Genomic DNA, 57671 nt, shown 5'->3' on the forward strand with positions numbered 1-57671 from the left:
GCTTCAATCTCTGCACCTAAGGTGTCTTTATCCAGATTCTTGACAAAGTTATCCGCTCCCGTTGTGACAACGACCTGCTTTAACACTGCGTTTTTCTTGGCAAGTTTACCTTTCACTAAAGGCAATGTTTCAGTAATCAATTTACGTGCAATACCTTATCGAGACAAGGTGTCGAGCTACAAGGTTTCGCCAAAGTAAAACTGAGTTTCTAGATCAATACACCTTTGCTCGATTTTTGCCAAAGGATCGGTGATACGCTGCATAAGATGTTCAGCGGCGATCTTACCAATTTCTTCTCTGGGGGTTATCACGGTGGCAAGTGTTGGTTTGATCACCGATGAGATATTGTGACCATGAAAACCCACGATGGATACATCTTTTGGCACGCCCACATTCTGCCGTTGACACTCATAGAGCGCACCAATCGCGATGTCATCATTGGTACAAATGATGCCGTCCACCTCTGGGTGCTCTGCCAACATGTTTTTCATCAGCGTTGCGCCAAGCGTATATGACGACGATTCCATGGTGGTTATCACCAGAGGCTTTAAGTCTTGAGCCACCATAACCTGTTCGTAACCTTTAATTTTTTGCTTGGTACGCTCATCCATCCGCGCCGCGAGATAGGCAATGCGTTTTCGGCCTCTGTTGATTAGCTCTTTGGTGGCGTTCTGACTGGCTTTGATATTGTCAAAGCCAACCGCTTGCTGAAGCGGCTGCGAAATTGAGTCCATGATCTCAACAATCGGAATACCAGACGCGTTAAGAATCTTTTTCGAGCGCTCAGTGTGATAGCTTTCCGAAAGAATGATGCCATCAACATTGTAACCGAGTAGCGTTTCAATGCGTTTTTCTTCAACATGTTTCCCGTAACCATAGTGAGCAATCATGGCCTGATAACCATTGGGCTCAATCACTCCCTCAATGCCGCGCAGAACTTCATCAAATACTTGGTTAGTCAAGGAAGGAAGAAGCACACCAATCGAATAGCTTTTCGCTTTGGAGAGTATGTCGGGAGCGCGATTCGGTACGTAGCCTAACTCTTTGACTACCTCGTCAATTTGTACTCCTACTGCTTCAGAGACCTTGCTTGGGTCTCTAAGAAAGCGGCTGACCGTCATTTTGGTGACCCCAACACGATCAGCAATATCTTGTAGGGTCGGTCTCTGTTTTTTCTGCATCATAGGACTTCAAAATAGAATTAGGACTAGACTACTATCATTTGTTGCAGCCATCATAACCTAAGTCCATCGCTTCCATCATCTCTGTTGGCCTTGATACACCTGGAATCAAGGCGATAGGCTGACTAGCGGCATGCTTGAGTAAGCGCGCAGGCGCTCTCGGAGAGATGACAAACTTAGTGCCCGCTTTATCCGCTCTGGATAGTCGCGGTAAGCTTAATGCGCACTCACCATATCGTTGTATGAGGTCACGATAGCGAGATTGCTTTTGGTAAAATCGAGAATGGACCGTTTTTCTCGCTCTGTGGCGGCCGCAACCGTGTGAGCAAGGTTCCCACACGCAAGCGTAGCACGCATTTTTCCTTTGCTGGCTGAGCGCTCTATATTGTACAAGTAATTGTACAAGTACGTTTTGCGACAGGTTTTACTTCGCGGAACAATATTGTGTGCCACTTCGGCAATTACAGTGTTAATCGTCATGATAGTTTACCGATGGGCTGCTCGCGCTGCCCATTTTCTGTCAAATCCTAGACAGGATGTCTTGAGTAATTTCTGCTGGAGTCTGTCTAATATCAATATGTAACGCTTCGCTTTCTGAAGGTTCGACTAAGGTTTCAAATTGGCTCTCTAACATAGCAACACCTTTGAAATAGTGTCCTTGCCGTGCTTTATGCCTTGACCAAATAGTCTCAAAATCCCCTTTCAGATAGAAAAAGCGCAGTTCTTCACACTCATCTCGCAAAATATCTCGATATTCGGGTTTAAGCGCTGAACATGCCACAACCAGCTCGTCCTCTGTCTTTAGCAGCCTGTTAAGCCTCAGCAACCAAGACTCTCGATCCTCATCCGTTAATGGGATGCCACTTTGCATTTTCTGGACACTGCCTGGTGAGTGATAATCATCGCCATCAAAAAACGGAATGTTTAGCGCTTTAGCAAGTGACTCGCCGATTGATGACTTCCCACATCCGGAAACGCCCATAACGATGTACTTCTTTTTCATACTTATTATCTCTATCAACGCCGTCGGACAAGCTTATTTCCACCACAGAGCAAGCTCTGGGAAAATAATCACCAAGGCCAGAACCGAAATCTGTAAACCAATAAACGGAAGTAGCGAACTAAAGATCTCACCAAGACTAATATCCTTTGGAGCAACCGACTTCAGATAGAAGGCAGCAGGGCCAAAAGGTGGTGATAGGAAAGCGACCTGCATGTTCAAGCAGAACACTACGCCGAACCAGATGGGGTCCATGCCTAGGCTAGTAATGATGGGGACGAAGATGGGCATAGTCAGTAGTGCGACACCGACCCAGTCAAGAAACATTCCTAACACAAATAGAATGACCATCATGATCAGTAGTGTTGTCATGGCATTGCCGCCACTGAGTGCCAGAATGATCTGCTCAACAAAGTTGATACCACCCATGAGATTGTAAACACCCACCAGCGCTGAAGCGCCGATACCAATCCACATGATCATGCCGCAGGTGCGCATGGTCGCGATGGCAGACTCTTTGACCATAGTCCAATTCAGTTCACCCCGAATAGCCGCACTTACTGCGATTCCCACAACGCCAAGTGCTGATGCTTCAGTCACCGAGGCCACCCCAGTATAAATACTACCGAGGACAGTAGCGACCGATAGCAGAGGAAAGAACAGAGCTTTGAAATAACTTGGGTGCTCTTTGACATCTTCTTCTAACTCTTGGGCGGACGGCAACGGCGCTAAACTCGGATTTAACTTACAACGAATCAGTACATAAGCGATGTAAAACAGAGCAAGGATGAACGCGGGCAAAAACGAAGCTTTGAATAGGTCACCAATTGAAACCGATGCGGAAAGGCCATAAATGATGAGCACAATGCTCGGCGGTAACATAGTCCCAAGCGCGCCCCCCGCACAAGTGGTACCAATCGCCAATTTGCGGTCATAACCCAGACGGAGCATTTGCGGTAGCGCTAGAATACCCAGTAGTACCGTTTCTCCACCAATCACTCCCGACATCGAAGCAAGGATGACCGCGACAATCAGAGTTTGAACCGCAACACCACCACGGACTTTACGACCAACGCTTTTCATCGCGTCAAACAGATCTCTTGCAATACCCGAACGGTCAAGCAATGCCGCCATCAAAACAAACATGGGGACGGCGAGAAATACATAGCCATTCACAAAACTATAGATTCGACTAGTGACCAATGGCAGTGCATCAACACCGAACCAGCCAAGGGTGAAAACAAGGGCTACCAAACCTGTCACAAAAGCGAGTTGCATACCCGTTAGCAGCAGGCCAATCATCAAAGCGAGCATTAATAAGCTTCCGGAAGCGATACCAATAGACGAAAGCTCACCAAAGATCACGTATGAGGCCAACCAGATCAACGCAGCAAAAACAACGGCACCACCAGAGAAAAATGCCAAACGTAGACGATTATCTGATTCGGCTTTGGCAGGAGATAAATTAAGCATTGATCTCTTCCTTTAGTTCTTTTATTTCATTAATCAGATGTAGTAAAAACTGAATGAACATTACACAAACTGTCAACAGAATCAGTCCCTTAAGAAGTGCCGGGAATGCAGGGTTCCAGGCAGTTCCTGAAGTCTCTAACCTCAGCTCGCCCCAAGGCGCGAACCATGAGCTGTTGACCATTTGCCAAGCCGCATAAACAAGTAAGCCGCTAAACAGCAAACCTGCTAAGTGGTGAAAAATATTGAGGTAATGCTTTGTTCTCTGTGAAACCGAATCATAAATAAGTGCGACTCGTACATGCTTATCGGTCGCTAGTGCGTATGCGCCGCCAATCACAAATAGCGAACCACCGATAAACGAAGCCGTTTCGTGAACCCAAATGGTTGGTGCATCAAAAACGTAACGGCTCACGACTTCATAAAATGAGATGATGACGGTGAAGGCAAACAGTAAACTGAGTATTTCGCTCACCTTAGCAATGGCTTTGTCTAGGATGTTTATGGGCATTTCAGCCACTTTTGTGTCTGAGTTTTTCATCGTGCTGTATCCATAATAAAGGGAGATGAAACCACCTCCCTATGTGTTGTGGCTTATAGAAGACCCGCACCTTTTAGGTATGTGGTAATTGAGTCATAGACTTTTTGAGCGTTTGGCGAACGCTGAGCATATTTTTCCCATTCCCCCATCGCGATTTGACGGAACTTCTTACGCTCTTCCTGAGACCAGTCATGAATCGTAATACTTGGATTGGCTTGCGCCTCTTTAACTGCCGCTTGGTCAGCAATGCGCAGCTGTGTGGTGATGTCTTGAGCGAAATCACGTACCGAGACCGTCATAATCTCTTGCAAATCGGCTGGCAGTTTGTCCCATTTCTTCTGGCTCATTGAGATATCAATGGTAGGTAAAGAGTGGAAACCTGGCTGAACTGGGTGTAGCGCAATATCATTCATCCCAGCACTGTGGTTAGTCGAGAAAACGGTATAGTCAGCAGCATCGATCACGCCCTTGCTCAAACCGGTAAAGACTTCAGAACCCGGTAAGTTAACCGGTGTTGCGCCTGCGGCAGCAAAAACTTGCTGAACCAGACCTTCCGGTGCACGAAGTTTTAACCCTTTGAGGTCATCAACACCATTAATTGGCACTTTGGAAACGAACGATTCAACACCTGTTGTTGAGCCGCCGATATATTTCACACCGTAAGGCGCATAAAGCTCAGTCATCATTTCATAGCCGCCGCCGTAGTTGATGTACTCAAGTAGTTGGCGAGTATCTGACCAAGCACCTACCATGTTACCGATAAGACCAAACGCAGGATCTTTACCTGAGAAATAGCCCGTAGCGGTAATGTGACCGTCGAGAACGCCCATTTTGATAGAGTCTAGCGTTTCGGTGTGTTTTACCACTGCACCTACCGGGAGTAGGTCGATTTCAATTCGACCCGCAGACATTTTTCTACAGTCTCTGCCCACTCTTTTTGTACTTGGAAGTTCTTATCTCCAGATGGGTCACTCGACTGAAACTTGAAGTTGAAATCAGCAGCAAGTACAGAAGTGGAAAGTAGAGTGGTAGCGACAGCGATAGATAGGGTTTTGAGGGTAATGTTCATGAGTAGATCCTTTTCTCTCTTTTATTTTAGTAATATGTTACCGGGAACCATAATAATGTTATCGGTAACATTGGGTAACATCTAAGAGACTGATCACAATTGATTGAATAGTGCTGAAGCTAAACAGCACACTATCAAGTTTAAGGAAGGCTGGGGTCGTGCTGATCATGTTCGGAGGTTTAACAACTCACTCAAACGGTTGCTGTCGATAGAGAGATGTGTCTAGAAGGTTCTGTCGTAATGTCGATTGGAGATTGGGGATTGGGAAAGCGAAGATTTTCAAAACCCGCCGAAAGTTCACTTCCAACGCCCTATCACCAGCTATGAATTAGCTGAATTCTGCGCTCTGCTCGGCTATTCAGGCACAAAAATGGCTTCAATAATGCTAAAAACCGATGGTGCTATAAAGAGCGTCCTAAAGGAAACGATTGGGTTTACCCAAGCTCAAGGGATAGATGATGGAGAACGTGAACACATAGAACGATGTGCATCACTCATCCAAACAGAGTGTGAATACTTGCTAGCGCAAGCCGACAGTGTGCCAATGACTTTGCTAAATTAGATAAACACGGATTAAGCCAGCTATTGCGAATTGCTGAGACACAAGCTTGTCAGAATAAAGAAGAGCCTGCTTCATACTTAGAAACTGTTTATTCTGATAGCTTGAGAGCGTCTTTTAATTTCGCAACTTCTGATTATGGAGAGTATGGTTTGCCCTCTTGCATAGCTGTATGTTCAACACCAGTGTAACACTTAAAAATTTAATACTAAGTGGGTAAGAGAGATAGCAATGGTTAGTAGAAAACTTGGATGCATTGTGTATATAATAGAAGAAACTATTTCAACTTATTAATTGTTATTAATATATCGTTCAGCATTTGCAAATAACTTATCGCACAATTTTTTCTGTGCCATATACTCTGATGAACCTTCGTTCATACATTCAAGAATTTCTTTAGCTTCTTGATATTCTTTTACCATAACAGCAAATCGTTCTTCGAAGTTATTTTTCTTCGTTTTCTTGCTTGATTTTCTTACTGGTTTTCTCATATCACTTCTTACCTTATAGATCCCAATTTTTTCTTATCGTTCTAACAAAATATTTTCAATTTTATGAATACTATTAGAACCGTCATCTGTACTAGATATCTTACTTTTGTCCGTATTGAATTTATACTTCGTTGATGGTTTTTTCAAAACTCAGTCTCCTTCTCTAACCTGGATATAAAAAACCCTAAACTCTTCCCGCATGAATCTTTAATTTTTCCAGGATTTTCAAATTCAAAATAATGAAAAATTGAGTTCAAAGAGTCTGGCATTTAATCTAGGAAGAATATGACGCTTTAGTACATCACTATTTAACTTATGTATGGTAGCAGACCAAAAACCATCACCATCATGAAAACAACATCTTATAACGAACAAATAAATTTTTGTCCTTTGGTTATTCCCTGTTCACACAGGAAACAATACCAAATATGTCTTTCGATTAGTTTTTCGAATCATCGGACTCATTATTAAATATAAAGAAAAAAGATCTCTCCTATCGAAGAGATCTTTTTATAATCTTTATACTAAAGTAACGTTGCCAGCTTGTGGTCCTTTGTTACCTTGTTCAACATTAAAAGAAACCTTTTGGCCTTCCGCTAATGTTTTGAAACCTTCGCTAGCAATTGATCTGAAATGAACGAATAGGTCAGCGCCACCGTTGTCAGGTGTGATGAATCCAAAGCCTTTAGTTTCGTTAAACCATTTTACTGAGCCAGTTGTTTTATTTGACATAATATCTCTCGATACATTGAATGAATTAAAAAGAAAGCTACTAAATAAGGAATGAAGAAAAAGGTATCGCAGGATAGATATGACGAACTTAATCGAATAAAAACTGAGAAGATCTTGAACTAAATATATTACCAATAGCTCACCGTTTGAGCTGACGACACTATACACTATGTACACATAATAGATATGTATTTCTTCATTTAATTTTATTGTCTATTAAATCAATTACTTAAACCCCAACACCTGGTAAATGTATGGTTACGTAAATTGAAAATCAACAGTATTATTAGAATAATTATTGTAAAACCGATATTCGATACAAGGATGATGCCTGTTTCTAACGTCAAATGGGCCAGTTCTGCATTACGACGATACCATCATATTATGATGACTCTCTCAATCCAAAAACGTTCCATTGCCTCAAAAACATCTGCGTTATGTAGATCCGACATATAGCTATGATTAATAACATAAATTTTCTCTGCTTGCTCTTGAGCTTGAAGTCTTAATTGACTACTCAAGAGAATCGTTCCGTCACTACTTTCACCGAGACTCGAATTCCCTTTTTTATAAGCAAAAATCAATAATTGTGGCGGATGTTGATTTTGAAAGGACTGACACCATCACTTAGTTTGTTAAATCTCGTCATTCTGAACCGCGAGGTACGAGCATGATTCAGAATCTACTAAACAATTTCCGTGTGGTTCAGGTCAGTCATTAGTTTAGAAGCGTACTTTCTGAGATTCCTAGTCTCGTGTGGACTCGCTGGAATGACAGCTTTCACTTGCACCGAGAGTAATACCCCTACTCTATCACTGAAAATAGAACAAAACATAAACACCAAGTTCAAAAAAGACGAGCTAATTGGTTCGCCTTGTATGATCAGGACTTGATGACTCGCTTTTGTGCAAAAAAGAGTCAGCCTAACGGTCTGACTCTTTTGAATGAGAACACACGGTATCGTGGAAGAACTTATAGGGCGGTGGCAGGTTACATTCGCTTTAAAGGTTTAACCACACTGTCTAAACCTTCAATTTTCAGTGCAAGGCAAAGCTTCAACAAATCACCTAGCTCCCCTTCTGGGAAATCCTTCTTATCAAACTAAAAGAAAACAACTTTCTTTGGGAATATCCTTCATTCTATTGCTTTAGCTCACCTATTGCCCTTGGCGGCGTTACTAACCCCATTATTTTAATTACAACAGCAAAGCAACCGTTGACTTGTCTATAGGTTCATAGTTTAAAGTCCACATCTAAATGATTGAGTCCGCCCTTGTCCACACACCTCCAATGGCAGAAACCACGAGCGAGTGATACTTAAAGCGATTCAATCTCAGCAATACTTAGGGTGATTCGGATAACCCGTGAACACTTCCAAGCAAAAGGTCAATCTATGAACGTCAAGCATGAAAGAAACTTCCTAAAGTTATTTTTTCTTTCCATCCTACTGCTAGTACTGTCAGCATTCAGTGGTTTCAGCACAGCGGAACCGCTCGCTAGCTCCCGATACGGCGTTGCGAATACAGACGATGGGGAAATAATTGCCTATAGCGTAACTGGGAGTGGCGATACCGCCATGATCTTTGTTCACGGTTGGAGTCTGGATAGCCGCTTATGGCAAAACCAAATTGATTTCTTTTCGCCCCAATACAAGGTAATCACGCTGGATTTGGCTGGACACGGCAATTCATCGTTCAATCGAAAAGAGTACACCATGCCTGCTTTTGCCAGTGACATTAAAGCGGTAATGAAGAAAGAAGACATCGACAACGCAATTTTGATTGGTCACTCTATGGGCGGCGGCGTAATAGCAGAGGCAGCGAAGCTAATGCCGAAAGAGGTCATTGGCATTATCGGTGTCGATACCTCGCAAAATGTGGCCGCGCCTTTATCGCAGGCCGATCTCAACATGATGACCAAACCATTTGAAGAAGACTTTCACGCTGGTATGACAGAGTTCGTAAAGAATGCGTTCCCAGCAGACGTTGATCCTGATGTGCTGGAATGGGCAACGCAAGATATGGCCTCTGCGCCCAAAGATATCGCACTTAATCAGTTCCGCCATTACTTGGGGCAGTACATCACAGGGGAGTCATATCGCGTATTTGAAAGTATCAATGTGCCTGTGGTGTTAGTAAATGCACGCTTATGGCCGACCGATTCTGAAACCAACAAAAAACACATCAAAAACTACAACGTCTATTTCATTGAGGATTCAGGACACTTCCCAATGCTAGAACAGCCAGAGAAGTTTAATCAGCTTCTCTTAAAAGCAGCGCAATCTATTCAATGATTTACAATATCAAGGCTCTTTTTGTATTAACAAAGAGAGCGTAAACCTTGCGCTTTTTAGATCGCTCGTTAGCTACTCAATTGGAATTTTTTCCAAATGTTGTAATCGTTAACGAGCGGTTTCGGATAATTTTGTAATGACGAGGTTGGAGCAACATGGCGGTCGATTCTGAATAATAACGGCGTTGATTCATTTCATCTGTTTTATGGTATGCACTTTTATTTCTCATTGAACTTCCAAGTTTATATGACTATGTGAAAGTCTAACCTATAACAGCTTCAAGATGGAATCGGTTGGGAATGCCTGATATTTATAGGTATATCAAGTGATCTTCCCCCAAACCCATAGACAGATTACTGGCATTACGAAAACTAAGTCAAATGATGGTTTAGTAGAGTGAGAGGCTAATCAGGCGTAACTTTGAATGGGGCAGAATCGAGTTACCTGTCCCAGGCCAAGCTCAACTAAGGGGTAAACCACAAAGTATGCAGCCTCCCGCTCATCTCTGAAACTCTTCCCCCTCCCTACATGCCTCACATTACTCCTCTATTTGTGGATGAGAGTATTGCTGGTATTTCGGAAGTTGGTCTCTTAAGCTGTCAAATGTTGATCGGGCACTCTGTTTAGATAGCTTATTTATCAGCCAATTTGGCAGTAACCCCCCAGGGTCAGCAAAAGCCTTATACTCTATTAGGGTGGTGCCATTGGTGCGTTTTTTTAGTGTCCAGGTTGCATCAACAGAATGGATGCGAATGTAGCCTTTTTGGTCAGCAAGAGTCGAGCTAGGAGCGTCTTTGATCTTTATCGTGAATGCCTGTTCATCAACCCAATACTTAGAGTAGGTGACCATATCTCGATCTCTTGCAGGCCATGTCGCCAAGAATTGCGTATAGACGATGTTTTCAGTAGCGGAAATTTGATTTAGAACTCGGCTATGGCTTGCTTTATCAATCCAGTGAGGTACATTTTCACTATCTTCTAATAGAGTTAAAAATGCGCCGTAACTGGTTGGAGTAAACATTCTTGCGCGTATCTCAACCAGACCACCTTTATGCTCACGAGAATAAATGCTTATTCCATCACTGTCGCTATCAAGCTGCCAGTAGTTGTTAGTAGCTGCGTTTAATGAACCTGATATTAATACGTTAACCAAGAGCGTACTAACTCGTAAAGCAGCCATGGCTCACCCAACCGATAATTTAACCTTAGTTTTAAGCATAGTAGCATAATGTCGAATCTAGACCTATTTCAGAAAGACTTAACAGCCTGCAAATAAATATGAAATGGTGCTAACTGAAAGTCATTTTTTGCACGTTTCTGGAAGAAAATGCCGCATAGCCCCTTCAGTACCAGCATGAGGAAAAGTATTGCAATCCCAGTGACGTGAACTGCCACTGAGTGATCGCACTAAGAAGAAAAGGGGCAAAAAAGAGTCAGCCTAACGGTCTGACTCTTGTGAATGAGAACACATGGTATCGTGGAAACACTTATAGGGCGGTGGCAGGTTACACTCGCTTACTCCTTAAGCTGATGACCCGTCTTCTTCGCTAGTTCTTGCATCGCCTCGGCAAACGTTGTTGTCCTGCCTTTCGCTTTAACTTGCACTACCTTATACCCCATCTTTTCCAACGCTTGGCGTTCTGCCAAAACAGCGTTGTCACCTTGCTGACTACCTGAGCAGGCTGATGAATGTACCACCCCTCTAGTTGACCATCTTCGACCAATTGGTGGTGTTTCAGTGCATCGATATCAAAATTCATAATAAGTCTTTTAATTTAAAATGGGGAGTTTCTGTGGCAGGTTACATTCGCTTTAAAGGTTTAACCACACTGTCTAAACCTTCAATTTTCAGTGCAAGGCAAAGCTTCAACAAATCACCTAGCTCCCCTTCTGGGAAACCCTTCTTATCGAACCAAAAAACAAGAACTTTCTTCAGGATTTTCTTGCGTATTTCTCGATTCGTTCAACATTGTATGTAAGCTTTGAACATCCAAGCTATGAACTCTAGTTTTGCTAAATATCAGTTTGGAGCAACATCGTAGATTGGTAGAGAGGTGTTCTGCGATCAAAAAAAACTTCTCGATAATCGGCTTGAGATTGAGCAACAAAGATCCAGGGTGAGATCACGAACATTTTCTAAGCATTTCGGCGACCTGAAAGACCCGCGCCAGTCCGCCAAAATCAGTTACCCATTATTCGATGTTCTGTTCTTGGCGGTATGCGCCATCATCGCTGGTGCCGAGGGGTGGGAGGATATCGAGGACTTCGGTGAAATTCACCTCGGTAGGTTCCTGCAAAAAGGTCTATTTAAGGACGGCATGCCAGTTCACGATACCATCGCACGTATTGTTTCACGCCTTGACCCAGCCGAGTTTCAGGCATGCTTTACAAACTGGATGCAAGTGATAACTGAGGGCGAGATTATCGCTATCGACGGCAAAGTCCTGCGTGGCTCCTACGACCGCGAAAGCCACCAGTCGACTCTATTAAGTAAAAGACTTCTCAATAATAGTCAAAAATAACTTATATAATTGGTCCAAGGAAGTTTCACCTATTGAAAAACTGTTAACGTTAAAATCAATCAACCTGAATATCAATGTATAAATCGCAAAAACTGACGCTGTTTCAAATATAGTTACAACAAGAGGATTTTTATATCTTAACAAACGAAATTTTATGAAAAAGCGCGTTATTTTTGTAAATACTGGACTTAAAAAAACAATAACAATTAAACCCACCCCACATCGTGCTACATAGTTCCACTTACTATCCAAATACCAATAAGATAAAATAACAAAAAACTTTAAAATTATTGCCATAAATATCAATATCAATATCAATATTCCTACGGTCTTGAAAAAATTACTCACTCCATTAAAAATATCAACTAAACCAATATTTTTTTTGATTCTTCTTTTTTCTACCCATACAATAAATTTCCATAACTTCAATTGGGATGTTATATTCTTTGAAGTCCATTTGATTATAGTTATAAATAATAGAAACTGACCAATGATTGTAGCACCCGGTGATTTTGACCACCATAATCCTAATAAAGATGGTCTTGACTCAAACAATGCTGTTAGATATTTATTTTTACTTTGAAGTAATATGACCTTTTGATTATTGTTAAAATTTTCTGTGGAATGAACAACAACAGTTTCTCCACTTTTTAATAATCTTACCTCATAATCACTTCCCAAGGGTATTGGCCCAGAACTCACGCTATAATGAATTATTGTTTTTTGGTCAATTACAACTGCCTCATATTCGTCTCCGTTTATTAAAACAAAATAGCTTATAACCTGGGCTAATAAATACCCTAACAAGCCTAATGTTAGGGATAAAGCAAAAAAAAATATTGACATTAAAATTGTCAACACAACAAAAATAACTATATAAGTCATAATATTTTCAAGTCTTTTGTTTTTCATAAAAACATCTTATACGTTATAAATTCAGCAAGCGTAAAATTTACCTTTTATGTATCTTTGGAAGTAAATTACGTTGTGTGAAAGAGCAAATAATAAGATTAGTATAGTTGGGAAAAGCGGCATAATTCACTACTATACCCAAGTGACTTCAAGATGCAGGATTCAGAGCGTTGTCACTGATTCAAGTGCAAGGAAAACAACGAAGCGTAATAACAAGCTATTTCCAAATTGTTTGACGATGAAATTGCTTCATTGACATGCTCCCAAAGTACGAGATGACTTGGGTATATCAAGGGCTTTGTTGCGTAATACAATTAAACTTAATCAGTAACTTACGATCTGATCGGCTACACCCATAACTTCATGTAGCCTCATGCCAAGACCAATACGGGATCACACTTTGTTAACTAATGTGATCTAATAGCGCCAAACGCTCACTACGCACTGCCATCAAATAGATTTCCGCTTCTTCCTCAAAGGTATCCACGTAGAGAGGGATATTCAGGTTGTAGTCATTCTCACGGATCTCATCAAGAGTTGCCACATACGCGTATTTATCCCCGTTGTCGTCACTGCGATAGGTCATCACGATCTTGTCGATGTTCTCTTGTGTCAGTAAGTTCTGTTTTTTGCCTGACTTAAACTCACGTAAGGCATCAATGAACATAACATCGTTGGTGTCTTTCTTTTTCTTGAAGATCAAGATTGACGCTAGAATGCCAGTACCGAAGAACTGTTTCTGGAACGAACCAGAGTAAGTATTCTTCTGGTAAATCAATCAGCACACGTCCTGAGTACTTGCCAAACGGCATTTGTATACGAGCGAGTTTTAATAAGTTTTCTTTTTCTAACATTAACTACGGTGTCTGTCGGGATAAATCTTGGCTAAGAATAACACCCAAGCGATCGACCCACCAGTTTGTTGCATCTTTGGCATCGTCTAAAGAATCAATCAAGGTCGAGAAGTCTTTGTTTCCCGCTTGACGGTCTATTGCGGCAAAAAAATAAGTATCGTTTTGGGCGTCGCTAACCAGTAACTCAACCGTTGCTGAACCTACATTGGTGTGCACACCTGTGGTGGTTTTCGAGATGGTAGAAGTCCCTAAGCCGACAGGCTGAATGCTCGAAGTGACGGCGAATACGGGTTTGGCGTTTCCACATTGTTGATTGCAATACTTAAACGCAATGTTTTCTCTCCCGGTTAGTCGATAACCACACTATCGTATTCATCCAGTTTGTTTTTCAATCGAGTCGCATCACGCAACCCAACTCGCGCCCAAATTAGGTCCACACCACCTTCTGATCCACGCGAAATTCCTTATAAGAAGTGAATTTTCTGCCACTCACAATAGGACCATTAGCACAATCGACTAACACCCCCCCCCAACAAACTGACAGACACACATTTCATTAATAACTTCAACATACCGACTCCTCAAACCTTGAATATACAGTTTGATATTCCATATGACATTAACCAGAATTCATTCACTAAAGTAATGTTTTCGAATCAAGTATTCCGCTTTATACAACGCCATTTCGTGCTAAGGTACGCCGATCAATGGAAAAATAACGAGAAAATAATGAAGTCACCTTGTCGCGCAGCCTGTAAAAATAATGGCGGAATCTGTTCCGGTTGCCACAGAACCATGGGAGAAGTGATTCAGTGGAAAGATAAAACCGATGCACAATGCAATGCGATCATCGAACAAATTAACGGCGTTGACTCCACACACACTTGCCCTAAGTGTGGTACGAATGCGCACTGTGATATTGCTGCGGGGAAAGAGACATGCTGGTGCTTTGATATTGAGACCAGAGATTTACCAAAGCCACAAGAAGGTCAATTGTGCTTATGTCGTAAGTGCTTAGAGAAAAAGCCAGTCGTGTAATACGACTGGCTTCTACGGCACGGAATTACTTTGCTTCAAGCGCAGATGAATCAAACTTTACACCATCCCACCCTGTCACCATAAAGTTACGTATGTTTTGGTGATCACTACCTTCTGGGTGCTGTAAAACATCTTCGCGATAAAAACGACCAAAACACGCCAGCGTTGCGTCCTTATCTAACTTGTTAAGCAAACCAAACGAAAAGATCTTACATGAGCCATTATTCTCTCCTGCGTTGTTTTGCATCTCACCATTGGTAAAAGCCGTTGGAGTAAACTCATAATTCGCCTCAATCGCAGCCACTGTAATTTCAAATTCAATCTTTTCTGGGGATAGTGCCAACACATCCAAAAATTCTTTCAATTCCATTATTCCTAAGTCCTGCAGCCATCATGTCCGTGACATATTTGTTTTATAAAAAGCCCATACAAGAGTCATAAATCATACATATATTCAGAGCCTTATTAAACGACTCGTTAAACAATACGTCGTTATCTGCCTTCATCAGGAATGAACAGATTCCCAAATGACGCACGTTGATCGATTTAAGCCAAGGAGTCAACAGCGCCCAAATTAACACTGGGCGCTTCGTTTGTATTATTACCCTATTCAGCTAGCGCATCACATTTCGACGCGCAGATAAAATCATTCTTATGTAAGCCTTTAATCGAGTGACTCCACCAAGTAATGGTCACTTTGCCCCACTCCAATAAAATCGAAGGGTGATGACATTCATCTTCCGCCAATTCTGCAATTTTGTTGCTAAATGCCCACGCTTGCTTGAAGTTCTTAAATTTGTAGACCTTTTCTAATTGTGGAATATCCTCTCTTTCCATGATCTGCCAATCGGACAATTGCAGCAGTAGAGACTGTTGTTCATCTTTACTGAGTGCAATAGCATCGTGACTACAAGCTTCGCATTTTTGTTCATTCAACATGAGCAGATTCCTTTGGTTCAAAAAGTGGTGGAAGCAATCCAGCTTCAATAGCAAGATCGGCTTGTTTTAATAAATTAAGCTGACTAATTTGGAAAAGCTGTGACAGATCGTCAATCACATAATATTTCGGCTGCATGATGTCGATGCGATAAGGCGTTCTTAAAACCGTTTGCAGGTCAAACTCATCACGAATCGCAGCATCACTGCCCAATGAATAGATGGTTTCTCCCGGAGATGAAAGGATACCGCCACCGTAAATCTTAGTTTGATTCCCTTCTTTTACTAAACCAAATTCAACAGTAAACCAGTACAGGCGCGCAAGGTACGCTCGCTGCTTGGGTGTCGCAGCTTGCCCTAGTTGGCCATAATGTTCAGTGAAAACGGCAAAATCCGGGTTGGTAAGCATGGCACAATGACCAAAAATTTCGTGAAAGAAATCTGGCTCTTGTAAATAATCAAATTCCTCACGAGTTCGCAGGAAAGTAGCAACCGGAAAATGTTTATTACTAAGTAAATTGAAAAAGCGATCAAAGTTAATCAATGCCGGAACAGGCTCTACTTGCCAGCCAGTCGTTTCCATCAATACCTGGTTAATTTCAGAAAGTTGAGGGACACGATCCTTAGGCAAATCAAGTAGCTTCAACCCATGTAAGTAAGCAGCACACGCACGCCCCTCGATCACACTCATCTGACGAGAAACCAAATCACGCCAGATAGCATCTTCTTCGCGGCTCCATTCCACTCGGCCATCCTGGTTCGTTGGTTTCGAATGATACTGAGTCATCGCACACCCCACTTAAATGTTCTTTCACCTTAAGCCTATCCATACTCGGTTTAGCTTCCAATTCCGCAAGCGCTTTCCTTCGCCAATCCGCCCGTAACATTATCTTTACATTTATATGTAAGGTAATGATTTAACTGATAAGTAATATTCTCCACTCGGTTTGACTTTATAGGATATTCACTCCAGACTGAAACTGTTAAAACGTTGTTACAGAGGGTGCTATGCACGAGAGCAATAGAGTCTGGAAGCCGACGCAAGATCGAATCGAACAAGCCAATATCACGCAATTCATCGAGCATATAAATCGACAAGGATTCGAGCTTAAAGACTATCCTGATTTGCACCAATGGTCTTTAGAACATCACGAACATTTCTGGCAAGAGGTGTGGCAATTTTGCGACTTAATCGGCACGCAAGGTGAAACAGTAAAAATGCAAGGAGAAAGCCGTTGGCAAATGCCAATTCCGAACCGAGATACGGTGTGGTTCCCCCAAGCAAAAATTAACTACGCAGAAAACCTGCTGAGCTTGGCAGTTCAACAAGCTGATGATCTGGCGATTTGGTTCGAAAATGAACGCGGTCACAACCAAACCTACACATGGCAACAGGTGTGTGAGGAAGTTTCAAGCATCCAGCAATGGTTGAAAGAGTGCGGTATTGAGCGAGGGGATGTGGTGGCTGGTTATCTGCCGCATATGCCACAAACCATTATTGCCATGCTTGCCACCACCAGCTTAGGGGCAGCATGGACATCAACTTCTCCAGATTTTGGCATAGAAAGTGTCATCGAACGCTTTGGTCAGGTAAGGCCTAAAGTACTATTTACTTGTGATGGTTATACGTTCAGTGGCAAAACTTTTGATATGTCAGAAAAGAACCAATACATTGCTGATCACCTTCCCGGAATAAAGCAGGTGTGCCAAATTGGGTATCTAAAACCGCACGTGTTTGAATGTGATGTTTGCACTCAGGATTGGCAAAGTCTGTTAAATCAATACACACCAGAGCCACTCACTTTTGACCGCATCCCCTTCAACGATCCACTATTTATTCTGTACTCCTCTGGTACGACAGGAAAACCAAAATGCATTGTCCATTCTGTTGGAGGGACAATGCTTAACCACCTAAAAGAGCATCAACTTCACTGTGATATTCAACCCAATGACCGTGTATTTTATTACACGACCTGCGGCTGGATGATGTGGAATTGGCATGTTTCCACTCTCGCTAGCGGTGCATGTTTAGTTATCTACGATGGGAATCCAGTTTATCCGAGCAATAATGTCCTTTGGGACTTGGCAGAACGTGCCGATGTGTCGCTCTTTGGTACTTCCGCTAAATATCTAGAAGCCATTGAGAAAGCGAAACTGTCTCCTATTCAACAATTCTCGCTTCCGGCCCTCAAAACGCTTTGCTCCACAGGATCTGTACTTTACCCAGAGCAATTTGATTACGTCTACAAGCACATTAGAAAAGACCTCCACTTAGCATCGATTTCCGGTGGTACTGATATATGTGGCTGTTTTGTATTAGGTAACCCTATTTCTCCTGTCTATCGAGGTGAATGCCAAAGTGCCGGACTCGGCGTTGACGTGAGAGTATGTGACGACCAAGGGAAAAACGTCACCAATCAACGTGGTGAATTGGTTTGCGCCAATTCACTGCCTAACTTCCCCGCCGGGTTCTGGAACGACACCGGAGAGCGCTACCACCATGCTTACTGGGATAAGTTCGATAATATTTGGCATCATGGGGACGACGTGAAAAAAAGCAGTAACGGTGGGTATATCTTTTATGGTCGTAGTGATACTACTCTCAATCCCGGCGGTGTCAGAATTGGCACGGCTGAGATCTATCAACAGGTGAATGCGATTGAAGGCATTCTTGATTCTATTGCCGTTGGAAAAGAGGTAAACAGAAACGAGCAGATATGGTTATTTGTTCAACTGACTCAAGATATGACGCTAACGGATGAGCTTATTGCACACATAAAAGCGACTCTTAAAGCCTCGTGCTCTCCAAGACACGTACCAAGCCAAATCTTTGCCATCAGTGACATTCCGAAAACTCACTCTGGTAAGTTAGTTGAACTCGCCGTCAAACAAGTCGTCAACGGGCACTCGATCGAGAACATAGGAGCAATCGCTAATCCAGGAGTGTTGGACGAGATAAAAACAGTCGTCTCTAGCTAAGACAATAACAAAAAAGCGAGCTATTAAGCTCGCTTCTCTCATGTACTTTAACGGAAATTAACGGCGGCCTACGCCCATTAATACCGACATCGTTTCGCCTTCAGAAGTGATTTCAAACACCTTTTTAGATTCTACGTCATTAAAACCTGCGGTAAGCAGTGCACTTTCTGATTTCGCTAGCGTGAAGCCTTCTTTGGATGACTGTGCCACCCAATCAAAGTGAACGAAATAGCCATCTTTATTTAACAATGAGCGCGAGATCTCGAGAGACGTTTCAACGTCATCTACAAATGTCAACACAGATGATGCAACAACAAGATCAAATTGCCCACGAAATGCTGGATGTTGAGCGACCAAGCCACGACTCAATGCATCAACCACTGGCTCTACATTAAGCAGCACTTTTTTATCAAGCTCTTCGATCATCGCTTCCGATGCGTCTAGCGCCACGATATCTTTCACGAACGGAGACAATAACTGGCTTAGTTGTCCCGTCCCACATCCAAAGTCCAATACTTTAATGCCATCAAGCTGAGTAAGTTGTTGTAACTGTGCAAACACCGACTGAGCAAATTGTTCTGTTGCTGGGTTTGATTCCCACCGCTTTGCTAAGCCATCCCAATCTTGTGCCATCTTGGCCTCCATGTTCACTTCTTGTAACCCCCATAGATTACCCGAAAAACGTTAAAACACCATAGACTTATCTGGCAGTTCAGTGTTTTTTTCGATAATCTTTCTAGGCATAGGGCATCCATTCCAGAATGTTTTTCGTTGTCGCCATTTCTTTTAAGGTTCCTTTTAATCATGAACTTAACTCAAGTTGAAGCCTTTTGTACCATTGCCGAGTGCGGATCCGTCTCTGAGGCAGCGCGTCAATTAGACTGCAATCGAACCAAACTTAGTATGTCCATCAAAGCGTTAGAGAAAGACCTTGATGTCGAGTTATTTAATCGAACCGGCAACCAGTTAATGCTGTCAGAAGCTGGTAAAGCCATCTATAAAGACTGTGAAAGCTTACTTGTGACGGCACAGCGCATCAGGAAAACGTGCGATCTCGTTTCAGATGGCTTTAACGCCGAAATTTGGGTCGCACGCGATGACTCCCTACCCGATGAACTTTGGCAAGAACTTTCCCATACACTCAATAATCGCTTTCCTTCGACTACCTTTAACCTCATTTTGGCTTCTAGTGGTGATTTGGCAAACTTGGTGAGCACCCAGCAAGTTGATTTTGCTTTTGGCGTCGATTACGAACGCGTTGACGACCCACACATTGTCTATAACCCACTGGGTAAAATTCGTATGATGTCAGTGTGCAGCTTTGATCATCGTTTAAGTAAAATGCGTCGTGTCACCGATGAGGACTTGCGCAACCAAATGCAAGCTTTGATGGTGTATTTGAGCGAGAAAGACAACCCAGAACTGCAACCGTTTTCTACCCGATACATCGGCTTCTCTAGCTTCGATTACATGCTCAATACTATTTTGGAAGAAGATGCATGGGGAGTCTTGCCTGAACCTTTGATCCGACACTACTTGCGAAACCAGAAACTAGCGGTGATCAAACACACTTACGGTTTGACCCAGGAGGATTACTGCATGTTCGTTCCAAACGGCCAAACCGAGCACCCTGCAATGAGTTGGCTGGCTGATAAATTAAGCGAATATTTATTCGACTTCTAAACACGCCACAGTGAGCGTCAAATTATTTGACAGCAAAAATCAAGCGTAAACCTTTGATAAAAAAGAAAATAATAACAAAATGGCAATTCATCATCTAAATGTCACACAGTTTCTATTTGCTTAAATTACTCGCACCGGAAAGAATGTCACGGTTTAAAAACTAAAGGCATCGATTATGTGTGACAGGACAAGCAAAAAAGAAAACCGTATCTTAACCTTCTCAGCCCTTTTAGCGTCAGGGTTTGCGATTGGAGGGATAGTACTTGGCTTGCTTGTTGGGTCTATTGTCATTGTATTTGACGGTGTGTATTCTCTGGTCAGCCTGCTGTTAACTTTATTGTCACTGGCAGCCTCGTACTACATCAGCAAGCCATCAAAGTCTATTTTTCCTTTCGGTAAAGCTGTACTAGAACCAATCGTTATCTCGATCAAAGCAGCCGTAATTTTGATTGTTGTAGCCTTCTCATTGTTTTCAGCACTAACAGCCTTAATGTCCGGTGGTCGTGAGATCAATGCTTCTATCGCGACCATCTTCGGTATTGTAAATGTGGTTGGTTGTGGTTATGCATGGTGGTTTATGACGAAGAAAAGTCGTCGCGTGTCATCAGGTCTAATCGAAGCTGAGAAAAAGCAATGGCAAATGGACACGCTATTGAGCGTAGCCGTAACCGCAGGCTTTGTCGTTGCATGGTTATTATCACTAACGCCATACGCACATTACGCAGTGTATGCTGACCCGATGATGATGTTACTTATGGGCTTCTACTTCTTGAAGGTACCGTTTGATATGTTAGTTGGAGCGCTACGTGAACTGTTAATGATGTCACCAAATAAAGAGCTTTGTCAAAGTGTAGGAAAAGACGTTTTCGAAATTGAAAGAGTAACCGAGCACCAGTTGAAACTGGCAGGTGTGACAAAAGTTGGTCAGGAGTTACGCGTGAATGTTGATGTCCACGTAGATGACAACATGCTAGAGCTAGACACACTAGAACACACTCGTAAACAACTGACAAAGCGTTTATCTAAGCATCGATTTAAACTACAGTTACAATTGAACGTTGCTTATTAGAGCATCGAATTGAGACATTGGAACTAACAGTAAAAACTCCTTTATCGGGAGTTTTTCATTTCTTCGATAAGTGAACTCGCCTCCCCCCTTTATTGACTGAAGTTACCTCGCATGTAAATGCGGCGAACAAGGGGGAGAGCTATTCGCTGCTAACTTGATCTCCCCGTCCTTCTGCTAGTAACTTGCCCAGCGATCTCGCGCTTCTCTTTAGTAACTAACCAACACGTCAGCGAACCAACCGTTACCATTACAGCACCCAGCCAGAAACTAGGGCTTAGCGTGACACCAAGAATAATAGAAGAAAACAGAGCAGAAAAAATCGGTGTAAAGTAAGACAGCGTTGCAAAAAACACCATATTGCCGCCAACAATCGCGATATTCCAAAGACCATAACCACCAGCCATCAAAACCGCAGACGCCAACAAGTACCCCATCGCCTCCCAACTGAATACCATTGGCGACTCATCAGTAAAGGCATATTTGATCCACAAAGATACCGCTGTCGCGATAAAGAATAAAGTGATCGCGTTGTGCTTCGATTGTTGTCTTTGAGTCAGGTTGCAATACACAGCCCAAATTATCGCCCCAGTAAACGCCATAATATACACTAGCGGATTGCTACTAATATTGGCCACTAATTGCTTTGGAGATAAACCATTATCACCACTGACTGTCCAAGCTACTCCAATAAACGCCAAGGTTACCGCTGGATACAATAACCAGTTTGGCTTTTTATTACTCGCCAGCACAGCAAACAACACTGTCAGCGCCGGCCAGAGATAATTAACAATAGCGACTTCAATCGCTTGTGAGCGAGAGTTAGAGTATCCCAATGCCAGCGCAAGCAAGATCTCGTAGCTGACAAACATCGCTCCACCCAGAACTAAATACTTGGGTGAGAAATTCGACAGTTTTGGAATGCCAACGACAATCAACAGAAAAACAGCGCTTAGCGAGTACAGCATCGCTGATCCCCCTACGGGTCCCAAACTTTCTGTCACCAACCTTGCGATGCCCAGTAAACAGCTCCAAGAGAGAATGGCGATACAACCATAAAGAGTGAAACGAAACTGATAGGATTGCATGTTATCTATGTGACCTACTGCTCATGAATGCCAAAGGAAAGTGCAGCTTAACTCAAAAATGATCCGCTTCAACGTACTCTTTTTCCAAAATCGGTATAAAAATATTTCTATTAAGTGGTTGGAGTCGATATGAAACATTTTTTACCTTCGAGTGTCATGCTGACACCCTTTGTTGTGCACTACTATGAAGAAGATGACGAAAGTGTAAACGTTGAAACGAATTCGGAAGCACAGAGTCTAGACAGTAATAAACAACCAAAGGAACGTTCAGAGTAAAGGATTCAATCATGAAAAAAGTTGCGGTTATTTTGAGTGGTTCAGGCGTCTATGACGGCTCTGAAATCCACGAAACTGTATTGGCGTTGTATGCCATTGAGAAAGCAGGGGCAACCTGGCACTGTTTTGCTCCTAACATTAACCAACTCCATGTAATCAACCACCTAACGGGTGAAGAGATGAATGAAACACGTAATGTGTTAGTGGAATCCGCACGTATCGCACGCGGCAACATTAATGATGTTGCAAAACTTAATGTCGATGAGTTCGATGCCCTACTTCTACCTGGCGGCTTTGGTGCAGCGAAAAATCTAACCGACTTTGCCGTTTCTGGTGCGGAATGTTCAATCAACACACACGTAGCACAAGCGTGTCGCGCTTTTGCACAAGCAGGCAAACCCGCTGGCTACTTGTGTATTGCACCGACCATTATCCCTATGATTTACGGCCAAGGAGTGCAAGGCACAATTGGTAGCGATGAAGCCACAGCAGCGGCATTTGATTATATGGGTGGCGAGCATGTGAGTTGTCTGGTGGATGAGATCCATTTCGATGAAAAACACAATGTACTTTCTACGCCAGCCTATATGTTAGCGGAAAATATCTTACAAGCTGCTTCAGGCATCGAAAAACTGGTTAATAAGTTAGTCGAAATCGCCTAAATAGAAAACGTTTGCTTATAAAGTGTCAAACGCATCCCCGTTGATAGATAACCTATTAATGGGGCTTTCTTATACTTTAGTCTAATTGAGGTGTAAACCGTACGAATCTTGTTATTTTTGCCAATTTTTTGCGTGATAAATGGGAAATTTTCGCTACGTTAAGTAGGTGTTGCACCAACTCATTGTGCAATAAGACTGTCATCACACTTTCCTGCCTAAAGTGACCTCTAAACGGTTAAACTTGTTTTAGATCAAACAAAAACAAGAGCAGAGTATGCAGAGTGAATGACAGATTAAGAAAGATTATTAAAAATAACGATGGAGCAATCCAATATGACAAGTGCATTCTTTATCCCTACTGTAAACCTAATGGGCGCTGGTTGTTTAAAAGACGCAACTGACAGCATCCAATCTCAAGGCTTTAAAAAAGGTCTGATTGTTACGGATAAGATTCTTAACCAAATCGGTGTCGTAAAGCAGGTTCAAGATCTACTCACCGAACGCGACGTAGCAACCGTTGTGTTCGACGGCACTCAACCAAACCCTACTATTAGCAACGTTAACGATGGCTTAGCACTTCTTACGGCTAACGAATGTGACTTTGTTATATCTCTAGGTGGCGGCTCACCACACGACTGCGCGAAAGGTATCGCGCTTGTTGCTTCTAACGGCGGACAAATCGGAGACTACGAAGGCGTTGACCAGTCTGCAAAACCAATGCTGCCACTTATCGCAATCAACACGACTGCGGGGACAGCGTCTGAAATGACCCGTTTCTGCATCATTACTGACGAAGAACGTCACATCAAGATGGCTATCGTTGATAAGCACACAACGCCGCTTATCTCAGTTAACGATCCTGAGCTAATGCTTGCTAAACCTGCTTCACTAACTGCAGCAACCGGCATGGACGCACTAACGCACGCTGTTGAAGCATACGTATCTATCGCCGCGACACCAATCACTGACGCGGTAGCAATCAAAGCGATTGAACTTATCCAAGCGCACCTACGCACAGCAGTGAAAAACGGTGAAGATCTAGAAGCTCGTGAGCAAATGGCATACGCACAGTTCATGGCGGGCATGGCATTCAACAACGCATCTCTAGGTTACGTACACGCAATGGCGCACCAGCTAGGTGGTTTCTACGACCTTCCACACGGTGTTTGTAACGCGATTCTTCTACCTCACGTACAGCGTTACAACGCGCAAGTATGTCCTGAACGTCTACGTGATGTAGCAAAAGCAATGGGTGTAAACGTAGAAGGCATGTCTGCTGAAGCAGGTGCAGCGGCAGCAATCGACGCTATCGTTACACTAGCGAAAGAAGTTGGTATCCCTGCAGGTATCAAAGAGCTTGGTGCGAAACTAGAGGACATACCAACACTCGCAGACAACGCCCTGAAAGACGCTTGTGGTTTCACTAACCCTAAACAAGCAACGCACGAAGAAATCTCTAAGATCTTCGAAGAAGCGATGTAATCTAACTGAGTAAATCATTCTCTATTGCCTTAATTCAATCCCCGATATCGTATCGGGGATTTTTTATGTTCACATACCCTGCCAAACATCGCCTTTTAATGTTAGCTTTTAAACATTAATACGATTCATATTGGAAGGAACCATGAGAACGATTGCTGCTGCCCTACTCGCTTGTTTATCCTTTTCTGCCAACGCTGCCGAATACCGCGCCAACGAAGTGGCGAATGGGTTTCAGATCCCTTGGGGGATCGAGTTCTTAGATAACCATCGCGTTATCGTCAATGAAAAGAACGGTACGGTTTCGTTGCTGGATATCACCACAGGCAAACCTCAAAAGCTGTTTAACATCCCCGATGTGAACACCAGTGGACAAGCCGGCTTATTGGATGTCGCGCTCGCACCGAATGCCGATACGCAAAACCCGCAACTCTTCTTTACCTACAGCAAGCGCACGAGTAAAGGCAATACGGTGGCGTTAGCGACGGCGCAATTGCAAAACAATCAGCTTGTGGGTTGGAGAGATCTCTTTGCTGCTGATGCCATCACCGACACAGGTCGCCACTACGGCAGTCGAATTTCATTTATTGACGACAAAGTTTACTTCTCAATCGGTGACCGTGGCGAACGTGATAATGGGCAAGACACTCAAACCCATGCAGGCAGTATTCTTCGTCTCAACCTTGATGGTTCGGTTCCGCAAGACAATCCTTTCAAACCTTCCGAAGCGCGACCTGAGATTTGGAGCTACGGACATAGAAACCCTCAAGGGTTGTTTTACGACGAGGCGACCAAACAGCTGTGGTCGATTGAGCATGGACCACGCGGCGGCGATGAGATTAATCTAATCAAGAAAGGCGCGAACTACGGCTGGGCAAAAGTCTCTCATGGTAAAGAATATTGGGGTCCGTTGGACGTCGGGGAAGCTAAGTCGTTACCAGGAATGGAAGATCCCAAGCTGGTTTACATCCCTTCTATCGCACCAAGTAACATGATTTTGTACCGTGGCGATAAGTACCCAGAGCTGGATGGGAAGATCTTAGCAGGCGCACTGAAACTGGCACACATTAACGTGGTATCGATTAAAAACGGCAAGCTCACCGAATCAAAAAGATTGATGGAGAATCTCGGTGAGCGAGTAAGAGATATAACCATCAGCCCTGATGGTTATATCTACTTTTCTACCGACAGCGGCAAAATCTTTCGTCTTGAGGAGAAATAGTTTTCTCTGACGAACTAGTCAAAAAAGCTAGCTCTTTAAACTCACTGCCACCGTTTCATTGTCAAAATCGAGCGTCATGGTCGAGCCCAATGGAACGGTGAGCATTGGGTGAGTATGGCAGCTATCAAAGTCATACAAGATCGGTAGTGGTTGACCGTTAAGTACTTCTAGCAACACGTCTATGGGTGCACGCCCTGTGCCTTTATCGTTGAACTTTTCATGCTTGCCAAGAACAACCGCAATGACTTTATCAAACACACCGGAAAGCTTAAGCAGCGCAAAAGATCGTTCGACCGTTTCAATACCCTGCAAGCAATCTTCCATCAGCAAAATATCACCGTGTTCGATAATCGGCATAAACTTGCTTGCCCAGATGCCTTTCATGGTATTGAGGTTTCCGCCAATCAAACGCCCAGTGATCTTGCCTTCGCCTTTAAAGTGCCATTGGTTTTGCAAGGTTTGCTTTGCGCGGTCTTGCTCGCCCCACTCTATCCATTCATCTGTCCACCCTTGAGGCATTGTGTATTGATGCTCCAAGCCATCTAACGTATTCACAATCGCCTCAAACGAAGCAAAGGTCTCGTCCACCAATGGCGGGAATTCACCCAGAGATGCCACCAAAGCAGGACCATAGAAAGTAACGATGCCGGTTTGTGCATAAATGCCCATGAGTAAAGCTGTGACATCCGAATAGCCAACAATGATCTTTGGATCTTTCTTCAGCGCCTCGTAATCAATGTAAGGTAGCAATGAGTTACTGTTATAACCACCAATGGTCGACATAATACAGCGCACTTCGGGATCACGAATCAGCGCATTCAATTCTTCTACTCGCTCTTCAATCGAACCCGAGCGATATTGGTCAGTTTTGCCCGTTAAGCTGCCTGCTTTTAGCTGGTAACCATGGGATTCCACGTACGCTTTGGCACGCTCAAAACGAGTTGGAGCAAATACCGTGGCTGGAGAGGATGGCGAGAAAAAGCCGATGGTGTCGCCTTTTTGTAATCGTTTAGGAATGATCATGCGCGTCCTTGTTTTGTGATACATGGTTGATTTATTTTCGTACAATCTAACCAGAATAATCTAAACTTAACAATAACCCTTTGTTTTTTAAAACGATAGTTCGGTCACGTTGTACGAGGTCATTATGATTCCATTCCCTTTACAGCTCGACAAAATTAAAGCCGTTGTGTTTGATTTAGATAACACCTTGGTGAGCTCCGGCATGAACTTCGGTGAGTTACGTCGCCAACTCGGTTGCCCACAAAGCGAAGACTTGTTGGATTTTATCGATGCTCTCGAGCATCCTCACCATCGTGAGCATGCTCATAATGTGATATTTGATTATGAGGTTTCTGACGCGAAGCTGTCTTCCCCGATGCTTGGCTGTCATGAGCTGTTAGCACACTTACATCGAAACAAAATCAAAACCGCCATCGTCACGCGTAACTGTCAAATCGCAACACAGCGAAAATTAGAACACAATCAAATCGCTGTGGAACGGGTTATTACGCGTGAGTGTTTTCCACCTAAGCCCGATCCATTATCACTGCAAATGTTGGCGAAAGAGTGGCGCTTACTTCCTCATGAGGTTCTTTATGTCGGTGACTATTTATATGATCTACAAGTAGCCTATAACGCACAAATGCCCTCTTGCCTCATTCATCATGGGGATGACGTAACATTCAATGATTCTGCTTCCATCGCATTTAATGAATTGAGCGACTTACTCGCCTGCTTTGAATCTTTACAGATAACATGAAAAAAAGAGCACTAAGATGCTCCTTTCTGACTTAATTCCGCTTAAGTCGCATTTGCTAAACGTTATACCAATCACAATAAGTAAGTGATAATAGTCAGCTCAGGAAAAACGCTAGAGAACAAAGCTTAAACTTTCGATAAGTAGTTATTCTACAATCAACTTACTTTGAAACGAAAAGTTAACGAAGTTATCGACAGTAGGTAAATCGGAAACCAGCAAGGGCGATGCATGCTGATCTACCGTGTTGATGTTTCGATAAGTAAATGCCGCTGAGACTAAAAAAGTACCGCTAGCAACACAAAACTGAACTGCAACTTCCCAGATATCGTAAGGTTCATCCATAAACTCCTGACAACGATGAGCCATTAATGTAACGACATTTAGGTTAATATTAAATATATGCTTCTGACATTACTGCAAAAACGAGGCATTGCATTTAGAAAATGCTCCTCCCTCCTAAATTAAGCATTATGATCTAATTTAAAAACTGTATTTAATATTGGCAAATAACAAGGTTGTCGGCTCTTCGCCAAAAACACTGTTACGGCTTCCACCGAAATTCTGGATAACGGTCAACAATTGCCAATCATTTGCCAAAGAGTAGCTGCTCGATAGCCCAACAAAATAGGAATGATCATCATAATAGCTAGCCGACAATGTAAGACGATTCAGTGGCGTAAGATCGAAGCTGAGATCACTGTACCAAGTATGATGGGTGAAGCTTAACGTTTTGGCATCCAATGGGAGATTGAGGTACGTGAGCGCACTGGTCACTTCTTGCGGCTCTGAAATGTACAACCACGCGAAACGGCCTAACCAACTTCTTTGCCCACCGAAGCTATAATCAGTTTCAACGCTTGCTACCGCCGTTTTCTGTGTGGGTGTCCCCTGATAGTTAGAGTCAACTGGGTCAAACCAACTAAGCTCACCGCGGAGCCCTGCATCATATATATCCGTCGAAAAACCGAATCCGAGCACATAGTCCAAGCGCGATCGTCCAACAATCATTTGATAGTCCCAACCCGATTGATTGGCGAAATAACGTAAAGCCGTGCTGTCCTGCCCAGATCTTCTAGCAGGTGCGAACACCAGTTCCACCCCATCTGCGAAGCCAAGGTGGTAGCTGCCCATAATGGCATCTGTGCCAGCTCGCTCTTCATAATCAAAGTCATAAATTGAATATGCATTGTAGATGTCATTCGGGTTCCAGACCGTGTTCATTGACCAATTGACCCGAAACCGTCCCACTCTCGCACCCCAGTCCTCTCGTTGCCAAGAAATATTGAAGCGATCAAGTTGCGTGTTAAATATAACGCCATCTTCACGCCAATTCTTACTCAGATCAAAATAGCCGTTATCTAGTGAAACTAAATCTGCATAGAGGGGAAAATCTGCCGCATCTCCCCACAAGACACGGTTTCTCATCCCAATATTGACACGCCAATCGGAGGAAAATCGATACTCAACGTTGATGCGATTATGAACTAAATGGTCCAGAGTATTCGTTTGATTGTCAGGAAGCGCATAGGTTGCCATGTATTTGATATAACCGTCCAAGTCCCATTGCTTTTTCGGTTCTAAGCCTGGCACATTCGCCAATAATTGAGTCGAGAAAAACACCAACAACGGCATAATTAACGTATAATTAAACACCCCTTGGTCATAGCGACAGTGATTGCTCTTCTTATCTTTATGCATGAGTTCTCTCAGATGCACTTTCGATATTGCTGAAATCTCGCACTAATCGTCCATCTTCAAAAACAATGATACGGTGTGCGCGTTTAATTACTCTCGTATCGTGAGTAGAGAAGATAAACGTTGTCCCTTCTTGCTCACTCAATTGCTCCATGATATCAAGCAGCTCAGCAGTACTTTTGGCATCGAGGTTAGCGGTCGGCTCATCGGCCATGACAAAGCGAGGTTTGGGAGCAAGCGCTCGTGCAACGGCAACTCGCTGCTGCTGACCGCCTGACATTTTCCCTGGCACCTTGTTCATCTGGGCCGCCAGTCCCACTTGTTCAAGCAACGAACTGGCACGTTCTCGGCATTCTCGCTCCGTTTTCCCCTGCAATTGCATCACAAACTCTACATTCTCTAACGCTGTCAATACTGGCAACAAACTGTAGTCTTGAAAGATAAAGCCGATGTTATCGCGGCGATAGGCGATCAATTCTTTTTCAGACATCTCCGAGATGAAGCAGCCATCAATTTCAACGGTTCCAGAGGTGGGCGAATCAATACCACCAATCATGTTTAACAAGGTTGTTTTTCCTGAACCTGACGGCCCCATTATGGCCACAAACTCGCCCTGCTTAATTTCCAGATTGACGGCTTTGACAGCATGAACCGGAAAATCGCTGTTTGGATTATACGTCTTCGTCAACTTCTTGAGTTTAATGGTCATTAAATTTTCTCCGCCATCGCATCTACAGGTTGATGCTTCAAAATTTGTCGAGCCGGATACAAGGCAGCAATGAGACTCGCAATGAAAATTGCCATAATGATCATTTGATAATCCGACAATGAAACTCGTGGATACAGCAGGGTATCCACGCCATAAGCACCTAATCCCTCCGCGAGTCCACCCAACGACAAGCCTGTCACACTAAGTACTTTAAGCATCACGACACTACCAAATAAACCAAGCGCACACCCCGTCAAACCAAGAAACAGGGTCTCTAATATGATCAACGTTCGGATCTTATGCTTTTGCATTCCTACCGCCATTAACACACCGAACTCTCGCGTTCGCTCAAACACCGACATCAACATAATATTGATAATGCCGAGTGTCATCGCGAGGACAAAAACCACCAACGTTACCTGGTTAGAGATATCCATAGAGCTCATCATGGTAGAAAGCAATGGTTGAATTTCAGACCATGATCTTACCGTTAGTGTGTGCGATGCAGATTTAGGAAAAGTCTCTCGAACAAAAAACTCTGCGACCTTCAATACATCGCTTTGATTGGAATTTAAAAGAATAGCAATTTCATGTGCGCCGGAAAGGCCAGCCAGTTTCTCTAAATCGGCTTTTCGCACATAGACGTTTCCCTCATCAAAAGTGTTTGAAGGCGTTTTGAACACACCTCTTACGCGAAATGCCGCACCTGCAACATCACCATGAACATCAGATAGCGTTAAAATCACCTTAGAACCCACACGCAGATTCAATCGCTGCATCGTTTTGGCGGACACTAAAATCGGATTACGTCCCTCTTCATTGAGCCACTCCCCTTCAGTGATGTGTTTGGCTAATGGTGTGATCCGGTGTTCTTGCTCAATATGAATACCGTTAATGCGCACCCCACGCGTGCTTCGTGCAGATGCGATCATCCCATCAACTAGAAAGCGAGCCGAAATAGCGGCTACTTCTGGTTGCCTGAGTAAATCTCTCGTTAATGAAGGGGAATCAGGGATGATGGCTTTGAGTTCGGGGTTATTCAAATAAGACTTTTGGTGAACTTGCAGATGGCTTGTTTGCCATGAAATGGCATTTTTTATCATGCTATCAACGATGCCATTCATAAAGCCCATCATCGCAACAACGCCCATTAGACCAAAAACCATCGCACCCAACATAATCGACGTTCTCAGTTTATTGCGCCACAAATTTCGCCAAGCCAATTTAACTAGCATGCATGCCCCCTTTTAGTGCGCTTGCAACAGGTAAACGAAGCAAACGTGAGATTGGGTACAGCAAACACAACAACACAATGACTAATACCACTATGATCTGGTCGATCAATAAACGGGGCTCAAGCAGCACAGGGACTATCGGTTCAAAGCCACTCTCACGCATCAACTGCGCCGCATCGCCTGTGATTTCAATGGGATTAAAATAAAAATAACCCAACACAGGTGCACTTATCAAAAGCCCGATGACAATACCAATGACGGAAATAAACGTTGATTCAATGACCAACAACGCAACCAATTTTGAACGTAACATACCTGTTGCGAGCATAACGGCAAACTCACGCTGACGCTCTAAAGTTGTCATCAGGATGGTGGCAAATAGACCAAACCCCACCATCCCATACAAGATATAGATCAAGAATATCCCGCCAGCTTTATCTAACGCGATCTGCTGTGCCATTTCCGGAGAGAGTGCTTGCCAATCTTTCACCGCCACATCCTCACCATAACTTCGTTGGAGTTGGTAAACCGTCTCAGGTAACGTGTGCAAACTTTTTGTGTTCAATACCCACGCTGTCACTTGATCATTGAGAGAATAGAGGGTTTGAGCGACATCAAGTGGCATATAAACCAGTTGCGAGTCAAGCTGCTGTAGAGGGAAATGAAGTATCCCAGCAACGTTATACAGCCCAGCGGCCGTTTGACCTCGATAACCCGCCCCATAAAGCACTAGTTCATCTCCAACCTTAAGCTGTAAATACTGGGCTAGGCCACCACCAACTAACACAGACGGTTGACCTGAAGAAATGAAGCCACCTGCAACAATTTTATCACTGATGCGAGAGTAATGATTTTCTGCGGCAGGATCGACGCCCAAAACCATCACGCCTTTGGATCGTTCGCCATTTGCGGCCAATGCAACAGATTCCACCCGAGGTAAGATCACATCGATATTTTCGTTACCTCGAGCGAAGGAGATGAAATCGTCACTTTGTGGTAGCACATCATCTATGCTCGACGACTCTCCAAACTCGGGATGTTGCAGTTGCACTAAGCCGCTATAAAATTTGGCGGTATTTTGTATAGTAGAAGTATAACTCCCTTCTTGGAACGCTCGGGTGATGAGAGACAGAAACAACACTAGTGCTAAGGCAGAAGCAGTCAACAGAGTTCTGCGCTTTTGTCGCCATAAATTCCGCCACGCCAGCTTTATCAGCATTGCTTTCTACCCCTCCTCTTGGTTGATAACGTATCACTCCGTCAATCACGTAATGATTTCATTTGCTGCTGAGAGAAGAAGCCATCATCTATCTCGAAATCAAACTGAGCCTGATGAGTCGTTAGCACTGTTTTATTTCCCGGTTCATCCACGGGTTGCATCTCCATCCGCGTTGCTAACTTTCGCCCCCCTAACAGCTTCACGTCGTACGTTGTCATCACGTTGACCAACTCATCGAACTCATCATAAAAGTCAACTTTACGCTGTAAGTATGTCGATGTTGATATCCATAATGTTATCTTACTCCAGACTACGGGCGCATCGGGATTCGCAACCGCTTCTATTACCCAAACGGCATCGCCATCAAAACTGTCTTTTCTCTTGAGTTCATGCTGATAGTCAACAACGATAGAAGACTGATTAATTAAATCATCATTTGTGAAATCGGATCCCATCCAAGATTGACTCAGCATGGACGGTGCAATTTTGATCACGCGCTCGATACTTGGTACCCAATTCCACATCTCTCTCTGACGCTTTAGTGATGCACTGCCCTTGTCTTTCGCTGGAGCAGTCACTAAAACCAGAGAAAGTTCGGTTCCTTTAGTCCAACTTTTCATGCTCATAGATCGAGTCCAGTCTGGACGAATAATGTCCATCGTCGCTTCACTGTAACTGGCATCTCCTCGCATCGCGAGATCGGATTTCTTGACAATCTCAAACGCAGTTTCTGCGTAAACTGTCAAAGAACAAAACCAACTTATTAGAAAGACAACCGTTTTACGCATAACCATCCTCAGTGCCAAATGCTAATGAGTAAGCAGCAAGAAATAACAACAAAAACATTGAGTTCAAATGAGTATAGCAAGTGATGTGCATAGTCGTACGAGGTTGAAGTCAAATTCTAATCAAGCTGATTGAACCTCAAAACATTACGCTTCGCGTGAGATATCTATCGTCACCGATTGCGCATAGGGCACCTAGGTGAGAAACGCCTGACACAGTCCACAAAACCAAATCAAAAACACATTGAAGGTTCGCTCAGTTCGCTTAGGTTTGTTAGTTTACTCGCAATTTTGGCCCTATTATTTTTATCGCTCAGATTATGCCTTCCCAATACAGAATTAATAAGATCGTCGAGATTGGCGACACACTACACAGAAGCGGATGTGCTCCGTATAAAGTAGAGAAATACACTCAGCACTATGCACAAAAGCATGGTGTCGATGTCATGATTCAAGCCACGCCAACGGCGATTAACTACCAGTTTCCCGATGACAACAACGCTGTCGTTCTTAAGCGTTTGAAGCCAGCTTCAATCAACCTTAGCTTACTCGCAAATACCATCATTCAAATTAGCCAACCCAGCAGAGAACCCGTTCATGAACCACCCGCATACTCAAATTGGATCATTGCTCTTGCAAATATGGGCATTCCGGCCGCATATTTAATGTTGGTTGGCAGTACCTTAGAAGCAATTGGCTTTGCGTTTTTGCTTGGCTTAATGGTTTGGGGTTGTCAGCAAGTTTGCCGTGATCGTCGTGCAATTGCGGTAGAATTTGTTGCCGCGTTATTTACAGGGATCATTGTTGCCTACCTATCAAGCACAGGCTTGCCGATACCCGTTTGGGCATTATGTATTGCGACTATTGTTTTGTTCGTGCCAGGCTTATCCATTGCAAATGCGCTAGAATGTTTGGCATTTAACGACTTGGTTTCTGGCACGAGTTTATTGGGGCAGTGCGCGTTATCATTGATTAAGCTGTTTGTTGGCATCACCATTGGGCTCAATATTGGTGAATCTATCTGGGGACAGGCACAATCTATTGACTATATCAATGAGGTTCCAACATGGATGCACGTCGGGGGACTGTTCTTCATCTCCGCCTGCTTAGGCGTGATATTTAACGCTCGACCAGTGGATATTTTGCTTGGTCTGCCTGTTGCAGTACTCGGTATGTGGGGGCCACTCTACCTCGGCTTTGACAGCGGTTGGGTGGTGGGAACTTGGGTAACCACCGTTCTTATAACTTTGTATGGTACTTGGATCGCCAAAAAGATGGAACTGACCGGTTCAATCTATATCATACAAGGGATTATTATACTCGTACCTGGCAGTCGCGTTCTGGTCAGTGCTGGACAATCCGTATTCGAGCAATCCATCCTACCGATCCCAAGTATTGGTCTGTCCGCTCTGTTTATGTTTTCTGCCATTGTTGCCGGGCAAATTACTGCCTATTCCATTTATTCGCCGCAAATTGAGCGATAACGATGGGTATTCCCAAGTGACTTCAAGATGCTAGCTTACTTGGGGATAAAATAAGAAACCTATTCAAAATCCACATTAATGAGCATTTTGAATAGGACTCTTTACCTCGATGCTTCTCTTTTCTGGAAAAACTGCCTTTTCCTTTTTTAATTTTCACCACTCTCCTCCTAAATAATGGGCTAGTAACAACGGCATTCAACGTGTTGTCTTTAATTTCACCTCTGCCAGATTCAAAATCTTGCGCCATTTCATTTGCCAGAGGATCGGGCAACTTGCTTTTCATAGAGCCTCCTTAATGGTCCAACCACATGAATAATAAATCATCAAATTAGTCAAACCCATTGAACTCATGCCAAGCTTTGCTACAAAAGTTCACAAACCCGCCATTTATTTGAAATTCCATCAAAAATATACAGAGTAAAAAGTGACAAAATACAAATATTTGTTCGTTCAACATTAATATCTGTTGACTCTCATCGTATTTAACCTAGACTCGATTGCGGCTAGAAAGAAAGTTCTTTGTTTGCACATTTCGTTGGATTACTTGTGATTCCGCCGTCCTGTGGTACGCAATAGCAATTTATTTTTTCCACGCTATAAGCGCCGAATAGGCGAAAGATTACACAAAAAATTAGATATTTAGGATATTAGATATGTCTAACACAGCTACTGGTACAGTTAAGTGGTTCAACGAAACTAAAGGCTTTGGTTTCATTCAACAAGAAAACGGTCCTGACGTATTCGCACACTTCTCTGCAATCACTGGTGACGGCTTCCGTACGCTTGTTGAAGGTCAGAAAGTAGAATTCGTGATCTCTCAAGGCCAAAAAGGTCCTCAAGCAGAGCAAATCAAAGTACTTTAATTTTTAAAGAATTTGATATGATGGCCAGCTAATTAGCTGGCTATTTTTTTGCCTACAATTTGTTGATATTTCCCATGGCTCTTAAACCGACAATTTACAAGTTTCGTATCGCTATTTCCGATATGAACAACGATTATTACGATTCAAAAAACCTGACCATTGCCCTCCACCCTTCAGAAAAACCGCAGCGTATGCTTGCACGTATTTTTGCATACTGCCTAAATGCGCAAGACAATTTGGCGTTCACTAAAGGACTTTCAACAACTGAAGAGCCCGATTTATGGTGCGTTGAAGCTGACCAAAGCATTACGCACTGGATTGAGATAGGTGAACCAGAACCTGAACGAGTAAAAAAAGCAACGCGTTTAGCAAAGAACGTTAAAGTCTATACTTACAACACCAAAGCATCTGTCTGGTGGGAGAAGATGGCGGGCAAGTTTGGCATGCTACCTGTTAACGTGGCGAGCTTTGACTACGACGCTATCGACGTTATTTCACAACACCTTGAACGAGGCTCTAGCCTTTCAGTGATGATTACCGGCTCTTCCATTTTTGTTGATTTAAACGAACAGCATGTCGAAGTGACGGTTAAGGAGTTGCAAAGTCATGACCCTTCTTAATCAGCTGATCCAAGATATGGGGTTTAAGAACATCCCCTTTATGGAACAGCACAAAGCGGCAAGGCGACGTTGGACAAATGAGCAAGCGCCTTTGTTCACTAAGGTATGTGAAAACAAGCCAGATACCGCCCCTGCCCTACACTTGTTAGGCCTGCTGACCAAATCACATATTGAAGCCAGCGCACAGTATGAAAAAAGCGCGACCACTTCCCAGCAGATGCAGCAAGTACTCAGCAATACTTTGGGCGATGAGCACGCAGACAAGTTTACCAACCAGTCTGCGGAAGATCTTACCCTTATCACCCATATGTGGCTATACACTCAAGGCTATCTAAATATGGATTTCAGTCTAGCGCATGACCATGCAGAGCAAACTCAACATACATTGCACCATGAACTGATCATCAAACGTATAGATTTGGATGCATTTCGAGCCGATCTAATGCATAGTTTCTACTTAGGGAAGGAAGCAAATTCAGCTCCGTCTAAAGGAATATTAGGCTGGCTAAAACGGCTTTTTTCCCTATAAAAACCATGGTTTTGTCAAAGGGAAACAACTGATAGACTACGCTTTCTGTGCAGCACCATTACTCGTTGCATAGCTATAAGGACACTCATCTACTGAACAGCAAGGGATCATTATGAAGTTTATCCGTTGGATTTTGGGAAAAATCATTTTATTGCTCAATGCGGTTTTCTCTCCTCGAGGCATTCAACGCTCTGAAGACGCACAGAGAGATATAGACGAAAAAGCCAAGCAATATTCACTTTACCAATTTGAAGCTTGTCCATTCTGCGTAAAAGTCCGTCGTACGATGAAACGTCAATCTGTCAATATCGAACTGCGCGATGCTAAAAACAACCCAACGCATCGTACGGAGCTTGAACAAGGTGGCGGTCGAATACAAGTTCCTTGTCTTCGTATTGAAAAAGATGGCCAAACACAGTGGCTTTATGAGTCTTCTGATATCATCACTTATATTGAAAAAGAATTTTCCTAGTTCCCCCTAGAACATTAGCGGATATAAAAGAGGCACCTACCGATGCCTCTTTTCTATTTTCTGTTTTCAATGTTCAAGATACTTTGAATTAGACATTACTCGCTACTGCCCAACAATCAGCATGAGTTCAACACGGCGGTTACACGCTTTTCCTGTAGAGGTCGCGTTACTGCACTGCGGAACATACTCACCAAACCCTCGAGAAAAAATACGCTGACGCGGTAAGTTTGTCGCCAACAATTGCTTTTCAACTTCCTCAGCACGTTTTTCTGACAAGCTGTCATTAAAAATCGCACGACCAGTGCTGTCTGTGTGACCATCAATCACGACGTCTATGTCGCTTCTTCCGGCTAAGTAATGACCAAGGTTTCGAATCCAATCTTGTGATTGCAGCGAAAGTTGGGCAGACCCCGTTTGAAAATGAACCTGCTCTTTTAAACGCACCATTAAGTGCTCGCCACTGACCGCTTCATAAGCGATATGATGTCGATTCAAGAACATTTCTAACGATGTCGCACCTTGCGTCATTTCTTGGGGAGTCGTTCGGGGTTGAACCTCGCAATTTGATGCTACGTAGGGTGTTGCCACGTATCCCCACTCTGGGTGCATCAACTCCGAGTTCGTTCTAGGCGCGGTATCTAACATATTACCCCCCGGAACCATTTCTGAATTTATGCTGCCACAACCAGCTAAGATGCCACAAATAACCAAAAACCAATGCTTCATAGCGATACCAACGTAGGATAGATTCTTATATGTCGACCAAACATGTTATTACTTTAACATGATTAGTCATTTGCTCCCTATTCTCTAGCAGCTATCATGCCAATGACAAACGTCGGCTTCTCACTATGCTTTCTCTAATGAGGCAGTGCGCCTAGATAATGTTTCAACTAAACATTATTCAATTGTGTAACAAGTCGTATTAATAGTTTTCGTTGATCACATTAACCGATAAACTAACCTCCACTGTTATATTCAGAGTGTTATTATGTTCAAAACCATTTTCAAAGCTTTTGCCTTAGTTGCCGCTACCGTGGCATTGTCTGCTTGTGATGACGGCAATTCTCAGCCACAACAAGGTAAGCAGTTCGAGGTATTGCCAGTTTCTCTTGCAGAATACAACCTAGCGCCACTGAGTGAAGTATTCTCTCTTAATTGCGGCCATTGTCGTTCAATGGAAGATTTCGTCCCTCAAATCGAATCACTCACTGATCAAAAAGTGGAAAAACTACACGTGACATTTAATGAAACCGCTCAAATCAGTGCGATTATCTACTATACGGCAGTAATGCAGCTTGACGGTACCCCGGATAAAGCGTTCATGGAGGATCTTTTCGCTGCCGTTCAAATGAGTGCAGACGCGACGGCAGACGAACGCCAAGCAGCGGTAGAGCAAGCATTTGAATCTCGTAACCTCATCAGCCCTTATCAGCTCGACAAGACACAGCAAGACAAACTGTTTGAATATATTGTAAAAGCGGAAGAAATCACAACTAATGGCCAGGTCAATTCTGTTCCTGCTTTTATCGTCAATGGTAAATACCAAGTGATCACTGGTGGACATGAAACTGTCGAAGCGATGGCTGAAACCATTAACTATTTGCTTAAACAACCGAAATAACACAAGGAGTAAATGTGTCTAAATTTCTGTTTCCTCTAATTATTTTTATATTGGCTGGTTTTTTCATTTACCGTACTTGGACAAACCACCAAGTTGCTGACGAAAACTTTACTAAGGGTCAAGCATTCCTGCTAGAAAACAGTAAAAAAGAAGGCGTCATTACCACTGAAAGCGGCCTTCAGTATCTGGTTCTAGAAAAAGGGACTGGCGACTTGCACCCTACGGCAAACAGCAAAGTAAAAGTACATTACCATGGTACGCTTATCGACGGGACCGTCTTTGACAGTTCGGTAAACCGTGGTGAGCCAATCTCATTTGGCCTTAATCAAGTGATCAAAGGCTGGCAAGAAGGTGTGCAGTATATGGTCGTGGGTGAGAAAATCCGCCTATTCGTACCGAGCACACTTGGCTACGGTAAGAACGGAACGGGGCCAATCCCACCAGCAAGCGTCTTGATCTTTGATATTGAACTGTTGGAAATCCAATAATCGCCTAACAAAAACGCCGCATTGATTGCGGCGTTTTTATTGCCAGTTTCTAAAGACCAAGCCAAACCTAGTAAGCAATCAAACTTATCGTCATTTCATCTTCGTATCGGCCAGCTGCAACGCCTAGCACCATTTTATTTTAAAATGCCAAATTAAAGCGAGTTTGATTGCCTTTGCGAGTCGTTAAGAACACTGGTGTTTCCAGTATCATCTTCTTACTTCTTAGGGCTAGTTTAAATCATCGAGATACCGTCATATGAAACAATAAAGAATACCGTTTAATTTTAAACGGCATCCTTTGTTTATTCTATTTTTAATTATTTCGGGTGGAAAATTAACTTGCCGCTTTCCACCATTACACAATCCATTCCCGCGGCATGAGCAGCTTGCTTACCTAACTCTGTATCCTCAAATACAACGCATTCATCAGCGCCTAAACACAATTGCTCTGCAGCCAATAAAAATGTGTCAGGGAACGGTTTATGTCTTTCTACATCCGTAGCGGTAACAACGGCATCAAGTTTACTCAGAATACCTGCCTTCGCGAGTAAGCGCAAAGCGCAATCGCGTTGGCTGCCTGTGCCTACTGCGATTTTCTTATTACCTAAAAAACTTTCTAACACGATATTTGTACATGAGATAATTTCACCGTGCTCCTCCATTTCCGCAAACGTATCCATTTTAAAACGTGATACGATTTTTGGATCGAGAGATAAGCCATGTTCACGGTTCACTTCACTCACAATTTTAAAGCTTGGCATACCACCTAGGCTATGTAACCAATCTTGATGAAATGGGAAATTAAATCGGTCTGCCGTCGCTTGCCATGCAGCCATATGGGCAGGCATAGTGTCAATCAACGTCCCGTCCATATCGAAAATTAGTCCCTTATAAGCACTAAAATCTATTGTGTTCATCTCTATTCTTCTATTTATATACCACTGATGGTAATTTATCATCCATCGCAACAATTCTTATGGCGCCTAGTAATTATGCTCAAAATTTCTAACTCTGTCACAATTCAGGACTGGGAAATTCAATTATCTCCCATCCGAGCTCAAGGAAATGGTGGGCAAAACGTTAATAAGGTATCGTCTGCGATACATCTGCGCTTTGACGTACATCATTCTACACTCCCGGACTTTTATAAAGAGCGATTACTTGCACTTTCTGACAGCCGGATATCGAAGGAAGGGGTGATTATCATCAAAGCGCAGCAGTTTCGGACACAAGAGCAAAATAAAGAAGACGCACTTAATCGATTACAAGCGTTGATCCAATCAGCCGCCCGACAAGAGAAAAAGCGTATTAAAACCAAACCTACTCGTGCTTCACAACGTCGTAGGCTTGATAGTAAAAACAAGCAAGCGACAAAAAAGCAGCAACGCCAAAAAGTGCTGCATTAGCAAACGTCAGATCTAGCATTGGGACCGGCTATGGTTTCCTTACCTTGGTCAATTATTCAGGATGTAAAAATGACTATTAGACAAAAATTGTACTCTCTCGGCACTATCGCCATTTTGGGTATCGTGGCTCTGTTGGGGTTGTCAGCAAACTTTGCCAAACAGACCAATGAATTAAACCATGCGATTAAACTCGTCAGTGACTTGGAGATTCAACTTCTCAATTTACGACGCAATGAGAAAGATTTCCTCCTTCGCAATGACCTCAAATATCTCGACAAATTTGAAGCGAATGTGGAACTCTTCCTTGGCTTAGAAAAAGAATTAGCTGACATCCTAACCCATTATGAACTCCCTTCTAGTCAGCCATTCAAGCAAGACTTATTGTCTTACCATGGTGGATTTCAAGACCTAGCCACAGCATATAAACGTTACGGACTCGACAATGACAGCGGCTTGATCGGCAATTACCAACAACAATTGCTACGTGCTAAGCAAAGTGCCACTCATCCGCAGTTTCTTGCTCTTATTGAGTTCGATTCAGCCGTCAAATCTGGTGAGGTGAATGCTAACTTATTACAAGGTTTATCTGCTGCAGGATTGTTGGATAGTGCCAAACAGGTCGCAGCACAAAAACAAATCATTGGTGTGAGTTACAAAGAAGGATTGCTCGGCAAAACTCGCTCCCTATCGCATACGGTAGAAGCACAGTTTAAAACTTTCTCTTCTTTGATCGGCACTGCCACAGAGCAGCGCAATTCACAAATGGCGATCATCAAACAAGCACTCACGGCCATCGTGTTACTTGTGCTTGTTGTACTTATCTGGCAAATCTCCCGATCAATTAACAATCGCGTCAGTGTTTTGTTAAACACTATCCAAAATATCAGTGTGAGTAACAATATTAGCTTACGCTCAGAATTAACAGGTAAAGACGAGTTAGGAGACATCAGTCATCACCTAAATGATTTACTCAATAAGCTAGAGTGCCTTATTCATGATACGAAAGAGAAGTCAACTCAGCTGTCTGCAAGTACAGATAACATGCATCGTGAACTTGAGGGGGTAATAGAACAGTTTAATACTCAAACCGATCACACCTCTTCAATGGCTACGGCGGTTCAGCAAATGGTCGCAACCATTGGTGAAATTTCAGAGAGCACCTCTGTGGCAGTCGAAGGCGTCCATCAAGCCGCAAACAACGCTGAACAAGGTCGCGACGTGGTTGAAACAACGGTAAAAAACGTTGGTCAACTGACGAGCATTCTTTCCAATAGCCAGCAATCCATTCGCTCTTTGAATGTGCACGTAGACAAAATTGGTGGCGCAGTTAACATCATCCAAGATATTGCTGAGCAAACCAATCTTCTTGCGCTAAATGCAGCGATCGAAGCGGCACGAGCAGGCGAGCAAGGGCGTGGCTTTGCGGTTGTCGCAGATGAAGTTCGAGCATTAGCAAGCCGCACTCATCAATCAACGGAAGATATCACGCATGTGGTCTCTGACATTCAGTCTCAGATGTCGATGGTGGTTGCGGATATCGACCAATGCAACGATCAGGGTCAACAAACTCTGCAAGCATCTGAACAACTGGATTCGAGTCTGCAGCAAATCATTGCCGACATGCACGCCATCCAAGGTAACTCAGAACGTATTGCTTCTGCGATCGAAGAGCAAGGCATTGTGATGAACCAAGTGAGTGATTCCATCACCGAATTGAACGTTATTTCAGAAACCAATATGCAGTCTGCGCAAGAGTGTTTGCATGAAGTGAACTCTGTCTCCACGCAAGCTCAAGAGATGGATAATGCGGTTGCCGTATTTAAGACCCGTAATGTGTAGTTCGATTTAGCCAATCTGATATAGAGACAGCAATTGAGAATAAAAAGCCCGAAGCATTCACATGCTTCGGGCTTTTCTTTATGGGTAGACTCAATACTTATTCATCATCCAGAGGAATCAGCTTAGTGCTACCACCGTGGATCTTCTCACGTTTTCTCTGCACCATAGCATAGAAGCTCGGAATCAGGAAAGTACCAGCAAGAAGTACGCAGAGCAGACCACCAATGAGGGAGATACCCAGTGAGTTCTGGCTCACATGACCTGCGCCTGACGCGAAGATCAATGGAAAGATACCTAAGATAAATGACCAAGATGTCATGTTTACGGCACGGAAACGAAGCTTACCACCTTGTACCGCTGCACTGTTAATTTCGTCCTCTTTCTCTTCACGCTCTTGCTTGGCGAATTCTACAATCAGGATTGCGTTCTTCGCCGCGAGCGCTATAAGCAGAACAAGCCCTATCTGTGCGTACAAGTTGAGCGGTGTTCCAGTCAAGTTCAATGCGAGGAAGGAACCTAACGTCGCCACTGGCACCACTAGGATGATCGCCAGAGGAATACTCCAACTCTCATACTGCGCCACCATGAACAGGTAAATAAAGATCAACGCCAATGCAAACGCGAAAATGGCTTGGTTACCTGCCAGTACTTCTTGGTAAGCCATGCCCGACCATTCGTACGTGTAACCTTGCGGTAGCACTTCAGCCGCAACACGTTCCATTGCTGAAATTGCGTCACCACTTGAGTAACCCGGCGCTGGTTGACCTTGAATGATCGCGCTGCGGTACATGTTGTATCGCCATGCGACATCGGGTTCAAACACTTGCTCATAGCTGACTAGTGTACTTAGTGGCACCATATCGCCGCTTGAAGAACGCACGTGGAAACGCGCCAGATCTCCCATGCTACTACGGTGCTCACTGTCCGCTTGCATGGTGACGCGGAAGTTCTTACCAAACATGGTAAAGTCGTTCACGTACAGTGAGCCAAGATTACCTTGTAATGTTTGGAAGATAGACGACAGTGGTATACCCAACTGCTGCGCTTTCTCACGGTCAATATCGACATAGTAGTGTGGTACGTTTGCACGGAAAGTACTGAAGGTGTAAGCAATTTCTGGCGCTTGGTTTGCCGCCTGAATCATCTCACCCATTACCATCGACAAATCAGTACGGCTACGACCTAACGTATCCTCTAGTACGAACTCGAACCCCGATGCCGCGCCCATACCAGGTACTGCCGGTGGCCCCATAGCGAATACAATCGCTTGTGGCAGTTCCATCGCCGCACGACCATTAATACGGTTCGCAATCGCATTTGCTGCGTGCTCGCCGTCTAGTCCATTACGCATATCCCAGTCATGCAGTTTGATGAACAGAGACGCACCGTTCGATGCTGCTGCACCTGTCATGAATGAGTAACCATTCGCCACCGTGACACCATCGACTCCTGGCTCTTGTTCAACCATTTTCATCAGCTTATTGGTTACTTCCTCAGTTCGAGACAGTGATGCAGAATCCGGAAGCTGAACGTTCACCAACAAGATGCCTTTGTCTTCTTGAGGTACGAATGCGGTTGAGGTTGTTTTCGCGAAGAAAGTGACTGCCGCTACCGCTACGAAGAAAAAGGTAACCACTAGCAACGACTTCTTCACTAGAAAGCCCGCGATTTGACCATAGCGCGTTGTGACGCGTTCAAGACCACGGTTGAATGCTTGGAACCAACTTGCCGTGTTGCCACCGCCCTGCTTCAACACCAACGAACACAATGCTGGAGACAGCGTTAGCGCGTTGATAGATGAAATCATTACCGAGATACAGATCGTCAATGCAAACTGACGATACATGATGCCGGTAATTCCCGGCAACATGGCTACAGGTAGGAATACCGCCAAAAGAACCAATGTCGAGGTAATGATTGGGCCCGTTACCTCTTTCATCGCTAGCAACGTTGCTTTACGCGGAGAAATGGTTGGATCTTTCGCCATGGTGGTATCCACGTTCTCGATAACCAGAATCGCATCATCTACTACGATACCGATGGCGAGGATCAAGCCGAACAGGGTTACCGTATTTATGGTAAAGCCCGTTGCCTGCATGATGGCGAACGTACCGATAAGCGAAACAGGAATCGCGACAACTGGGATCAAGGTTGCTCGCGCACTGCCTAAGAACAGATACGTCACCGCGATTACAAGCAAGATCGCTTCAATCAGCGTCTTCACTACGCCCTTGATCGATTCTGCAACGAACACGGTTGTATCGTAACTGGTTTCGTAAGCCATGCCTTCTGGGAAGTTGGAGCTTAAACGATCGAGCAACGCCATTACCGCTTGACCACTTTCCAATGCGTTTGCATCTGACTGAAGTGACAGCGCTACGATAGACGCATCTTGACCACGGAACTTGCCGTTACCGTCGTAGAACTTCTTACCAAGCTCAACTCGTGCAACGTCTTTTAGATAAACGGTAGAGCCATCTGGATTGGCGCGAAGCACCACATCCTCAAACTCGCTCACGCCTTCTAGACGACCTTTGGTCACTAGGTTGAACTGAACTTCTTGAGGGTTATTGTACGGCGCAGCTCCGATACGACCAGCCGCGACCTGCACGTTTTGCTCCGCCAATGCTGAGTAAACATCTGTCGTAGTAAGGTTCAGGTTAGCCATTTTTTCTGGGTCTAACCAAACACGCATCGCGTATTCACCACCACCGATCACGTTAACTTCACTGATACCTTTGACGCGCGCCAACTGGTCTTTTACGTTCAGGTTGATGTAGTTGATGAGGAATTTATCATCGTACTTACCGTCTGGTGAGTAGAAGTTCAGAACCATCAACAAGTCCGGAGAACGCTTTTTAACCGTAACACCTACCATGCGCACTTCTTGAGGCAATTTTGACTCAATTTGTGAGACACGGTTTTGCACGTTAACCTGAGCCATGTCTGGATCAGTGCCCACATCGAAGGTTACGTTCAGGCTGTAAGAACCATCATTGGCACTCTTTGAAGACATGTAGATCATGTTTTCTACGCCGTTCACCGAGGTTTCTATTGGGTCAGCTATCGCTTGCTCCACCACCTCAGCGCTTGCACCTGTGTAGAATGCCGTCACACTCACCGATGGCGGACTGATTTTTGGATATTCAGCAACCGGCAAGATCGCTAAAGAGATGGCTCCTGCCAACGTCAATATGATCGAGATAACCAGTGCGAATTTCGGTCTTTGAATAAAGAAACGACTTAACATTGCCCCTCCTACTTCTTATCTTGGTCAGGAGATTGAACTCGCACTTCTACCCCGTTACGTACACGTTGTAGACCCTGCGTAATCACCGTTTCATCCTTCTTTAGACCCTCACTAATGATGATGCCTTGATCTACCTGAGAGCCCAATTTAACATTGCGGCGCTCTGCGATATTGCCCTCAGCCATCACCATCACGAAGTTACCTTCAAGATCCGTTTGAACTGCGCGACGAGGAACTACGAGCACATCTTTCGCATTCTTATCACGCAAATTGACTTTAATATGCTGGCCAGGAAGAAGCTGCTGTTCTGGGTTTGGTACCAGCGCTCGCATCGCAATCGTCCCGGTTTGGGTATTAATTCGGTTGCCCAAGAAATCTAACTGTCCTAAATGCGTATAGTATTCGCCGTTTTCTAGCTCTAACTGCACCTCGACACTGCTCGACTCTGCACTGCCGTCACCTTTAATGCCATCCATACCTAGGGACAAACGTTCACGCTCACTCACGCTGAATGAAGTATGTACTGGGTCTAGGCTCACTAGCGTGGTCAGAATGCCAGAAGATGGCGAAAGCAGATCACCGGTACTCACTTTACTGTCACTGATACGACCGCTAAATGGTGCGCGGATTTGGGTGTAAGAAAGGTTTACTTCTGCAAGCTTGAGCTGAGCGTTTGCCGCCTCAAGCTCTGCGCGAGCACCAAGCAACGTAGCCGTCAAGGCGTCGAATTCAGATTGAGAGATACTGCCACGTGGCAACAAATTCTTGCCACGTTGGTGGTCGAGTTCCGCTTTCTTTAGGGCTGCTTTTGCTTGAGCTAGCGCCGCTTTTGCACTCGCCACTTGCGCTGCAAAAGAAGAAGGTTCGATGGAGTACAACAATTGCCCTTTCTCCACCATCTGACCTTCGTCAAAATGACGAGCTTCAAGATAGCCGGAGACTTGTGCCGTGATATTCGTATCTTCTAAAGCTTCAATGCGACCGATGTAAGACTTACTCGGTTGGTAGTCAATAATTGTGACATCCTGCGTCACAACAAGAGGAGCTTGCGACCCCTTCTGGGCATTATTTGCTTCTCCGCAACCCGCGAGGATAGCTGTTGCCGCCATTAGTGCGACGAGTGGTTTCTTTTGCATGTATTTACCGTCTTTATGGAACAGGATTCGTTTGAAAATACCTTAACCATACAGGGGTATTTGTCCGAAAACTTCAAGATAATCAAAGGAAAATGTATCAAAGTGTAAGGCAGATAAACAACTTATAAATTGGCGATACTATAAGCCAAATAGTTTGGAAACAGGCTCTTGCTACAGTGTGAAACTGATGTAATTTCCACTGTAGAGGTAGCAGTTTTGATACTAAGCGTGATTCGGAAGTTTTAAAAAATGCAAACTTCTCTTCCACATAGTGCGATTTGCCTATTTTTTTAAAAAAAATACGTTATCATTCAGCTAATTCAAAGCCTTCGACCGAGAGGATAAGTATGATTTCTAAATGGGCGAAACGTTTTTACCAAATGGCCGAATTGGTTGCCTCTTGGAGTAAAGACCCATCGACACAAGTTGGTGCCGTGATCACTAATCAGAACCGAATTGTTTCCGTCGGCTTTAACGGCTACCCTCATGGCGTTTCTGACAGTGTGGATACGGACGAACGGGAACTCAAGTACCTAAAAACATTACATGCGGAAGAGAACGCAATTCTCTTTTCTAAACGTGATTTGGATGGCTGTGATATTTGGGTTACGCACTTCCCTTGCCCAAACTGTGCCGCAAAAATAATCCAAACGGGGATCTCTCGCGTGCATTGCCCGGAACAATCAGAAGACTTCTTATCTCGCTGGGCAGATAAGATACAAGTAAGCCAAGACATGTTCGACCAAGCAGGCGTCGAAGTTGACTGGTTACCAATTGATAAGATTGAAGACAATGACGTCCGTTAATCAAATCATTGACAAAGAAAACAATGACTAGAAAGTAATAAGGCCCAGACAATGTCTGGGCCTTATTACTTGTCTCAAGCTCGTTAAGCTTGTTTTGTCGCCGTCAATTCAGCAATTTTCACAATAACTTGTACCGATTTTTCCATCATCTCAACCGAGATAAACTCGTGGATACCATGAAAGTTATAACCACCAGTGAAAATGTTCGGACAAGGCAAGCCCATAAACGACAGACGCGCACCATCTGTGCCACCTCGAATAGGCTTAATGAGCGGTTCCACATCACATGCTTCCATTGCTTGTTTCGCTAAATCGATGATGTGTGGATACGGCTCAACCATTTCACGCATGTTGTAATAGTTATCTGTTAGCTTCAATTCAACCGAACCGTGTTTTAGCTCTGCATTCATCTCATCCACAAGCTTCTGTATGAAGGCTTTACGGCTTTCCAAACCTTCACGGTCAAAATCGCGGATGATGTAGCCTAGTTCACTACGAGCGACACCAAGTTCACCCGATTTGAGGTGGAAGAAACCTTCGTAACCTTCTGTCGCCTCTGGTGTTTGATCTTCTGGCATTTGCACTTGGAATTTGGCGGCCAAATTCATTGCGTTAACCAATTTACCTTTTGCTGTGCCTGGGTGAACGCTCACGCCGTGAAAAATCACATCGGCGCTTGCTGCATTGAAGTTTTCGTATTGCAACTCACCTTGTGGTCCACCATCGACAGTGTAAGCCCACTTCGCACCAAACTTCTCCACATCAAATAAATCTGCACCACGGCCAATCTCTTCATCTGGGGTAAAACCGACACAAATATCGCCGTGTGGGATGCTTGGGTTTTCAATCAACATAGCGATAGCCGATAGAATTTCAGCAATGCCAGCTTTGTTATCTGCGCCGAGCAATGTCGTACCATCAGTGGTGATGAGATTGTGACCATGTAACTCATGCAAATCAGGATATTGCACTGGTGATAACACTTCATTCCCTAAACCTAACGCAATATCACCGCCATGGTAATCTTCTATAAACTGGGGAGTGACATTTTTCCCAGAAGCATCTGGCGCAGTATCCATATGGGCAATGAAACCAATAGCCGGAACATCATAGTCAACATTGGATGGTAGCTTTGCCATTAGATAGCCGTTATCAGTGAGCGTGACACTACTAAGCCCAAGCTCTAACATTTCTTTCTTTAAATATTCCGCAAACACCGATTGACCAGGGCTACTAGGGCAGACGGTTTCATTGGGATTTGATTGGGTATCGAACGTGACGTAGCGAAGAAATCGGTCAACTAAATGCTTCATAATAATTCTCATTGTTTTGGCGTAAAGGCTATCGCTGTTCAGTGTATTACGATGAGCCTATCTAACATTTTTCTCCATGCATGTTACGCTCATAGCATAATAAGAAATTGCTTTGAATCATTTTTTGTATAGAAAGCTCACAAGGTAGATATGAACACAATGAATCATTATAAACTATTGGACCCTGTAAATAATTCAGTCCATTAACTCTTCCGCTAACTCGCGCCATTCTCTTACTTTATTATGAAAATATTTCCACTGCTTATCACTCATCGAGTTAGATATATCCAATGTGAATTCATTGGTGAGCGCGATATTATGATTAATATTCTTACTCAATTGTTCACTATAATAACTTTCCGGTTCGAACAATAACTGCATGAAGACTTGCTGATAAACAGAACGGTTGGATTTATTATCAAAAAGATATTTAAGTTCTTGATATATTGAAGAGCGGTAGTTACGCCATAATTGGCTATTAATGAGAACCTCTTCAGAAAGTTGTTTTGCTCGCGCTCTTTGTTCACTAGACAATGCCCCTATCCACTCTTCCATCCACTCCTCCGTATTATCGAGCACCATTTTTCTTAATTCCTGCTCCGGCTTACCCGCATATTTATTATCTTTTTCTTCATATCGTTCTTTAACACTATCAAGAAACTCTCGTTGCTGCTTTTCAGTGAGCTGCATGCTGAGGGAGAAAAGGTCTGGTGCCGCTTTGGAAACAAGGCGTTGGTAATGAGCTCGTACCATGTCGCGATTTTTTTGCAGCACATCAAACGTGACCTCTCTTTTCCGTATCACTTCTAACGACTTCAAGTGCTCAATATAGACTGGTAACTCCTCTTTCTTATGCCAATCTGCCAATAACAAAATTCGCTCTTCCAGTAACGACTCCTGTTCAGCGTCAAGAGAGACATAGTTGTCTAAATATTCAATGACAATCCAATCAATGTTGCTGTAAAAAAATTTCTTTGTGCAGCCAACGAACAATAGAATAGACATCAAAATTATGCCATAACGACCGACTTTATTAGAAAAATACTGTAATTTCATGGCACTTACACACTCCCTTTCTCGCGATTAAGTTCTATACTCAATCTGTAAGCGGCAAACTTACCCCCTTCGGGCAACGGATCATTGCCACCCTTTTAGTATATAGAGTTTAAAATTAGCTTTCTGATCACAATTATCGGCAAAAAAGTGGATTAGGGCACATTTTAGCTCGCAATTTAAACTAAATGCCATGTGATAAATGGCACTAATTTTGCCTGATAAAATAAATGTTGGTTAAGGAGGCGTAGCATGTCTGCTGCAGAGCAACTTGATACGAGCGTAGAGTACGAAATCCTCTACTTTGAACAGGGGAGAATGCACAGTATGAAAGTGGTCGCTCAAGATAAAAAAGCGGCACTCCATTACTATTTAGAGTGCGGAAAACACAACAATGATTTGTATTCCATTCGCCCAGACAAATAAAAAGCCGCCAATGCTTGGCGGTTCTTTTAATACCTAAAGATATTATTGCGAACGCTAACAAAATTATTTGGTTTCACCAAATCGTTCTAAATACAGGACTGTTGCTGCTGTACGAGATGGCACTTGGAGCTTCTTGAGCAAACTTTTCATGTGTACTTTGACTGTCGATTCAGAAATGAACAAACGGTCAGCGATTTGTTTATTGCGGAAGCCACGCGCAACCTCTTGTAGGATTTGAGTTTCACGATCGGTCAGTGAATCAAATACATCTTCTTGCTCAGAACGTTCACTTAGATACTTCGCTACCGCTTGACTGTACGACTTATCGCCTTCATGTGCTTGCTTTAACAAAGTAACAAGTTCATCTGGCTCAGTGTCTTTTAACAGATAACCATCTGCACCGCTGCGTACGATCGCCTCAATATCCGTTGGGCTATCAGAGACGGTCAAGATTACGATTCGTGCTTCACAGCCATCTGCACGTAGCGCTTTTAGCGTATCCAACCCTGACATGCCTTTCATGTTAAGATCAAGAAGTATTAAATCCACCTTGAGCTCATGCGCTTTAGCGACCGCATCGGCGCCATTACTGGCCTCTGCAATAACTTCAAACTCTGGCTCAAAACTCAACAGCTGATGAATACCACGTCGCATCAGTGGGTGATCATCCACCAGCATTACTTTACACATTGCCAATGTTTACTTCCTTACTATGTTGGAATTCTAGTCTTACGATACAACCATGATTTTTCGATGCATCGATGCTGAGTTTACCATGCAACCTTGTCGCACGTTCTTGCATAATACTCATACCGTAATGATTTAATTTTTCGTCTTGCTGCTCAAAGCCTATACCATCATCGGTGACCGTCACAGTGATCTTTCCATCAGATTCAAGGCATTGGATTTCAATATATCTTGCTTGGGCATGCTTGATCGCATTAATTGTCGCTTCCCTGACCAACAGCAATAGGTGCACCTGCTGATGTGCATCTAATGCTGTCGAAGATAACTCATTCTTTAGCAAGATTTCAGCCGGTGTCTGCTCCTCTAAGGTAGAAACCATCTCTTGCAGAGCCTGACCAAAGCTGCCTTCTTTGATGGTTAGGCGGAAAGTCGTCAACAGTTCGCGTAACTGGGTATATGCGGCCGATAGCCCCGTATCAAGCTCAGTAATGACTTGATTCGTTTGTTCTATCGCTCGCTCATCCGGGATACTCTTTACATTACGCTTTAGGAGTGTTACCTGGATTTTCAAATAAGACAAAGCTTGTGCCAATGAATCATGCAGTTCACGAGCAATGGTCGCACGCTCTTCCATCAATAACAGTTGTTCGGCTTGCCGCTGTGCACGGTTGTAATATACCGCACGAGATAAGATCTGCACAAAGTTATCGATTAGTGCTTCATTAGGGCAAGGTAAGCCCGCTTTCCAATGTAGATAGCCTAAATGCTCTCCATCCAAAGTGAGTGTTTTCCTATGGCATTCACTATCACACCCGTAGTGGCATTGCTCTCCTTCAGTCAAGATCCAATTTGACTCTCCAATTTGGTCGATTTCGAGCATAACGGCACGAATGCCTTCTAGGCTGGCAATGTGTTGCAAAATCGCTTGGAAGTTCTCTTGGCTGATACGTGATGCCGTTAGTTGCTGCGAGGAGTCATACAGCACTTGCAGCGATTGGTTCGCATGTTGCAGTTTGCGTGTTTTTTCATCCACCGCTTGCTCTAAGCCCCGATACAGCTTACCTAAGTCCATCGCCATACGATTAAAAGTACGCGTTAATATACCCATCTCATTATCGCTAGAGACATTAAGTGTCACTTCAAACGAACGGTTCTTAATTTGTTCACTCGCAAACACCAACGCTCGTAATGGCCTTACGACTTCTATTCGAACAAAATGCACAACAAACAAACTTAGACATAGAATGCCGCCTAGGCCTAGCCCACCAATCCACGCTAAGTTAATCAACTTTTGTTCTGAGTAGTTTTGTAACTTAAATACAAACTCATCAATTTGCTGCACAAACCCCGCAACTAACACCAAATACTGAGCCCGATCTTGGCTCTCTAATACCAACTTTAGCTCATGCCAGCGAAGAATAAGGCGGTAATAGTCTTTAGTGATGTCTTTTGGTACAGACCAATGTTGAAGAGCACGCATCGAAGGCGAATAAATCGAGCCTTCAAATAAGTTAATGTGTGATGCATAGTCTACAGATTCACTCTGAATATCATGCGCCAAACGATAACTCTGCATGCGCATAGAACCAGCAACATTCACGGCTTCAGCATCGTTTAAGCTTGACGCCAACGTAACAATCGCGAACCCCGTCGTTACAACAGATAAAAGCAAAATCAGCATCATCGCAGATGCAATTGTGCGCGTTACTGACTTTTTCACATTTTTAAACAACTCGACACTCCGCCTATTTGATAACCTTGCATCCGTATTCACAACACGCATTATCTTTTAACTTTATCAATATGTGATCACCTGCGGTTGAATTTATTGATCCAAAACAACATTACCTCCTAATTAACCCCTTAGAGGTATTTATGCAAATATGTCAAAAACTACAATTTCATGTCCTTAAATGAAAGTTTATTAACAAAGTAAATGATTATGCTTAATTTGGGTTTCAATTGTTGAGGTAACTTAGTGGTAGACCTTTCGAAAAGAAGACTCTTTGCAAAGAAAATACAGCAGGATAACTCTGTACGCCTTCCTTGGTTAGCCAATCCAACACAATTTACGGATGACTGCACCCGCTGCGGAAAATGCATTGAAGCTTGTGAAACAAGAATCATCACTAAAAACGACGGTGGATTTCCTGCGGTCGATTTTGCGATTAATGAATGCACTTTTTGTTACCAATGTGTTGATGCCTGTCCAGAGAAGCTATTTCTAACCGAAGCTGAGCAGCCTTGGCTAGCAAAAGCCGCTATTACAGATAGCTGCTTAGCGAAGCAAAATGTCGAGTGCCGTAGCTGCGGTGACGTGTGTGAGTCAATGGTAATCAAGTTCAAATTAGAACTGGGCAAGGTGGCACAACCGAAATTAGACCTTGATGAATGTAACGGATGTGGCGCATGTGTTTCTGTGTGCCCTACGTCAGCCATCAATGTGAGCAATATAACCGCCTAATGCCCAAGAGGACAAAATTAGGCAACAAAAAGCGAGAGATAACTATGGCACTAAACGAAGTGCACATTTCAAGCATCGTGGTTCATGTCGCCCCTCAACATTTAGAGGCCATAAAAACGCAAATCGAAACGTTCGACAATGCCGAAATTTATGGTGACAGCCCTGAGGGCAAAATCGTGGTGGTGCTAGAAACCGAGAACCAAGGTTTCATCACCGACACTATCGATGCGATTAATAATTTACCGGATGTTTTGAGCACAGTACTGGTTTATCACCAAATCGAAACTGGGTTTGAAGAAACGGAAGAAAAAGACACTGGAACACAACATTCCCAAATCGAGGGTGAAGTATGAAAATGACAAGACGTGCGTTTGTAAAAGCAAACGCAGCTGCATCAGCTGCTGCTGTCGCAGGTATTACACTACCGGCTTCTGCAACCAATCTGATTGCAAGCTCTGATCAAACCAAAATCACATGGGACAAAGCGCCTTGTCGTTTCTGTGGTACTGGCTGTTCTGTTCTTGTTGGTACACAAAACGGCAAAGTGGTCGCGACTCAGGGTGACCCTGAAGCACCAGTAAACAAAGGCCTTAACTGTATCAAAGGTTACTTCCTTTCTAAGATCATGTACGGTCAAGACCGTCTGACTCAGCCTCTTCTACGTATGAAAGATGGCAAATACAGCAAAGACGGCGACTTCGCGCCTGTATCTTGGGATACCGCTTTCGACATCATGGCCGAAAAATGGAAAGCATCACTAGAAACGAAAGGTCCAACAAGCATTGGTATGTTTGGTTCAGGCCAATGGACAGTAATGGAAGGTTACGCGGCCGCTAAAATGATGAAAGCGGGCTTCCGCTCTAATAACATCGACCCGAATGCACGCCACTGTATGGCATCGGCTGTCGTGGGCTTCATGCGCGCATTTGGTATTGATGAACCAATGGGTTGTTACGATGACTTCGAGAACGCGGATTCTTTCGTTCTTTGGGGTTCAAACATGGCAGAAATGCACCCAGTGCTTTGGACTCGCATTACTGACCGCCGTCTAAGCCATCCTCACGTAAAAGTAAATGTGCTTTCTACTTATTACCATCGTTCATTTGAGTTGGCAGATCACGGCTACATTTTCACCCCTCAGTCTGACCTTGCGATTGCCAACTTCATCGCGAACTACATCATCGAAAACGATGCCGTGAACTGGGATTTCGTGAACAAGCACACCAACTTTACTCAAGCAGATACAGACATCGGTTACGGCCTGCGTGACGACGATCCGCTGCAAAAAGCAGCGAAGAACCCGAACTCTGGCAAGCTGACTCCTATCTCATTCGAAGAATACAAAAAGTCAGTTGCGCCATACACAGTGGAGAAAGCATCTGAAATCTCTGGCGTTGAAAAAGAGAAGCTAATCGAGCTTGCGAAGCAATACGCGGATCCAAACACGAAAGTGATGTCGCTATGGACGATGGGTATGAACCAACATACTCGCGGTGTATGGATGAACAACTTGGTTTACAACATCCACCTACTAACCGGTAAGATTGCGACTCCGGGTAACAGCCCATTCTCACTAACTGGTCAGCCATCAGCGTGTGGTACGGCTCGTGAGGTTGGTACGTTTGCTCACCGTCTACCAGCAGACATGGTGGTTGCTAACCCTAAACACCGTAAGATCGCAGAAGACATCTGGAAACTACCAGAAGGTACCATCCCACCGAAACCGGGTTTCCACGCAGTACTGCAAGACCGTATGCTGCATGATGGCGTGCTGAACTGTTACTGGGTTCAATGTAACAACAATATGCAAGCGGGTCCAAACATTAACTCTGAACGTCTTCCAGGTTACCGTAACCCAGACAACTTCATCGTTGTTTCTGACCCATACCCAACAGCAACCGCGCAAGCAGCTGACCTTGTTCTTCCTACCGCAATGTGGATCGAGAAAGAAGGTGCTTATGGTAACGCAGAGCGTCGTACTCAAGCTTGGTACCAACAAGTTGAGACCATCGGTGATGCCAAATCTGATCTATGGCAGGTAATGGAATTCTCGAAACGCTTCAAGATGGAAGACGTGTGGCCAGAAGAGCTACTTGCAAAAGCACCTGAATACCGCGGTAAGACTATGTACGACATGCTGTTCAAAAACGGTCAAGTCGACAAATTCCCTATAGAAGAAGCACGTGAGATGAACGATGATGCTCACCACTTCGGCTACTACGTACAGAAAGGCCTGTTCGAAGAGTACGCGACGTTTGGTCGTGGTCACGGTCACGATTTGGCACCATACGATGTTTACCACACTGTACGTGGTCTGCGCTGGCCAGTTGTTGATGGAAAAGAAACACAATGGCGCTTTAAAGAAGGATCTGACCCATATGCGAAAGCAGGGTCAGGTTGGGACTTCTACGGCAATGCCGATGGTAAAGCGAAGATCATTTCTGCACCATACGAAGCGCCACCAGAAGTACCAAACGAAGAGTTTGACCTATGGCTATGTACTGGCCGAGTTCTTGAGCATTGGCACACAGGTACTATGACTCGTCGTGTACCAGAACTATACAAAGCGGTACCTGACGCGTTGGTTTACATGCATCCTGCTGATGCGAAGAAACGTAACGTACGTCGTGGTGAAGAAGTTCTGATTACAAACAAACGTGGTGAAGTTCGCGTTCGCGTTGAAACTCGCGGCCGTAACCGTCCACCTGAAGGCTTGGTATTCGTACCGTTCTTTGATGCTCGTATTTTGATTAACAAGTTGATTCTTGATGCGACTGACCCTCTGTCTAAACAGACAGACTTTAAGAAGTGTCCAGTCAAAATCACGAAAATTGCTTAACCGTCAAACAACGAATGCAAGGGCCGTCTACTCGGCGGCCTAAAAAGAATTTAAGCCATAAGGCGGAGATGAAATGATGAAAAAATACCTTATCGCACTTTTATCTGTAGGTGCTTTATTGACAGGCGTTGCACAAGCAGAGCTGGATAATCCAGGTGGCACAGGCGGTCTAGACTCACTACGTGGCAGCACGCAACTTGAAGACACTCGTCCTGCAGATGATTTCAAAGACTTTCCAAAAGACCAAATCGTTGCAGACAGCTATGTATATCAGCCGCCACTGATCCCACATAGCATCCGTAACTACGAAGTGTCTTTGAACGCAAACAAATGTCTAGCCTGTCACAGCTGGAAAAACGCTAAAGACGCAGGCGCGACCAAAATCAGTGTAACGCACTACGTTAACCGAGAAGACGCAGTATTGGCAGACATGTCTCCACGTCGCTACTTCTGTTTGCAATGTCACGTTCCACAAACCAGTGCTACCCCACTAGTGGAAAACGAGTTTAAGGCAGTCGATTCGCTTCAGTAATTGAAACGCGAATACTAAGAGGTTACTTATGAAAATACTTAAAGCGTTTTGGAAGAGACTGTCGAGCCCAAGTAAAGCTGCCGCTGGTGTAGTTTTATTCCTAGGCTTCGCTGGTGGTCTTCTGTTTTGGGGCGCATTCAACACGGGTATGGAAGCGACCAACACAGAAGAATTTTGTTCTGGCTGTCACGCTCCTATCGTCGCTGAAATTCAAGAAACGATTCACTACTCGAACCGCTCTGGTGTTCGTGCAATCTGTTCAGACTGTCACGTACCACATGAATGGACCGATAAGATCGTTCGTAAAGTTCAAGCGTCTAAAGAGCTGTTTGCACACTTCGTAACGAAGACTATCGATACGCCGGAGAAATTCCAAGCTCGTC

At 43.8% G+C, this 57671-nt stretch carries 56 protein-coding genes and 10 pseudogenes (2 of these 66 cut by a window edge); 27 read left to right on the forward strand and 39 right to left on the reverse strand.

The features are described 5' to 3' along the window. The 8 genes and pseudogenes from AK965_RS07295 to AK965_RS07325 all read right to left on the reverse strand — a co-directional run. Positions 1 to 155, reverse strand: a pseudogene (locus tag AK965_RS07295) (N-acetyltransferase); its annotated part reaches 61 nt to the left of the window's first position; the annotation flags it as partial. Between the two features lie 21 nt (positions 156 to 176). Next, positions 177 to 1184 carry a substrate-binding domain-containing protein gene (locus AK965_RS07300; protein ID WP_099079003.1) on the reverse strand — a complete coding sequence of 336 codons (1008 nt, stop codon included), beginning with the start codon at positions 1182 to 1184 and terminating at the stop codon, positions 177 to 179. Between the two features lie 34 nt (positions 1185 to 1218). After that, complete coding sequence (locus AK965_RS20910) at positions 1219 to 1425, reverse strand: hypothetical protein (protein WP_367379305.1); 207 nt, start codon at positions 1423 to 1425, stop codon at positions 1219 to 1221. Further along, positions 1398 to 1661: a hypothetical protein gene (locus AK965_RS20655; protein WP_253252671.1), complete on the reverse strand. Its 264-nt coding sequence runs from the start codon at positions 1659 to 1661 to the stop codon at positions 1398 to 1400. The genes AK965_RS20910 and AK965_RS20655 overlap by 28 nt, the downstream gene beginning before the upstream one ends. A gap of 40 nt (positions 1662 to 1701) precedes the next feature. After that, positions 1702 to 2184 (reverse strand): gluconokinase, encoded by a 483-nt coding sequence (locus tag AK965_RS07310; protein WP_099079005.1) that lies wholly within the window; start codon positions 2182 to 2184, stop codon positions 1702 to 1704. Positions 2185 to 2217: 33 nt separating this feature from the next. Further along, positions 2218 to 3495 carry a TRAP transporter large permease subunit gene (locus AK965_RS07315; protein ID WP_099079096.1) on the reverse strand — a complete coding sequence of 426 codons (1278 nt, stop codon included), beginning with the start codon at positions 3493 to 3495 and terminating at the stop codon, positions 2218 to 2220. Positions 3496 to 3646: 151 nt separating this feature from the next. Continuing rightward, positions 3647 to 4192, reverse strand: a complete 546-nt coding sequence (locus AK965_RS07320; protein ID WP_099079006.1) for a TRAP transporter small permease subunit — start codon at positions 4190 to 4192, stop codon at positions 3647 to 3649. 53 nt (positions 4193 to 4245) lie between these two features. After that, positions 4246 to 5261: pseudogene (locus tag AK965_RS07325) on the reverse strand (TRAP transporter substrate-binding protein). Between the two features lie 247 nt (positions 5262 to 5508). Between AK965_RS07325 and AK965_RS20915 the strand changes: the two are divergent. Next, positions 5509 to 5823 (forward strand): annotated as a pseudogene (locus AK965_RS20915) (type II toxin-antitoxin system HipA family toxin); the annotation flags it as partial. Positions 5824 to 6110: 287 nt separating this feature from the next. Here the strand turns inward: AK965_RS20915 and AK965_RS07335 are convergent. From AK965_RS07335 to AK965_RS07350, 3 genes and pseudogenes are all read right to left on the reverse strand, one after another. Further along, positions 6111 to 6311 carry a hypothetical protein gene (locus AK965_RS07335; RefSeq protein ID WP_099079007.1) on the reverse strand — a complete coding sequence of 67 codons (201 nt, stop codon included), beginning with the start codon at positions 6309 to 6311 and terminating at the stop codon, positions 6111 to 6113. A 519-nt stretch (positions 6312 to 6830) separates the two neighbouring features. Further along, complete coding sequence (locus AK965_RS07340; RefSeq protein ID WP_099079008.1) at positions 6831 to 7043, reverse strand: cold-shock protein; 213 nt, start codon at positions 7041 to 7043, stop codon at positions 6831 to 6833. Positions 7044 to 8033: 990 nt separating this feature from the next. After that, positions 8034 to 8168 (reverse strand): annotated as a pseudogene (locus tag AK965_RS07350) (DUF3820 family protein); the annotation flags it as partial. A gap of 267 nt (positions 8169 to 8435) precedes the next feature. Between AK965_RS07350 and AK965_RS07355 the strand changes: the two are divergent. Next, positions 8436 to 9335, forward strand: a complete 900-nt coding sequence (locus AK965_RS07355; RefSeq protein WP_099079010.1) for an alpha/beta fold hydrolase — start codon at positions 8436 to 8438, stop codon at positions 9333 to 9335. Between the two features lie 538 nt (positions 9336 to 9873). Here the strand turns inward: AK965_RS07355 and AK965_RS07360 are convergent. The 3 genes and pseudogenes from AK965_RS07360 to AK965_RS07370 all read right to left on the reverse strand — a co-directional run. After that, complete coding sequence (locus AK965_RS07360; RefSeq protein WP_099079011.1) at positions 9874 to 10515, reverse strand: START domain-containing protein; 642 nt, start codon at positions 10513 to 10515, stop codon at positions 9874 to 9876. 335 nt (positions 10516 to 10850) lie between these two features. Further along, a pseudogene (locus AK965_RS07365) lies at positions 10851 to 11095 on the reverse strand (hypothetical protein). Positions 11096 to 11136: 41 nt separating this feature from the next. Then, positions 11137 to 11256, reverse strand: a pseudogene (locus AK965_RS07370) (DUF3820 family protein); the annotation flags it as partial. A 196-nt stretch (positions 11257 to 11452) separates the two neighbouring features. Here AK965_RS07370 and AK965_RS07375 point away from each other — a divergent pair. Further along, positions 11453 to 11821: pseudogene (locus AK965_RS07375) on the forward strand (ISAs1 family transposase); the annotation flags it as partial. Here AK965_RS07375 and AK965_RS07380 read toward each other — a convergent pair. The 4 genes and pseudogenes from AK965_RS07380 to AK965_RS07400 form a co-directional block, all read right to left on the reverse strand. Then, on the reverse strand, positions 11822 to 12769 hold the full coding sequence (locus AK965_RS07380; protein ID WP_099079012.1) for a hypothetical protein: 948 nt from the start codon (positions 12767 to 12769) through the stop codon (positions 11822 to 11824). 403 nt (positions 12770 to 13172) lie between these two features. Then, positions 13173 to 13511: pseudogene (locus AK965_RS07390) on the reverse strand (N-6 DNA methylase); the annotation flags it as partial. Between the two features lie 4 nt (positions 13512 to 13515). Then, positions 13516 to 13623: pseudogene (locus AK965_RS07395) on the reverse strand (DUF3820 family protein); the annotation flags it as partial. Positions 13624 to 13626: 3 nt separating this feature from the next. Next, a pseudogene (locus tag AK965_RS07400) lies at positions 13627 to 14146 on the reverse strand (DUF3313 family protein). A 206-nt stretch (positions 14147 to 14352) separates the two neighbouring features. On the opposite strand from AK965_RS07400, the gene AK965_RS07405 reads away from it, so the two are divergent. Further along, positions 14353 to 14661, forward strand: coding sequence for a cysteine-rich CWC family protein (locus tag AK965_RS07405; protein WP_099079014.1), 309 nt, complete (start codon positions 14353 to 14355; stop codon positions 14659 to 14661). A 25-nt stretch (positions 14662 to 14686) separates the two neighbouring features. Here AK965_RS07405 and AK965_RS07410 read toward each other — a convergent pair whose 3' ends face one another. The 3 genes from AK965_RS07410 to phhA form a co-directional block, all read right to left on the reverse strand. After that, on the reverse strand, positions 14687 to 15031 hold the full coding sequence (locus AK965_RS07410; protein WP_099079015.1) for a HopJ type III effector protein: 345 nt from the start codon (positions 15029 to 15031) through the stop codon (positions 14687 to 14689). 236 nt (positions 15032 to 15267) lie between these two features. Next, positions 15268 to 15600 (reverse strand): 4a-hydroxytetrahydrobiopterin dehydratase, encoded by a 333-nt coding sequence (locus AK965_RS07415; protein ID WP_099079016.1) that lies wholly within the window; start codon positions 15598 to 15600, stop codon positions 15268 to 15270. Next, positions 15590 to 16384 (reverse strand): phenylalanine 4-monooxygenase, encoded by a 795-nt coding sequence (gene phhA / locus AK965_RS07420; protein ID WP_099079017.1) that lies wholly within the window; start codon positions 16382 to 16384, stop codon positions 15590 to 15592. Before phhA ends, AK965_RS07415 begins: the two co-directional genes overlap by 11 nt. Before the next feature lie 221 nt (positions 16385 to 16605). Here phhA and AK965_RS07425 point away from each other — a divergent pair, with 221 nt between their 5' ends. Then, a complete protein-coding gene (locus AK965_RS07425) occupies positions 16606 to 18576 on the forward strand; it encodes an acetoacetate--CoA ligase (protein ID WP_099079018.1) in 1971 nt (656 codons plus the stop codon). A gap of 57 nt (positions 18577 to 18633) precedes the next feature. Here AK965_RS07425 and AK965_RS07430 read toward each other — a convergent pair whose 3' ends face one another. Next, positions 18634 to 19209 carry a class I SAM-dependent methyltransferase gene (locus AK965_RS07430; RefSeq protein WP_172438102.1) on the reverse strand — a complete coding sequence of 192 codons (576 nt, stop codon included), beginning with the start codon at positions 19207 to 19209 and terminating at the stop codon, positions 18634 to 18636. Between the two features lie 171 nt (positions 19210 to 19380). Here AK965_RS07430 and AK965_RS07435 point away from each other — a divergent pair, with 171 nt between their 5' ends. Both AK965_RS07435 and AK965_RS07440 read left to right on the forward strand, forming a co-directional pair. Continuing rightward, a complete protein-coding gene (locus AK965_RS07435) occupies positions 19381 to 20259 on the forward strand; it encodes a LysR family transcriptional regulator (RefSeq protein ID WP_099079020.1) in 879 nt (292 codons plus the stop codon). A 175-nt stretch (positions 20260 to 20434) separates the two neighbouring features. Beyond that, a complete protein-coding gene (locus AK965_RS07440) occupies positions 20435 to 21328 on the forward strand; it encodes a cation diffusion facilitator family transporter (RefSeq protein ID WP_099079021.1) in 894 nt (297 codons plus the stop codon). Positions 21329 to 21477: 149 nt separating this feature from the next. On the opposite strand, the gene yddG is transcribed toward AK965_RS07440, so the two are convergent. Further along, complete coding sequence (yddG, locus tag AK965_RS07445) at positions 21478 to 22413, reverse strand: aromatic amino acid DMT transporter YddG (RefSeq protein WP_099079022.1); 936 nt, start codon at positions 22411 to 22413, stop codon at positions 21478 to 21480. A gap of 287 nt (positions 22414 to 22700) precedes the next feature. Here yddG and elbB point away from each other — a divergent pair, with 287 nt between their 5' ends. The 3 genes from elbB (at position 22701) to AK965_RS07465 (ending at position 26052) form a co-directional block, all read left to right on the forward strand. Then, positions 22701 to 23351, forward strand: a complete 651-nt coding sequence (elbB, locus tag AK965_RS07450; RefSeq protein ID WP_099079023.1) for an isoprenoid biosynthesis glyoxalase ElbB — start codon at positions 22701 to 22703, stop codon at positions 23349 to 23351. A gap of 333 nt (positions 23352 to 23684) precedes the next feature. After that, the gene (gene yiaY / locus AK965_RS07460; protein ID WP_099079024.1) at positions 23685 to 24833 is read left to right on the forward strand and encodes an L-threonine dehydrogenase; all 1149 of its coding nucleotides are present in this window, start codon (positions 23685 to 23687) and stop codon (positions 24831 to 24833) included. Positions 24834 to 24975: 142 nt separating this feature from the next. Next, positions 24976 to 26052, forward strand: coding sequence for a PQQ-dependent sugar dehydrogenase (locus AK965_RS07465; protein WP_099079025.1), 1077 nt, complete (start codon positions 24976 to 24978; stop codon positions 26050 to 26052). A 27-nt stretch (positions 26053 to 26079) separates the two neighbouring features. Here the strand turns inward: AK965_RS07465 and AK965_RS07470 are convergent, their stop codons facing one another. Then, on the reverse strand, positions 26080 to 27075 hold the full coding sequence (locus AK965_RS07470) for a S66 peptidase family protein (protein ID WP_099079026.1): 996 nt from the start codon (positions 27073 to 27075) through the stop codon (positions 26080 to 26082). A 124-nt stretch (positions 27076 to 27199) separates the two neighbouring features. Here AK965_RS07470 and AK965_RS07475 point away from each other — a divergent pair, with 124 nt between their 5' ends. Next, positions 27200 to 27814: an HAD family hydrolase gene (locus AK965_RS07475; protein WP_099079027.1), complete on the forward strand. Its 615-nt coding sequence runs from the start codon at positions 27200 to 27202 to the stop codon at positions 27812 to 27814. A 144-nt stretch (positions 27815 to 27958) separates the two neighbouring features. On the opposite strand, the gene AK965_RS20425 is transcribed toward AK965_RS07475, so the two are convergent. From AK965_RS20425 to AK965_RS07500, 6 genes are all read right to left on the reverse strand, one after another. After that, positions 27959 to 28180 (reverse strand): hypothetical protein, encoded by a 222-nt coding sequence (locus AK965_RS20425; protein WP_172438098.1) that lies wholly within the window; start codon positions 28178 to 28180, stop codon positions 27959 to 27961. A 114-nt stretch (positions 28181 to 28294) separates the two neighbouring features. Further along, positions 28295 to 29446 carry a hypothetical protein gene (locus tag AK965_RS07480; RefSeq protein ID WP_099079097.1) on the reverse strand — a complete coding sequence of 384 codons (1152 nt, stop codon included), beginning with the start codon at positions 29444 to 29446 and terminating at the stop codon, positions 28295 to 28297. A gap of 58 nt (positions 29447 to 29504) precedes the next feature. Continuing rightward, the gene (locus tag AK965_RS07485; RefSeq protein WP_099079028.1) at positions 29505 to 30218 is read right to left on the reverse strand and encodes an ABC transporter ATP-binding protein; all 714 of its coding nucleotides are present in this window, start codon (positions 30216 to 30218) and stop codon (positions 29505 to 29507) included. Then, complete coding sequence (locus tag AK965_RS07490) at positions 30218 to 31453, reverse strand: FtsX-like permease family protein (RefSeq protein WP_099079029.1); 1236 nt, start codon at positions 31451 to 31453, stop codon at positions 30218 to 30220. The genes AK965_RS07485 and AK965_RS07490 overlap by 1 nt, the downstream gene beginning before the upstream one ends. Continuing rightward, positions 31443 to 32672: an ABC transporter permease gene (locus tag AK965_RS07495; RefSeq protein ID WP_099079030.1), complete on the reverse strand. Its 1230-nt coding sequence runs from the start codon at positions 32670 to 32672 to the stop codon at positions 31443 to 31445. Before AK965_RS07495 ends, AK965_RS07490 begins: the two co-directional genes overlap by 11 nt. Before the next feature lie 41 nt (positions 32673 to 32713). Then, a complete protein-coding gene (locus AK965_RS07500; RefSeq protein ID WP_099079098.1) occupies positions 32714 to 33460 on the reverse strand; it encodes an outer membrane lipoprotein-sorting protein in 747 nt (248 codons plus the stop codon). 317 nt (positions 33461 to 33777) lie between these two features. Here AK965_RS07500 and AK965_RS07505 point away from each other — a divergent pair, with 317 nt between their 5' ends. Then, complete coding sequence (locus AK965_RS07505; protein ID WP_099079031.1) at positions 33778 to 34941, forward strand: threonine/serine exporter ThrE family protein; 1164 nt, start codon at positions 33778 to 33780, stop codon at positions 34939 to 34941. A 22-nt stretch (positions 34942 to 34963) separates the two neighbouring features. Here AK965_RS07505 and AK965_RS07510 read toward each other — a convergent pair whose 3' ends face one another. After that, positions 34964 to 35224: an alternative ribosome-rescue factor A gene (locus AK965_RS07510; protein ID WP_099079032.1), complete on the reverse strand. Its 261-nt coding sequence runs from the start codon at positions 35222 to 35224 to the stop codon at positions 34964 to 34966. 370 nt (positions 35225 to 35594) lie between these two features. On the opposite strand from AK965_RS07510, the gene AK965_RS07515 reads away from it, so the two are divergent. The 4 genes from AK965_RS07515 (at position 35595) to AK965_RS07530 (ending at position 37425) form a co-directional block, all read left to right on the forward strand. Further along, positions 35595 to 35804 (forward strand): cold-shock protein, encoded by a 210-nt coding sequence (locus AK965_RS07515; protein WP_005375625.1) that lies wholly within the window; start codon positions 35595 to 35597, stop codon positions 35802 to 35804. A gap of 74 nt (positions 35805 to 35878) precedes the next feature. Then, complete coding sequence (locus AK965_RS07520) at positions 35879 to 36424, forward strand: YaeQ family protein (protein WP_099079033.1); 546 nt, start codon at positions 35879 to 35881, stop codon at positions 36422 to 36424. After that, positions 36411 to 36953 carry a hypothetical protein gene (locus AK965_RS07525; protein WP_099079034.1) on the forward strand — a complete coding sequence of 181 codons (543 nt, stop codon included), beginning with the start codon at positions 36411 to 36413 and terminating at the stop codon, positions 36951 to 36953. Before AK965_RS07520 ends, AK965_RS07525 begins: the two co-directional genes overlap by 14 nt. Positions 36954 to 37065: 112 nt before the next feature. Then, positions 37066 to 37425, forward strand: a complete 360-nt coding sequence (locus AK965_RS07530; RefSeq protein ID WP_099079035.1) for a glutaredoxin — start codon at positions 37066 to 37068, stop codon at positions 37423 to 37425. A gap of 102 nt (positions 37426 to 37527) precedes the next feature. On the opposite strand, the gene AK965_RS07535 is transcribed toward AK965_RS07530, so the two are convergent. Next, positions 37528 to 38151, reverse strand: coding sequence for an OmpA family protein (locus tag AK965_RS07535; RefSeq protein WP_099079036.1), 624 nt, complete (start codon positions 38149 to 38151; stop codon positions 37528 to 37530). 265 nt (positions 38152 to 38416) lie between these two features. On the opposite strand from AK965_RS07535, the gene AK965_RS07540 reads away from it, so the two are divergent. Continuing rightward, a complete protein-coding gene (locus AK965_RS07540) occupies positions 38417 to 39049 on the forward strand; it encodes a thiol:disulfide interchange protein DsbA/DsbL (protein WP_099079037.1) in 633 nt (210 codons plus the stop codon). 14 nt (positions 39050 to 39063) lie between these two features. Further along, positions 39064 to 39537 carry an FKBP-type peptidyl-prolyl cis-trans isomerase gene (locus AK965_RS07545; protein ID WP_099079038.1) on the forward strand — a complete coding sequence of 158 codons (474 nt, stop codon included), beginning with the start codon at positions 39064 to 39066 and terminating at the stop codon, positions 39535 to 39537. A 317-nt stretch (positions 39538 to 39854) separates the two neighbouring features. Here AK965_RS07545 and AK965_RS07550 read toward each other — a convergent pair whose 3' ends face one another. Then, the gene (locus AK965_RS07550) at positions 39855 to 40454 is read right to left on the reverse strand and encodes a beta-phosphoglucomutase family hydrolase (protein WP_099079039.1); all 600 of its coding nucleotides are present in this window, start codon (positions 40452 to 40454) and stop codon (positions 39855 to 39857) included. A 75-nt stretch (positions 40455 to 40529) separates the two neighbouring features. Between AK965_RS07550 and arfB the strand changes: the two genes are divergently transcribed. Further along, on the forward strand, positions 40530 to 40943 hold the full coding sequence (gene arfB, locus AK965_RS07555; protein WP_099079040.1) for an alternative ribosome rescue aminoacyl-tRNA hydrolase ArfB: 414 nt from the start codon (positions 40530 to 40532) through the stop codon (positions 40941 to 40943). 69 nt (positions 40944 to 41012) lie between these two features. Continuing rightward, positions 41013 to 42782, forward strand: coding sequence for a methyl-accepting chemotaxis protein (locus AK965_RS07560; protein ID WP_099079041.1), 1770 nt, complete (start codon positions 41013 to 41015; stop codon positions 42780 to 42782). A gap of 97 nt (positions 42783 to 42879) precedes the next feature. On the opposite strand, the gene vmeZ is transcribed toward AK965_RS07560, so the two are convergent. Then, positions 42880 to 46032 (reverse strand): multidrug efflux RND transporter permease subunit VmeZ, encoded by a 3153-nt coding sequence (vmeZ, locus tag AK965_RS07565; RefSeq protein WP_099079042.1) that lies wholly within the window; start codon positions 46030 to 46032, stop codon positions 42880 to 42882. 8 nt (positions 46033 to 46040) lie between these two features. Continuing rightward, positions 46041 to 47168 (reverse strand): multidrug efflux RND transporter periplasmic adaptor subunit VmeY, encoded by a 1128-nt coding sequence (gene vmeY, locus AK965_RS07570; protein WP_099079043.1) that lies wholly within the window; start codon positions 47166 to 47168, stop codon positions 46041 to 46043. Between the two features lie 347 nt (positions 47169 to 47515). On the opposite strand from vmeY, the gene AK965_RS07575 reads away from it, so the two are divergent. Then, positions 47516 to 47974 (forward strand): dCMP deaminase family protein, encoded by a 459-nt coding sequence (locus tag AK965_RS07575; RefSeq protein WP_099079044.1) that lies wholly within the window; start codon positions 47516 to 47518, stop codon positions 47972 to 47974. An 83-nt stretch (positions 47975 to 48057) separates the two neighbouring features. Here AK965_RS07575 and pepT read toward each other — a convergent pair whose 3' ends face one another. Together pepT and AK965_RS07585 are read right to left on the reverse strand one after the other, a co-directional pair. Next, on the reverse strand, positions 48058 to 49287 hold the full coding sequence (gene pepT / locus AK965_RS07580; protein WP_099079045.1) for a peptidase T: 1230 nt from the start codon (positions 49285 to 49287) through the stop codon (positions 48058 to 48060). A gap of 195 nt (positions 49288 to 49482) precedes the next feature. After that, a complete protein-coding gene (locus AK965_RS07585; protein ID WP_099079046.1) occupies positions 49483 to 50343 on the reverse strand; it encodes a DUF6279 family lipoprotein in 861 nt (286 codons plus the stop codon). A gap of 249 nt (positions 50344 to 50592) precedes the next feature. Between AK965_RS07585 and AK965_RS07590 the strand changes: the two genes are divergently transcribed. Beyond that, complete coding sequence (locus AK965_RS07590; RefSeq protein ID WP_099079047.1) at positions 50593 to 50766, forward strand: RNA helicase; 174 nt, start codon at positions 50593 to 50595, stop codon at positions 50764 to 50766. A 63-nt stretch (positions 50767 to 50829) separates the two neighbouring features. On the opposite strand, the gene AK965_RS07595 is transcribed toward AK965_RS07590, so the two are convergent. Together AK965_RS07595 and narQ are read right to left on the reverse strand one after the other, a co-directional pair. Continuing rightward, positions 50830 to 51462 (reverse strand): response regulator, encoded by a 633-nt coding sequence (locus AK965_RS07595; RefSeq protein WP_253252673.1) that lies wholly within the window; start codon positions 51460 to 51462, stop codon positions 50830 to 50832. Beyond that, positions 51449 to 53185, reverse strand: coding sequence for a nitrate/nitrite two-component system sensor histidine kinase NarQ (gene narQ / locus AK965_RS07600; RefSeq protein ID WP_099079049.1), 1737 nt, complete (start codon positions 53183 to 53185; stop codon positions 51449 to 51451). Before narQ ends, AK965_RS07595 begins: the two co-directional genes overlap by 14 nt. A gap of 246 nt (positions 53186 to 53431) precedes the next feature. On the opposite strand from narQ, the gene napF reads away from it, so the two are divergent. The 5 genes from napF to AK965_RS07625 all read left to right on the forward strand — a co-directional run. Then, complete coding sequence (gene napF, locus AK965_RS07605) at positions 53432 to 53917, forward strand: ferredoxin-type protein NapF (protein WP_099079050.1); 486 nt, start codon at positions 53432 to 53434, stop codon at positions 53915 to 53917. 44 nt (positions 53918 to 53961) lie between these two features. Next, positions 53962 to 54270, forward strand: coding sequence for a chaperone NapD (locus tag AK965_RS07610; protein WP_099079051.1), 309 nt, complete (start codon positions 53962 to 53964; stop codon positions 54268 to 54270). Further along, the gene (gene napA / locus AK965_RS07615; RefSeq protein WP_099079052.1) at positions 54267 to 56756 is read left to right on the forward strand and encodes a periplasmic nitrate reductase subunit alpha; all 2490 of its coding nucleotides are present in this window, start codon (positions 54267 to 54269) and stop codon (positions 56754 to 56756) included. Before AK965_RS07610 ends, napA begins: the two co-directional genes overlap by 4 nt. A 76-nt stretch (positions 56757 to 56832) precedes the next feature. Beyond that, positions 56833 to 57288, forward strand: a complete 456-nt coding sequence (locus tag AK965_RS07620; protein WP_099079099.1) for a nitrate reductase cytochrome c-type subunit — start codon at positions 56833 to 56835, stop codon at positions 57286 to 57288. A gap of 28 nt (positions 57289 to 57316) precedes the next feature. After that, on the forward strand, positions 57317 to 57671 hold the 5' portion of the coding sequence (locus AK965_RS07625; protein ID WP_099079053.1) for a NapC/NirT family cytochrome c. It continues 224 nt past the right edge of the window; 355 of the gene's 579 nt are visible here — the first part of the coding sequence; its start codon is at positions 57317 to 57319; its stop codon lies off the right edge, out of view.

The organism is Vibrio sp. PID17_43 (genome assembly GCF_002608565.1).
Taxonomy (GTDB): Bacteria; Pseudomonadota; Gammaproteobacteria; order Enterobacterales; family Vibrionaceae; genus Vibrio.

Bases quoted from the DNA above. Each gene is read 5' to 3' on its own strand.
- AK965_RS07300 (WP_099079003.1), bottom strand. From the start codon at position 1,184: ATGATGCAGAAAAAACAGAGACCGACCCTACAAGATATTGCTGATCGT.
- AK965_RS20655 (WP_253252671.1), bottom strand. From the start codon at position 1,661: ATGACGATTAACACTGTAATTGCCGAAGTGGCACACAATATTGTTCCG.
- AK965_RS07310 (WP_099079005.1), bottom strand. From the start codon at position 2,184: ATGAAAAAGAAGTACATCGTTATGGGCGTTTCCGGATGTGGGAAGTCA.
- AK965_RS07315 (WP_099079096.1), bottom strand. From the start codon at position 3,495: ATGCTCGCTTTGATGATTGGCCTGCTGCTAACGGGTATGCAACTCGCT.
- AK965_RS07320 (WP_099079006.1), bottom strand. From the start codon at position 4,192: ATGAAAAACTCAGACACAAAAGTGGCTGAAATGCCCATAAACATCCTA.
- AK965_RS07335 (WP_099079007.1), bottom strand. From the start codon at position 6,311: ATGAGAAAACCAGTAAGAAAATCAAGCAAGAAAACGAAGAAAAATAAC.
- AK965_RS07340 (WP_099079008.1), bottom strand. From the start codon at position 7,043: ATGTCAAATAAAACAACTGGCTCAGTAAAATGGTTTAACGAAACTAAA.
- AK965_RS07355 (WP_099079010.1), top strand. From the start codon at position 8,436: ATGAACGTCAAGCATGAAAGAAACTTCCTAAAGTTATTTTTTCTTTCC.
- AK965_RS07360 (WP_099079011.1), bottom strand. From the start codon at position 10,515: ATGGCTGCTTTACGAGTTAGTACGCTCTTGGTTAACGTATTAATATCA.
- AK965_RS07380 (WP_099079012.1), bottom strand. From the start codon at position 12,769: ATGAAAAACAAAAGACTTGAAAATATTATGACTTATATAGTTATTTTT.
- AK965_RS07405 (WP_099079014.1), top strand. From the start codon at position 14,353: ATGAAGTCACCTTGTCGCGCAGCCTGTAAAAATAATGGCGGAATCTGT.
- AK965_RS07410 (WP_099079015.1), bottom strand. From the start codon at position 15,031: ATGGAATTGAAAGAATTTTTGGATGTGTTGGCACTATCCCCAGAAAAG.
- AK965_RS07415 (WP_099079016.1), bottom strand. From the start codon at position 15,600: ATGTTGAATGAACAAAAATGCGAAGCTTGTAGTCACGATGCTATTGCA.
- phhA (WP_099079017.1), bottom strand. From the start codon at position 16,384: ATGACTCAGTATCATTCGAAACCAACGAACCAGGATGGCCGAGTGGAA.
- AK965_RS07425 (WP_099079018.1), top strand. From the start codon at position 16,606: ATGCACGAGAGCAATAGAGTCTGGAAGCCGACGCAAGATCGAATCGAA.
- AK965_RS07430 (WP_172438102.1), bottom strand. From the start codon at position 19,209: ATGGCACAAGATTGGGATGGCTTAGCAAAGCGGTGGGAATCAAACCCA.
- AK965_RS07435 (WP_099079020.1), top strand. From the start codon at position 19,381: ATGAACTTAACTCAAGTTGAAGCCTTTTGTACCATTGCCGAGTGCGGA.
- AK965_RS07440 (WP_099079021.1), top strand. From the start codon at position 20,435: ATGTGTGACAGGACAAGCAAAAAAGAAAACCGTATCTTAACCTTCTCA.
- yddG (WP_099079022.1), bottom strand. From the start codon at position 22,413: ATGCAATCCTATCAGTTTCGTTTCACTCTTTATGGTTGTATCGCCATT.
- elbB (WP_099079023.1), top strand. From the start codon at position 22,701: ATGAAAAAAGTTGCGGTTATTTTGAGTGGTTCAGGCGTCTATGACGGC.
- yiaY (WP_099079024.1), top strand. From the start codon at position 23,685: ATGACAAGTGCATTCTTTATCCCTACTGTAAACCTAATGGGCGCTGGT.
- AK965_RS07465 (WP_099079025.1), top strand. From the start codon at position 24,976: ATGAGAACGATTGCTGCTGCCCTACTCGCTTGTTTATCCTTTTCTGCC.
- AK965_RS07470 (WP_099079026.1), bottom strand. From the start codon at position 27,075: ATGATCATTCCTAAACGATTACAAAAAGGCGACACCATCGGCTTTTTC.
- AK965_RS07475 (WP_099079027.1), top strand. From the start codon at position 27,200: ATGATTCCATTCCCTTTACAGCTCGACAAAATTAAAGCCGTTGTGTTT.
- AK965_RS20425 (WP_172438098.1), bottom strand. From the start codon at position 28,180: ATGGCTCATCGTTGTCAGGAGTTTATGGATGAACCTTACGATATCTGG.
- AK965_RS07480 (WP_099079097.1), bottom strand. From the start codon at position 29,446: ATGCCGTTGTTGGTGTTTTTCTCGACTCAATTATTGGCGAATGTGCCA.
- AK965_RS07485 (WP_099079028.1), bottom strand. From the start codon at position 30,218: ATGACCATTAAACTCAAGAAGTTGACGAAGACGTATAATCCAAACAGC.
- AK965_RS07490 (WP_099079029.1), bottom strand. From the start codon at position 31,453: ATGCTAGTTAAATTGGCTTGGCGAAATTTGTGGCGCAATAAACTGAGA.
- AK965_RS07495 (WP_099079030.1), bottom strand. From the start codon at position 32,672: ATGCTGATAAAGCTGGCGTGGCGGAATTTATGGCGACAAAAGCGCAGA.
- AK965_RS07500 (WP_099079098.1), bottom strand. From the start codon at position 33,460: ATGCGTAAAACGGTTGTCTTTCTAATAAGTTGGTTTTGTTCTTTGACA.
- AK965_RS07505 (WP_099079031.1), top strand. From the start codon at position 33,778: ATGCCTTCCCAATACAGAATTAATAAGATCGTCGAGATTGGCGACACA.
- AK965_RS07510 (WP_099079032.1), bottom strand. From the start codon at position 35,224: ATGAAAAGCAAGTTGCCCGATCCTCTGGCAAATGAAATGGCGCAAGAT.
- AK965_RS07515 (WP_005375625.1), top strand. From the start codon at position 35,595: ATGTCTAACACAGCTACTGGTACAGTTAAGTGGTTCAACGAAACTAAA.
- AK965_RS07520 (WP_099079033.1), top strand. From the start codon at position 35,879: ATGGCTCTTAAACCGACAATTTACAAGTTTCGTATCGCTATTTCCGAT.
- AK965_RS07525 (WP_099079034.1), top strand. From the start codon at position 36,411: ATGACCCTTCTTAATCAGCTGATCCAAGATATGGGGTTTAAGAACATC.
- AK965_RS07530 (WP_099079035.1), top strand. From the start codon at position 37,066: ATGAAGTTTATCCGTTGGATTTTGGGAAAAATCATTTTATTGCTCAAT.
- AK965_RS07535 (WP_099079036.1), bottom strand. From the start codon at position 38,151: ATGAAGCATTGGTTTTTGGTTATTTGTGGCATCTTAGCTGGTTGTGGC.
- AK965_RS07540 (WP_099079037.1), top strand. From the start codon at position 38,417: ATGTTCAAAACCATTTTCAAAGCTTTTGCCTTAGTTGCCGCTACCGTG.
- AK965_RS07550 (WP_099079039.1), bottom strand. From the start codon at position 40,454: ATGAACACAATAGATTTTAGTGCTTATAAGGGACTAATTTTCGATATG.
- arfB (WP_099079040.1), top strand. From the start codon at position 40,530: ATGCTCAAAATTTCTAACTCTGTCACAATTCAGGACTGGGAAATTCAA.
- AK965_RS07560 (WP_099079041.1), top strand. From the start codon at position 41,013: ATGACTATTAGACAAAAATTGTACTCTCTCGGCACTATCGCCATTTTG.
- vmeZ (WP_099079042.1), bottom strand. From the start codon at position 46,032: ATGTTAAGTCGTTTCTTTATTCAAAGACCGAAATTCGCACTGGTTATC.
- vmeY (WP_099079043.1), bottom strand. From the start codon at position 47,168: ATGCAAAAGAAACCACTCGTCGCACTAATGGCGGCAACAGCTATCCTC.
- AK965_RS07575 (WP_099079044.1), top strand. From the start codon at position 47,516: ATGATTTCTAAATGGGCGAAACGTTTTTACCAAATGGCCGAATTGGTT.
- pepT (WP_099079045.1), bottom strand. From the start codon at position 49,287: ATGAAGCATTTAGTTGACCGATTTCTTCGCTACGTCACGTTCGATACC.
- AK965_RS07585 (WP_099079046.1), bottom strand. From the start codon at position 50,343: ATGAAATTACAGTATTTTTCTAATAAAGTCGGTCGTTATGGCATAATT.
- AK965_RS07590 (WP_099079047.1), top strand. From the start codon at position 50,593: ATGTCTGCTGCAGAGCAACTTGATACGAGCGTAGAGTACGAAATCCTC.
- AK965_RS07610 (WP_099079051.1), top strand. From the start codon at position 53,962: ATGGCACTAAACGAAGTGCACATTTCAAGCATCGTGGTTCATGTCGCC.
- napA (WP_099079052.1), top strand. From the start codon at position 54,267: ATGAAAATGACAAGACGTGCGTTTGTAAAAGCAAACGCAGCTGCATCA.
- AK965_RS07620 (WP_099079099.1), top strand. From the start codon at position 56,833: ATGAAAAAATACCTTATCGCACTTTTATCTGTAGGTGCTTTATTGACA.